The sequence below is a fragment of the Acetobacter sp. UBA5411 genome (assembly GCF_002409645.1).
Lineage (GTDB): Bacteria > Pseudomonadota > Alphaproteobacteria > Acetobacterales > Acetobacteraceae > Acetobacter.
Window position 1 is genome coordinate 1 of the sequence record NZ_DHNR01000019.1, and the last position, 57671, is coordinate 57671.

The window sequence follows — 57671 nt, forward strand, 5'->3', positions numbered from 1 at the left end:
CACCGCGCATTGCAGCCCGGTCATGAGGCGCCGATCGCCCCGTCCGCCGTGGCTGCAACAGGTGTCAACGTGTTCATCCCCACAGGGCCGGGCACGGGAAAGCTGGTGCCACCCGACATGCCGCGCGCACTGTCTATTCCTGAAATCCATGAACTAGTGGAGATGTATGCACAGGCGGCGCGTAACGCGCTGTCCGCCGGGTTCGATGGCGTGGAGATCCACGCCGCCAATGGCTACCTGATCAACCAGTTCATCTCCGAACGCGCCAATTTCCGCACCGATGCCTATGGCGGCAGCCTGTCTAATCGTTTGCGCTTCCTGCGCGAGGTGGTCGAGGCCGTCTCCGCCGTGGTTACGCCCGACAGGATAGGCGTGCGGTTTTCCCCGCTGTTCGGCACGACCACGGAAGAGCGTGTCTATCTTGGCCTGCTGGAAGACAATCCGGCGGAGACCTACACGCAGGCCGTGCGCGTGCTGGCGGATGCGGACATCGCCTATGTCTCGCTCGCCGAAGCCGACTGGGACAATGCGCCCGAAATGCCGGACACCTTCCGCGCCAGCGTGCGCGACATCTTTGGCGGCCGCATCCTGTGCGCGGGCCGTTACGACCTGCACAAAGCCCAGCATGTGCTGGCGCATGGATGGGCGGACATGATCGGCTTTGGTCGGAAGTTCATCGCCAATCCGGATCTGCCCGCGCGGCTGGAACAGGGCTGGCCGCTCAACCCGCTGGACCCGGTGACGATGTATGGCGGCGGCGCGCATGGCTACACCGACTATCCTTTCCACAATCAATAAACTGGGAAACAGACCAATGAGTTTTTACCAGACCCTCAACCCGACCACGGAAACCGTGGAACGCACGTTTGAACTCCATACCGCCGCGCAGATGAAGGCGATTGTCGATCGCGCGGACCATGTGTGGAAGACCGACTGGAAAAAGCGCGGCATCGCCGAGCGTAAAGACATCATGTCAAAGGCCGCCGATCTGCTGCGCCGCGACCGTGTGGCCCATGCGCACCTGATCGCGACCGAAATGGGCAAGGCGCTGCTGGACGCGCTGGAAGAAATCGACATCACCGCCGATATCCTGTCCTTCTACGCCGATGGCGCGGAGAAATTCCTCGCTCCCACGCATCTGAAGGTCAAGGAAGGCCACGCAAAGATCATTAACCAGCCGCTTGGCGTGATCTACTGCATCGAGCCATGGAACTTCCCCTATTACCAGCTTGCCCGCGTGGCGGGGCCGAACCTGATGGCGGGCAACATGGTCATCGCGAAACACGCGCCCAACGTGCCGCAATGTGCGCTGGCCTTTGAAAAGCTGTTCCATGACGCAGGTGCACCTGCTGGCGTCTATACCAACATCTTCCTCGATAACGACCAGTCTGCTGAACTCATCAGGGATTTCCGTATCCGTGGCGTCGCCCTGACCGGCAGCGAACGCGCGGGTCAGACGGTCGCGGCCGAAGCGGGGGCAGCGCTGAAGAAGGACACGATGGAACTAGGCGGCAGCGATGCCTTCATCGTGCTGGATGACGCGGATCTTAATCTGGCGGTCAAATGGGCGACATGGGGTCGCTTCGCCAATAACGGACAGGTCTGCACGGCCGCCAAGCGGATGATCGTGCATGAGAAAGTTTATGACGCCTTCCTCGCCGGTCTGAAAAAGGCGATCACACAATTCCGCATCGGCGATCCGCTGGCCGATGGCATCACCCATGGTCCGATGAGCAGCAAAAAGGCGCTGGACACCGCGCTGACACAGACTGACGAAGCCGTTAAGGCAGGGGCAACTCTGGTGGCCGGAGGCAAGCGGATGGACCGTAAGGGTTTCTTCATGGAGCCGACGATCCTGACCAACGTGTCAAAGGACAATCCGGTCTTCTACCAGGAGATTTTCGGCCCCGTTGCCGTCGTGCACAAGGTCGCATCAGAACAGGAAGCTATCGAACTGGCCAATGACTCACCCTACGGCCTCGGTGGGTCCGTGTTCTCGAGTGATCTTGCGCGTGCCGAAAAAGTGGCGGAACAGGTCGAAACCGGCATGATGTTCATCAACACCGCGACGGCCGCAGCCCCCGAACTGCCCTTTGGCGGGATCAAGAATTCGGGTTTCGGTCGTGAACTGTCCTTCCTCGGCATTGAGGAATTTATCAACCGCAAGCTGATCCGCGTCGCCTGAGCGGGAAAACCCTGTTTTCTGTCCCGGATAAACTTCTGTCCGGGACAAAACTGCCCTGCTTACAAAGACAAATCCAGACGTAAGGGCGAATGCGGTTCGGCTGTTCGCTATTGCTTTGCGATTTAATGCTTCGGTGGAACAATCGCCAGCTGTTCCCGGACACTCGGACGCTCCTGCATCCTCGCGAACCAGGCTAAAAGTGCTGTGCACTCCTGTGGGATCGGCAATTTTACGGCGTCTGCAAATATAAAGCCGCCGATGACTGCAATATCCGCCATCGAGAAAGCCTCACCGGCTATGAAAGGCTGCTTTCTCAGCACCCCATCGAAGTAATGCATCCCGCGCAGAGCCTTATCACGCTGGCGGAGGCCCCACTCCCGGTTCTGATAGTGTTCCACATCAGGACCAAGACCGCGTGTGGCATGATGAAAATAGACGCTGATAGCGTCCAGCATCTCGATCTCGGCACGTTTTGTCATCATCTGGATCACGCCCTTCTCAAGCGGCGTCCGACCGGTCAGCGTGGGTTCTCCGACGAGCGCATCAAGATAGACCGTGATCGCCGTACATTCAGCGAGGCAAATTCCATTATCCAGTTCAAGAACAGGCAATGTTCCGGAATAATTTTTGGCGAGAAAAGCAGGCGTCTTGTGTTCGCCCTTCCACAAGTTGATCGGCACGAATTCGACTTCGGACTGGAGATTCTTTTCTGCCAGCGCAATCCGAACACGGGCTGGATAAGGTCCTGTGGGCCAGTCGTAAATTTTCATTGGAGCAGCCTCGTTCAAATTGAAGACGAAAATGTCAGGCGTTGTCCGGCAGTACTTCCCTACGGCGCTGACTGAAATGCCTTCCGTCCTTCTGCATCCAATGCAGCAAAGTCCTCATCGGACAGTGTGATGCTGGCAGCAGCGACATTCTGCTCCAGATGCGCGACCTTCGAGGTTCCGGGAATTGGCAGCATCACCGGACTACGTTTCAGAACCCATGCTAGCGCAATCTGGCTGGGATGAGCGCCATATTTTCCAGCCATAGCATCCAGGATTGAGCCCGGCTTCGCGAGGTCGCCGGAAGCGAGTGGGAACCAGGGGATGAACCCGATGTTGTGCGCCGTGCAGTAATCGAGCACGTCCTCGCTGGTGCGGTCGACGAGATTGTAGCGATTCTGGACAGTCGCAACGTCAAAGAACTTCGAGGCTGCCTTGATGTTTTCGATGGAGACTTCGCTCAGTCCCGCATGCCGGATCAGTTTCTGATCGATAAAAGACCTGACTGCATCGAACTGCTCGTCCGCCGGAACCCTCGGATCGATCCGGTGCAACTGCCACAGATCGAGTTGTTCAACACCGAGATTGCGCAGGCTCTTATGCACCTGCTGGAGCAGATATTCCGGCCGTCCGACGGGCTTCCAGATATCCGGTCCCGAACGGGTCAGACCAGCCTTCGTGGCGATCATGAGGCCCTTGGGATAGGGATGCAGCGCCTCTTTAATCAGCCATTCCGAGACATCCGGCCCGTAGGCGTCCGCCGTGTCAATGAAGTTGACGCCGAGGTCGGGAAGGCGTCTCAGCGTACGGATGACTTCGTCATGATCGACAGGCGGTCCCCATATCCCTTTGCCCGTGATGCGCATCGCTCCAAAACCGAGCCGATGAATGGTGAGATCACCGCCAATCGTGAAAGTGCCGGATTTTGTGGTGTTTCCGGATGAATGGATCATGGCCCTCGTTCCTTTTTTCCAGCGGGTGGTTTGGAGTGAATCACTTTGTCATACTGAGAAGCCGCCATCGATAGTGTATGCAGCGCCGGTGATGATGCCAGCCTCTGGTCCGGCAAGATACGCCACCAGCCCCGCGATTTCCGCGCCCGTGGCATGGCGTTTGATCGCCATGAAGTCATGCATGACGTCCTTTAACGGACCATCGGCAGGGTTCATGTCGGTATCGGTGGGACCGGGCTGGACGACATTCACGGTGATGCTGCGTGCACCGAAATCACGAGCCAGTCCCTTGGCCATACCTTTCAGTGCCGATTTGCTGGCGCTATAGGCGGCAAGTCCGGTCATCGGCATACGGTCGGCATTGGCTGAGCCGATGAAGATGATACGGCCCCCGTCGGGCATGCTCCGCGCGGCGGCTACCGCCGCGTGATAGGGCGCGTGGATATTGATGCGGAAAAGCCGATCAATGTCGTCCGGTGGCATGTGCAGCGGATCACCCGCACCAAGAATTCCGGAATTGACGACCAGCACGTCGAGTGGGCCGAGTGAACCAATCAGTGCGATGAGAGCGTCCCGGTCGCCACTGTCGGCGTGCATGGCCTTGCTGCCGGTCTCGGCGGCCAAAGCTTGGGCGTCGTCAGGTGAGGACAGATATGTGAAAATGACTTTCGCGCCATCTGCTGCGAAACGACGCACAATGGCGGCCCCAATCCCGCGACTGCCGCCAAGCACGAGAACGGATTTGCTATCCAAGCTACTCATGATGGTGTGCTCTCCGATGCCAATATTTCAGCCAATCTGTCGAAGGCGGGTTGATAGATCTGTGTCGGCATTCGAGCCTCCATACTGGCGGCATGATTGGCAGACGCCTCGAATTGTCCGCGCCATTGAATAAACGTGCCGTTGCTCGCGGTGATGGGAAGAAGACTGATCGTGGAACGATAGTTCCGGATCGGCAGAGCTGATTCAATGATCGAGAACGTCACCGCATGGTCCACGTCGGACAGCGCCAGAAGCTGTTCACGGATGACACCGACATCGCCCATTTCAACACGACGGATCGCGCCGACACGATCACCGGAATCATCGCCTTCAATCACGCAGCTTTTCACGCCCGGCAACCAGCGACCAAGAGCGCCGAAATCACGGATCAGCTTCCAGACGGAAGAAATGGGGGCATTGATGACGCTGCTGGCCATAACGTGGATCATGGAAGCTCTCCCGGTTGTGACTGTCTGGCTGTCATAGCGATTGACCGCCCGTGACTTCGATGCGCTGGCCGTTCACCCAGTGCATGTCATCAGACAGAAGGCCACGGACTGCCGCCCCGATGTCGTCGGGTTGTCCGACCCGCCCCAACGGCGTGATTTCTGCGAGGCTCCTGTTGATCGTGGCATCGTCACGGACCAGACCGCCGCCAAAATCAGAGGCGACTGCGCCGGGAGCGACAGCATTGACCGTAATGCCCCGCTCGCCCAGTTCCTTAGCCATATAGAGCGAGATGACCTCGGTCGCCGCTTTCATGGCCGCGTAGGGACCGTGATCCGGCAGATAAAAACGTGTTGCGGCAGAAGTGATGTTGAGAATACGGCCGCCATCGCAGATCAGCGGAAGGAGCGCCACCGTCAGCAGATAGGGGCCCTTGAAGTGGATATTGTACTGATTGTCGAGCTGTTCGGACGTCGCGGCATCAAAGCGCGTGTGAATGATATTGCCGGCGTTCTGGACAACGTAATTCAAGCCCTTCTGGCCGAACTCGTTTGCGAGAAGTGCGTTGATCTGTTCTGCAAAATTCGTGAATGACGCATGATCCGCAATGTCCAGTTGCAGCATGCGTAGCTTCGCGTTCTCGTTGCTGAGAGCGATTTCGGCGGCTTTCGCTTCGCCTTCATTGGCGTGATAGGTGCCGATCACGCTTATGCCGGAGGCCGTCAGATGTTTCGCGATGCTGTAGCCAATGCCGCGATTGGCGCCCGTGACGAGGGCGATTTTTGATGTGCTCATGATCGGATTCCTTCCGGCCTGATGGCGTTGTTTTCCGAAAATATAATTCCATATCGATCAATCCATAATAAGGACATGGGGCGAGATCAATAATTTATAGATCAATCAATACGGAATTATCGTAATGAGGTGGCCTAGCCTTGCTTCCGTCAGCCTGTCAGCGTTTTGGGGACCGCTTTTCTTTTCTCGGCTTCACCGCGTTGATATCCCACAATGTCAGGAGAGACGTGATGGCTGCATCCAGATTTTTTGCCTTTATCCCGTCTCTAGCCTCACATGTCATGCCGTGGAAAAAAGTCGTGAGAATATCAGGCAGAACATCGGTCGCCGGAGATGCTTTTAATTCACCTTTGGCGATGGCGCGCTCCACGCAGGCTCTGATGCCTGCCCGCGTGCGCTGTCGTTCCGCCGCAAGGAGAGCCTGTATGGGTTCGTTGTCGGGTGAGCAGTTGCTGGCGCCGGACACGACCAGACATCCGGCCGGGTGCGTGCGGGCAGACTGCATGCGCGCCGAGGCGCGCAACGTTTTTTCGATAGCTTCGCGCGGTGACAGGCTCTCGTCCCATAAGGGGGCCATGACCTGTCCATAGGTCGCCAGATAATGCTGCACGACTTCGCGGAACAGGGCTTCCTTCGAACCGAATGCGGCATAGAAACTCGCAGGCGAGATGTCACCCATGCTGGCCTTGAGCTGGGTCAGGGAGGTCGGTTCATAACCCTGCGCCCAGAAGAGCGCCGTGGCGGCGTCAATCGCCTTGTCGCGGTCAAACTCACGGGGACGCCCGGTTCGCGCCATGACCTCGTTCCTTCTGAAAGACTTCCATATTAAGTGATCCAGAAGTGATTGCCAAGGCTGCTGCTCCCTTATATGTGTATCGATCGATCCATATATGAGCAAGCTATGCCCTCGACCATCACAGTGTCCAAGAACAAAAACGATGAGCGTCTCCCGGTCGCCGGCCTGCTTGCGTTGGCCATGACCGGTTTCATCTGCATTATGACTGAAACCCTGCCTGCTGGTCTGTTGCCTGAGATCGGTGCGGGTCTGCATATTTCTCCGGCTCTCGCCGGTCAGATGGTGACGGCCTATGCCATAGGGTCACTGAGTGCTGCGATCCCGCTGACGCTCGCCACGCAGCGATGGCGACGCAGAAAGGTGCTGCTGCTGGCGATCGTCGGTTTTGCAGTGTTCAATTCCATCACCGCGTTTTCCACGCATTACGGCGTGACCCTCGTGGCCCGGTATGGAGCGGGTGCGGCGGCGGGTCTCGCCTGGGCGTTGCTGGCCGGCTACGCGCGCCGGATGGTGACGCGTGCTCAGCAAGGGCGTGCACTGGCGATTGCCATGGTCGGCACGCCGATCGCGCTCTCGCTGGGGGTTCCCGCCGGGACATGGCTGGGTGCCGCTGTCGGCTGGAGACTGGCTTTCTGGATCATGTCGGGTCTGACCGTGCTGCTGATCGCGTGGGTTCTGGCGAAGGTTCCTGATTTTCCGGGTGCCGCGCATCACGAGCGTCTGCCGTTCCGGCACGTTCTGTACATGCCGGGCGTGCGGTCTGTTATGGGCGTCGTGATGGCGTGGATGCTCGCGCACAATGTTCTCTACACCTACATCGTGCCGTTCGTGACGCCAGCCGGGCTGGCGAGACAGGCGGATCGCATTCTGCTGCTCTTCGGGGTTGCCGCGCTTGCCGGTATCTGGCTGACCAGCCGCACGGTCGATCACGCCCTGCGCCTGTCCGTCCTGCTCAGTCTGGCCACATTTGCAGTCGTAGCTGCGGCTTTTGCCATTGGATCAACTTCACCTGCGGTGATCATAATCGGTGTCGCGATATGGGGGCTGACATTCGGAGGCGCTGCGACGTTGCTCCAGACGGCCCTCGCCGATGCGGCTGGCGATGGTGTGGACGTTGCGTTGTCGATGAATGTCGTCGCATGGAATAGCGCTATTGCTGGTGGGGGACTTTTGGGCGGCGCGCTGCTCGACACATTGGGCGTGGTGTCGTTTCCTTGGGCTGTTATGGGGCTTGCTGCTACTGGCTTCCTGATCGCATGGCGAGCCCGGTCTCACGGATTTCGACCGGGTCACCGGCTCGGGCACGAGAGTTAAGAGTTCTATCAGGCACTGCATATCCGGCATGAGGCGGAGGATGACAAACAGAACTATGCTGGATTTCATGTGTAGAATTCGAAATCCCAAAAACGCCATCGTAAGAAATTGAAAGTCGAAATTTTGTCGCAGGAGCTGATGGCTGTTACGGTGATATCCGGAAACGGAGCGTGCTCAGGGCGCAGATAGATACGGTGTTTTCGACGGTGTTTTCGACGGTGTTTTCGGTTGTAGCTGGTGAAAGCAGGAGGGGCTGGTGCTTGTTCGTGAAGGGACGGAGCGCAACGCCGTCATCGACAGGCATCTGGGCTGCTCGCTAGCCGCTATTGCTGGTGCTGTGAATGCCGCCGGATTTCTCGCCGTCGGCTATTATTCAGCCAACATGACTGGAAATATCTCAGCACTGGCGAGCGGTCTGCATGAAGATCGCATGGGGACGGTTCTGTCCTGTTGTGGTTTGATTCTGTCCTTCGTCACGGGGGCCGTGCTTTCGACCTTGCTTGTCAATGCCGGGAGACGGCGTTGCCTGCCGTCGATCTATGCCCGCAGTATTCTTCTGGAAGCCTGTCTGCTTGGACTTCTGGGAACTGTCGATCTGCTGGTCTCGGACCCGGTGCGTGGCCCAATGCTTGCCTATGGGCTGAGCTTTCTTATGGGACTTCAGAACGCTACCGTCACACGTATTTCCGGAGCACGCGTCCGCACGACCCATATGACAGGGATGCTCACGGATGTCGGGCTGGAACTGGCGGACTGGCTGGATGCATTCTTTCATCCGGTCGATCCGGTTCAGCGAGCTGCTACACGTGAACGGCTGGGTCTCCACGCTGCGATCGTTCTTTCTTTCACGCTGGGCGGAATTGCCGGAGCCTTCCTGTATGGCTGGTGGTCCGGCTTGTTTCTGCTTCTACTGGCTGGACTTCTGACCTGTCTGGCTCTGCCGGGGGCCCTGTCCCGTGAACAGGTCGTAGATCCTGCAACGGCACCAATGCCGCTTGCGTCCGGTACTGAGGCGCAGTCTCCGTTCCATAATCGTAGATCCGAACATGCTTCGGAAGATTGCAATTGAACGGAGACTCAAGAGCGCGTTCAGAAGGTGGCTGCGCTCCAACAGCAAGACAGGAAAACAGTCAATCCTCGGATGAGCGATCGTTTTCCTGCGCCGCTGCCGAGCGAATGGCCCGCGCCATCGCTTCCACGCCATTTCCCCGGTTGGTGGAAAGAGCCTGCACCAGCCCCAGATCACTCAGGAAGGACGGCTCTGTTTCCAGAATTTCCTCAGGCGTCCGACCGGAATAGACACGCAGCAGCAGGGCTACGAGCCCCATCACGATGGCGGCGTCCGATGCGCCGGCAAAATACATCGTCCCGTCATCCATCTGGGCTTCAAGCCAGACCTGACTCTGACAGCCGGGAACCCGATGCGCGTCATCTGTCCATTCCTTGGGGAAGGGAGGCAGCTTGCGCCCAAGCTCAATGATGTACTGGTAGCGATCCATCCAGTCATCAAAGAGCGCCAGTTCATCGCCAATCGCTTCGATGGCGTCCGCTGCGGTATCGTCCTCCGGACGGACAAAAGCCTCGCCCAGCATCAGAGGATGAACCGGCTGAGGTCGCCCTGCTGGGCAAGGGGAGCCACACGCTCACGAACGAGGTCCGCATCAATCGTGATGGTTTCGCCCTGATGTTCGGAGGCCGTGAAGGACACATCCTCCAGCAGTTTCTCCATGACCGTAGCAAGACGACGGGCACCGATATTCTCGACACGCTCATTCACGTCTGCGGCCAGTTCGGCCAGAGCATCGACCGCGCCATCTGTGAAGGTGAGGGTCACGCCTTCCGTGCCGATCAGGGAAACATACTGCTTGCACAGCGAGTGTTCCGGTTCGGTCAGGATACGACGGAGGTCGTCACGGTTCAGCGGCTGGAGCTCCACACGAATGGGGAGACGCCCCTGAAGTTCCGGCAGCAGGTCGGACGGCTTGGCCAGATGGAACGCGCCGGACGCAATGAAGAGAATATGGTCCGTTTTCACAAAGCCATATTTTGTCGAGACGGTCGTGCCTTCGATCAGTGGCAGCAGATCGCGCTGCACGCCTTCACGCGACACATCCGCACCCCGGAAGCCTTCGGAAGAGCGTGCGCAGACCTTGTCGATCTCGTCGAGGAAGACGATGCCGTTATCCTGCACATGCTGCACCGCGTCGCGGTTGAGCGCGTCATTATCCAGCAGCTTGTCGGCTTCCTCACGCACGATCTGTTCGCGGGCAGCGGCGACGGTGAGGCGACGGGTTTGTGGCGCACGACCCATGATGTTCTTCATCATGTCGCCGAAATTCATCGGACCGCCGGGCATCATGCCGGGGACATCGCCGCCGCTCTGGGTTGTCGGATCGGGGGTGATGGCGATCTCGATTTCCTTGTCGTCCAGCGTGCCGCTGCGCAGGAGTTTGCGGAAATGCGAGCGTGTGTCTGCAGAGGAGGCTTCGCCAGCAAGAATGGTGACCAGACGCTCTTCAGCGGCTTCCTCGGCGCGCGGGCGTACATCCTTGCGGCGCTGTTCACGCAGCATGACGATGGCGTTTTCCACGAGGTCGCGGATGATGCTTTCCACGTCGCGGCCGACATAGCCGACCTCTGTGAACTTGGTCGCCTCGATCTTGATAAACGGAGCCTGCGCCAGCTTGGCCAGACGACGGGCGATCTCGGTCTTGCCGCAGCCGGTCGGGCCGATCATCAGAATGTTCTTGGGGACAACTTCCTCGCGCAGCCCTTCGGGAAGCTGCGCCCGACGCCAGCGGTTCCGCAGGGCGATGGCGACAGCACGCTTCGCATCATTCTGGCCGATGATGTAGCGGTCGAGTTCAGTGACGGTCTCGGCGGGGGAGAAATGATTGATGGTCATGGTTACGCCGCCTTCTCATCATCTGAGTGCAGGGTTTCAATCGTAACGGAATGATTGGTGTAGACGCAGATGTCACCGGCAATCTTCATGGCCCGTTGCGCGACCTCGCTGGCCGTCAGTCCTTCTATCGGCAGCAGCGCACGCGCCGCGGACAGGGCGTAATTGCCGCCTGATCCGATGGCGATGATGCCGTCTTCGGGCGAAAGCACGTCACCATTGCCAGTCACCGTATAAGAACCCTGCCGGTCCGCAACAATCAGCATGGCTTCCAGACGACGTAGATAGCGGTCTGTCCGCCAGTCTTTCGCCAGTTCCACACAGGCTCGCTCAAGCTGGTTGGGGAAACGGTCCAGTTTGGCTTCCAGTCGCTCCAGAAGCGTGAACGCATCGGCGGTCGCTCCGGCGAAACCGGCGAGCACCTGCTGGTTAGAGCCGATGCGTCGAACCTTGCGGGCATTGCCCTTGACCACCGTGGAGCCGAGGGAAACCTGACCGTCTCCGGCCATGGCGACCTCTCCATCCCGGCGTACGCAGATGATGGTGGTGCCATGCCAGCCGACAGGATCGTGGGGAGAAGACTGATGTGTGTTCATGGCTCACAGAGATAGTCCTTCCGGAAGCAATCTCAAGAGGGAAAGGGCGCGGAAGGAGGAGGAGAGTGGTGAGTGGCAGGGGATAGAATGGCGTGTCCAGTTGGAAACCGGAGCGTTTGTGAAGGCGTCTGTATGGTTTGAATGGTGTAAGATTGCGCCATTGGGGACAGGTTTTTAGGTAGGGTTTCCATCGACTGTCATGTGGGGAAGGTGAGCTGATGGCATCCCAGCAGTGCCCTGTGTGCAGGGGCCTGTCATGATCCACTCACATTTAGACGGTAAGCACCGAACAAAGCTCTATCAAACGATTGAGGATACTGATGGAAAAGCAGTTCACTTCACTCTGGACGCAGATCAACAACTTGATGCCGGTCATACTGGGCTATGTCGGGCAGTTTGTTCTTGCTCTTGTCGTGCTTCTGGCCGGCTGGGCCGTCATCAACATGGTGACTCGCGCCATGGGACGGATGATGGCCGCCAGTCATGTCGAGCCGACGCTCCGGGGCTTTCTTCTCAGTGTGGTCGGGCTTCTGCTGAAAGCGCTTCTGCTCATCAGCGTGGCGTCGATGGTCGGTATTGCCACGACCTCGTTTGTCGCCGTGCTCGGTGCGGCTGGACTGGCTGTCGGCATGGCGCTTCAGGGCAGTCTCGCCAATTTCGCAGGTGGCGTTCTGATCCTGCTGTTCCGTCCCTTTGAGGTCGGAGATTCCATCACGGCTGGTGGCAGCTCGGGCACTGTGGTTTCGATCGAAATGTTCCGCACCGTCATGCGGGATGCGAACAACGAATTCATCTACGTGCCTAACGGCGCGCTTTCGAACAATGTTGTGATCAACAGTTCGCAGGCCGAGAGTGTCGTGGCGACGGTTGGTCTGCTGATCGATTACCGCGATGACCTCGACAAGGCGCGTGCTCTTCTGCTCAGCCTGTTGCAGGGTGACGAGCAGGTTCTGGCCACACCGGCGCCCTCCGTGTCTTTCCTGCCGCAATCGGCGAATATCGCCGTTTCCCTGAGTTTCCACTGCACTCCCGGCAACGCATCGGCTCTGACGGCGAAATATGCTGAGGCAGCGATCAAGATACTCAACAAGGAAGGGTATCATCTGGGGATCAGCGCACGCGCCAGTGCGTGAGATCCTGATCAGTTTTCAGTAAAAAACAGGCCGTCCGAAACTCTTCGGGCGGCCTGTTTGTTTGGTAGGGAAGTCGTCGTTACGCGATACGCCAGACAGAAAATTCAGAGACTGTCCTGTATCATTTGCAAGGCGTGCAGAACGGCCTGAGCCCGGACTTCCGTTCTGTTTCCACCAAAGACCTGCTTCTGCGTAAGCGGCGGCTGGCCCGTGCGTTGCAGGCCGAACCAGACAAGTCCGACCGGTTTCGCCTCACTGCCGCCATCCGGCCCGGCGACGCCTGTCAGAGAGACGGCAATGTCTGCTCCCGGTGCGTGGGCAAGAGCACCTTCCGCCATTGACTGCGCTACCTGCTCACTGACAGCGCCCCACTGAGCGAGCATGTTTTCCGGCACGCCGAGCGCCGCCTGCTTCATCGCATTCGAGTAAGTTACAAACCCACCGGCTACCGCCGCGGATGAACCAGCGTGAGCCGTAAGCGCTCCCGCCACCAGACCGCCCGTACAGCTTTCGGCCGTGACGACCATCAACCCTGCCGCTTTCAGTTGCTCAAGAACCGTGGCGGATTTTTCAAGCACTTCAGCAGGCAGGATGGCTGTCATGGCTGTTGCTCCGGATGTTATTTCAGCAGACCGACAATCCGCTCCACCTCATCCACAATCGGATTGGCGATGGCCGCAGCCCGTGCCGCTCCGGTGCGCAGCACATGATCGAGATGGTCGGTATCTTCGAGCAGACGGGTGGTTTCTTTTGCAATCGGTTCAATGCGGGCGATCATGACATCGGCCAGCGCTTTCTTGAAAGGACCGAAGCCCTCACCGCCATGCTGGGAAAGCACCTGCTCCGGCGTCAGATTGCTCAAGGCTGCATACAGACCGACAAGGTTACGTGCCTCTGGGCGATCAGCCAGTCCTTCCAGAGAGGAAGGCAGAGGCTCCGGATCGGTTTTGGCACGGCGGATCTTGAGGGCGATCGTATCCGCGTCGTCTGTCAGATCGATACGACTCTGCGCCGATGGATCTGACTTGGACATCTTTTTGGAGCCATCCCGCAGGCTCATCACGCGTGCGGCCTGCGGCGGAATGAGAGCTTCGATCTCCTGAAAGAAATCGATTTCGTAGTCGTGATTGAACTTCTTGACGATGTCGTTGGCCAGTTCGAGGTGCTGGCGCTGGTCATCGCCCACGGGAACCTTCACAGCCTTGTAGGCCAGAATGTCGGCGGCCATCAGGTTTGGATAGACATACAGACCAGCAGAATGGTTTTCCCGGTCCTTGCCTGCCTTGTCCTTAAACTGGGTCATCCGGTTGAGCCAGCCGAGACGAGCCACACAGTTGAAGATCCACCCCAGCCGCGTATGGGCGCTGACAGCGGACTGGTTGAACAGGATGTGTTTTTCGGCGTCGATCCCGGAGGCGAGCAGCACTGCGGTCTGCTGACGGGTCTGCACGATCAGGTCAGCAGGGTTTTGCCAGACTGTCAGCGCATGGAGATCAACCAGACAGAAGATGCATTCATGGTCTGCCTGCAACGCAACCCAGTTCTGGATCGCGCCGAGATAGTTGCCGAGGTGAGGAATACCGGTCGGCTGGATGCCGGAAAATACACGTGTCATTCTTGCTGCTCAGATCCCTAGGTCGCGACAGTCTGCCCCTGTCTTACGGCAGAGGATGTTTCAGGTCGAGTTTCGCCCGCATATCTGCAACGTCTCCTGCCGAAATGCGATGGGCCCGGGCTACGGCAATCTCTTCCGGCCGGATTTCCGGAGCCGGTTTTGTCTCACCTTGTTGTGATAGCCACGAAAGAATAGTGGCGGCTTCCTCATCCGAAAGATACCGGAAAAGCGGCATTTCTGCCCTGTAGGGCATCCCTGCGGCCTTGATAGGACCACTGACTCCGTTCATGAGGACGGAAGCTAGATAGACGCGTCCTTCAGGGGTCGCTGCGATGCGGTCAATCCTTCCGCTCAATGGCGGTACAGAGCCAGCCATGCCCTCTCCACCGTGGTGGCAGATGCCGCAGTTGGAGCCGTAAAGATAACGTGGGGTTTTGTGTCGGGAGCATCCTGCGGGAAGAAGAAGGACAGCCAGAAGGAAAACCAACTTTTTTCGTGCAGAGATGTTATGGAAGAACAAACGCATGAAACCTGCTTGAATATCCGGAGGTTCTGGTCGCAGGGGACATGCTGCGCCACTCTGGAGCATGAAAGGAATTCTAAGTGAAACCTATTACATTCTATAGGCACCTTTTTTTCGCGGCGGCTTGCGGACTTCTGGTGTCAGCGGTCTCACCGACCACAGTATTCGCTGCAACACGGGAAGAGCAGACCGAGGCCTGCAAAGGGGACGCCCTGAAGTTCTGCGCGCTCTCGATCCCGAACGAAAAGAAGATTGCATCCTGTCTGCAGGCAAAGCGGGACAAGCTTAGTCCAGCCTGCAAGGCGATGTTCCCTGAGAAGAAATCCGGAAAGAAGTCCGCTGGTAAAAAGAACTGAGTGCCAGAACGAGAAAGGCCGGGTCAGAGACCCGGCCTTTCTGTTTACTGCTGTCCGCCGTGTTCGACGCCAAGCAACTGGATCTTGAAGATCAGCGGGCTGTTTGACGGGATGATACCCATCTCACGCTTGCCGTAGCCCAGCTTGGCCGGGACATAGAGCATCCAGGTATCACCCACATGCATCATGGGCAGCGCTTCCATCCAGCCCTCAACCAGACCGTCCAGAGGCATGCGCATGTAAGCACCCTGACCGTGCTGGTCGGAGCTGTCGAAGATCGATCCGTCTGGCAGGCGACCTTCATAGATCAGCATCATGCTGTCGCCCTTGACGGGTGAAGGACCATCTTTCGGTCCGGAAGCCAGAACCTTGTAAGCCAGTCCGTCCGGAAGAACCTTTACGCCCGGCTGGGAAACTTCCTTCTGCATGATCTGCTCAGGCGTCAGTTCCGGATCCTCGTGACTGCATCCTACGATTGGCAGGCAGAGCAGTCCGCCCAGAAGCAGGGTACGGAGACGGATTGAAGTCAGTGAAGAACGCACAGCTATTCCCTCGAAACTAGTGTCAGGATTGTCATTCAGATCGGAGAGGCGCGCCTTAGAGCGCGCCGCCACGTCGACCGATCTGACCACCCAGACGCAGGCGCAGGGCATTGAGCTTGATGAAGCCCTGAGCATCCTGCTGGTTGTAAGCGCCCTCATCATCCTCAAAGGTGACGACGCGGGTGTCATACAGGCTGTTCGGGCTTTCACGGCCCACGCAGATCACGTTGCCCTTGTAGAGTTTCAGACGCACGCGACCCGTTACGGAATGCTGGGACGTGTCGATCAGAGCCTGCAACATGCGGCGCTCCGGCGAGAACCAGAAGCCGTTGTAGATGATCTCGGCATATTTCGGCATCAGGCTGTCCTTGAGGTGCATGGCCTCGCGGTCAAGCGTGATGGATTCGATGCTGCGGTGAGCCGTCAGCAGGATTGTGCCGCCCGGCGTCTCGTAGATGCCGCGCGACTTCATGCCGACAAAGCGGTTCTCGACCAGATCGAGACGACCGATGCCGTTGGCTTTGCCGAGTTCGTTCAGTTTAGTCAGCAGGGTGGCCGGAGACATGGCGACACCGTTGATCGCCACCGGGTCGCCCGAGACGAAATCGATGGTGATTTCCGTTGCGACATCCGGAGCGGCTTCCGGCGAGATGGTGCGCTGGAAGACAATCTCTTCCGGTCCGACGGCGGGATCTTCGAGGATCTTGCCTTCGGAGGAGGAGTGCAGAAGGTTCGCATCGACCGAGAACGGCGCTTCGCCACGCTTGTCGCGGGTCACGGGAATCTGATGCTCTTCCGCGAACGCCAGCAGACGGGTACGGGATGTCAGATCCCATTCACGCCAAGGGGCAATCACGGTGATGTCGGGCTTCAGCGCATAGTAGGCCAGCTCGAAGCGGACCTGATCGTTGCCCTTGCCGGTTGCGCCATGCGCCACAGCGTCAGCACCGACCTGCTCGGCAATTTCGATCTGACGCTGGGCGATCAGCGGACGGGCGATGGAAGTGCCGAGAAGATACTGGCCTTCATACAGCGCGTTCGCCCGGAACATCGGGAACACGAAGTCCTTTACGAAGGTCTCGCGCAGATCCTCGACGAAGATTTCCTTCACGCCGAACATTTCGGCTTTCTTGCGGGCCGGTTCCAGTTCTTCACCCTGACCGAGGTCGGCCGTGAAGGTTACGACTTCGCAGCCGTAAGTGGTCTGTAGCCACCGCAGGATGACTGAAGTATCGAGGCCGCCTGAATAGGCCAGAACGACCTTCTTGATCTGTCGGGTGCCTTCGGCCGGGGCCATGCGCATTCTCTCCGGGTTTCTGCGGTGGTCGGAATGGAAAAGCGGCAAACCCTTGTTCACCGCTCTCTTTGGGGCGTCAGTAGCACCCGCGCCGACGTTGCACTAGTCCCAAGGCGAGGAGAGCTACCTTAATTCGGGGCGAATGTTTTCACTCGCCGACTGCAGCACCTCCCGGATGACGATGGTCCGCACCCCCGGAGAGAAGCGTCTGCTCGTTGCGGTTGGCAGCGAGAGCACCCGTGACAATGCCTTCCGGCATGCCCCATGCCGCATGATCGCGGAACACATACCCCTGTTCGTTCAGAGCCTTCGCGACAGCGGTATCGACCGCGCCTTTTTCGACTTCAATGGTTGAAGGTTCCCACTGTTCATGAAAGCGCGGCAGATCAATGGCCTGCTGGATGTTCAGGTGATAGTCGATCACGCCGGTAATGACGGACAGCACGATGGTGGGGATGCGTGATCCGCCGGGACTGCCGATGACCATGACCGTCTTTCCGTCTTTGGAAACGATGGTTGGCGTCATGGACGAAAGAGGTGTCTTGCCGGGCTGGATGGCGTTCGCCTGACTGCCGACGATGCCGAACATGTTGGGCGCACCGGGTTTGGCGGAGAAATCATCCATCTCGTCGTTCAGGAAAAAACCCGTTCCCGGCGCGATGACCCGTGCGCCAAACCATCCGTTGAGTGTGTAGGTGGTGGAAACGGCTAGTCCGGAAGAATCCATGACCGAAAATTGCGTGGTTTCGTGTTTTTCCCTGTTGACAGAAGGCGAGGAGGGCGCTGTGGACGTGGCGGGAACAGGAGAACCTGCTGTCAGGGTCTCTGAGTTTACAGCGCCGGACTGTGGTAAGGCCCTACGGATCTGCACGGCATAGACCGGGTCAAGCAGATGATCGACGGGATTGGCGACAAAAGCCGGATCACCCAGATCGCGCCGATCTGAATAGGCGTGACGCATGGCTTCGATCTGCTGACGGAGCGCTGGGGTGCTGTGTAGTCCTTCTGCGCCAAGATCATAGCCGGACAGGATCGTCAGCATTTCACACAGAGCAATGCCGCCGCCGCTCGGTGGGGGTGCCGTGTCGATGTGATAGCCGCGATAGGAGCAGGCCAGCGGCGGCATGACGCGAGGTTTGTAACGACCGAAATCTGCCATTTCCAGAATGCCGCCATTACGTTTGCTGGCGTCGACTACCCGACGGGCTATGCTGCCTTTGTAAAAGACATCCTCACCGTGACGAGAGATTTCTGAAAGGGAGTTGGCGAGATCGGTCTGCACAAGACGATCGCCGGGACGGAAGGACTGACCGTCCGGTCGCAGAAAGATCCTGCTGACAACAGGATCAGCGTGGAATTCCTTTTCAAAGGGACGAAGCAGGGCGACGTCGCCTTCCTCCAGAACAAAGCCTTCTCGTGCCAGACGAATGGCGGGTTCCATGAGTTTGGCGCGGGAGAGATGCCCCCAGCGTTGCCTTACATATTCAAGGCCAGCCACGGTTCCTGGAACGGCCACAGCTTTCCACCCAGCCGTCGAGAGGCCGGGGATGACCTGTCCATTAGCGTCCTGAAACATGTTCGGCGTAGAAGCGAGTGGCGCTTTTTCACGGAAATCGATGAAAACTGCCTGTCCCTGACGTGGCTTCAGAACCATGAAGCCGCCACCACCAATATTGCCTGCCGCCGGGTAAACCACGGCGAGCGCATAACCTACGGCCACGGCGGCATCGGCGGCGTTGCCGCCCTGCGCCAGTATTTTCGCACCAACTTCGGACGCGAGATGCTGCGCGGAGACCACCATTCCGTGGCGGCCCAGCACGGGCTTGTCGGACGCAGGTGATTGCACGGATGCTGTATAGGCCAGTGGATCAGGCACACCAGCGGGGAGGGTAGAGGTCTGCGCCCAGCCATTGGTGGAGAAACTGAGGCAGGCGATGAGACCTGTCGTGAAGACGAAAGGCTGCGCGTATTTCTTCCGTGAGAGGATACGGACTACGACGGAAGGCAACACGGCACGATCCTGCTTCAATGAAAAATGATGAGAGGTCAGAAGACTTTCAAAAGTCGTCTGAGGCACGCTCTTTTAAATCATGAAAGGTTTCTGGTGAAGCGTTTTCAGGAAGACTTTGGGAGCTGCTTTTTGAAAAACAGTGGCTGCATCTGTTTTATTGACCGATCGCTATGCGCAAAGGTTTCTGGCGGTTGTTTTTGCTTCCAACAAAAACAACCGCCAGAAATTCTTTGTATCAGCTAAAAGTTTCAGCTTCTGAAAAGCCGATCACGCGCCGTAGGGAGGCCGCTTATAACCTTTGGGAGAGAGTGTAAAAATCTCATACCCGTTTTCCGTGACACCCAGCATATGCTCGAACTGCGCTGTCAGGGAGCGGTCACGGGTGACGGCTGTCCAGCCATCTTCAAGGATTTTCACTTCCGGTTTGCCGATATTGATCATCGGCTCGATGGTGAAAACCATGCCCGCTTTCAGTTCCAGACCAGTTCCCGGCTCACCATAGTGGAGAACATTCGGGGCACTGTGGAACGTGCGGCCAATACCGTGACCACAGAAATCTTCAACAACCGAATAGCGATTCTTTTCAGCGAGAACCTGAATGGCATGGCCGATGTCACCCAGCGTTGCGCCCGGTCGCACCTGTTCGATGCCGGCCATCATGCAGTCATAGGTCACATCGATAAGCTTTTCGGCCTTTTTGGGGGCTTTTCCTGCGATATACATGCGGCTGGTGTCGCCGTACCATCCATCAAGTATGCAGGTAACGTCGATGTTCAGGATGTCCCCGTCCAGCAGCTTACGATCACCCGGGATGCCGTGACATACGACATGGTTGATCGAGATGCAGGAGGATTTTGGATAGCCGCGATAGCCGAGTGTCGCCGGTGTCGCGTTATTCTTGAGTGTGAATTCGTGGATGATAGTGTCGAGTTCACCTGTCGTCACACCCGGACGCACATGCTCGGTGATCATATCCAGCGTTTCGGCAGCCAGTTTTCCTGCGGCGCGCAGACCCTGAAAGTCTGCCTCAGTGTGCAGGACAATACCGTTGCGTGCTGATTTACCCTCCATCCTCTCCCTCGTTCTTAGCCTGTTGTGGGCGGACAATGCCGCTTATGACACATCGGTGCAAGGGAAGGTGGTCCTGCTCTTGAGAACAGGACCACTCTTGTATTCAGGATGAGAGGCCGTTCGTATCCTGCTTTTCCTCGCCTTCTTCCGGAGCCTCGGCAGCCGGGGAAGACGTGGAGTTCTCGAGATATTCGAACGAAAGCTCACCATCCTTGACGGAGATCTTGACCGCTCCGCCTTTTGTCAGGCGACCGAAAAGAAGCTCTTCGGACAGAGGTTTCTTGATCGAGTCCTGAATGACCCGGCCCAAAGGACGCGCGCCATACAGGCGATCGTAGCCGCGTTCCGCCAGCCACTCCTTGGCGGCGGACGACATCTCGATCGTGACGTTCCGATCCGCAAGCTGCGCTTCGAGCTGAAGCACGAACTTTTCGACCACACGACCGACCGTTTCCGGCTGGAGATTGCCGAACGGGATGATCGCATCAAGACGGTTACGGAATTCCGGCGTGAACAGCCGCTTGATCGCTTCCTGATCTTCGCCTTCACGGGTGTCACGCCCGAAACCGATGGCCTCCTTGCTCAGATCAGCCGCACCCGCATTGGTCGTCATGATGAGAATGACGTTGCGGAAATCGACAGTCTTGCCGTTGTGGTCCGTCAGCTGTCCGTGATCCATAACCTGCAGAAGCACGTTATAGAGGTCCGGATGCGCCTTCTCGATTTCATCGAGGAGCAGGACAGCGTGCGGATGCTGATCCACAGCGTCCGTCAGCAGACCACCCTGATCGAAACCGACATAGCCTGGAGGTGCGCCAAGCAGTCGGGAAACGGAATGGCGCTCCATGTATTCGGACATGTCGAACCGGATCAGCTCGATACCGAGAGTGGTAGCCAACTGGCGGGCCACTTCGGTCTTGCCGACGCCGGTCGGACCGGAGAACAGATAGTTGCCGATCGGCTTCTCGGGTTCACGCAGGCCAGCACGAGCCAGCTTGATGGCGTCCGACAGTGTCTGGATGGCCTTGTCCTGACCGAACACCATGTTCTTCAGGTCACGCTCCAGAGCCCGCAGCACTTCCTTGTCGTCAGCGGAGACGGTCTTGGCGGGGATACGGGCGATCTTGGCGATCGTGTCTTCCACGTCCTTGAGCGTGATGGTCTTCCGACGCTTGCTTTCAGGCAGAAGCATCCGGGACGCACCGGCCTCGTCAATGATGTCGATGGCTTTGTCCGGCAGCTTCCGGTCATGGATATATTTGACCGATAGCTCTACGGCCGCACGGATGGCGTCGTCCGTATAGCGGACCTTGTGATGCTTCTCGTAGTTTGTCTTCAGGCCACGAAGGATCTTCACGGCGTCATCGAGGTTCGGCTCTTCGACGTCGATCTTCTGGAAGCGACGGACGAGGGCGCGGTCTTTCTCGAAGTGCTGACGGAATTCCTTGTAGGTCGTCGAGCCGATGCAGCGCAGCGTTCCGGCAGCCAGCGCAGGCTTCAGCAGGTTGGACGCATCCATCGCACCGCCGGATGTGGCACCCGCGCCGATGACAGTGTGAATTTCATCAATGAACAGGATACCGCCGGGATTCTGCTCAAGGTCGTGCACGACTGCCTTGAGACGCTCCTCAAAATCGCCACGATAGCGCGTGCCTGCAAGCAGGGTGCCCATGTCGAGCGAGTAGATGGTGGCGTTCAGCAGAACTTCCGGAACGTCGCCTTCCACGATTCGTTTGGCCAGACCTTCGGCGATGGCCGTCTTGCCCACGCCGGGATCACCCACATAGAGCGGGTTGTTCTTTGTGCGGCGGCAGAGAATCTGAATGGTGCGTTCGACTTCCGACTCACGGCCGATCAGGGAATCGATCTTGCCCTCGGCTGCCTTCTTGTTGAGATCGACGCAGTATGTTGCCAGAGCTTCGCCCGTCTTGGACGCGGAACCCCGGCCTTTTTCTTCGCCGCCGGTCTCGTCTTTTTCGGCCGAGCCGGTCGGCGCTCCGTTCGAGCTCCGTCGTACGGAGCGATCCGGTGCCTTGGCGATTCCGTGCGAAATGAAGTTGACCGCGTCGAGGCGCGTCATGTCCTGCAATTGCAGGAAGTAGACAGCATGGCTCTCGCGCTCGGCGAAGAGGGCAACCAGTACATTGGCTCCCGTGACTTCGTCGCGACCGGTAGACTGCACATGAATGGCGGCACGCTGAATGACACGCTGAAATGCTGCGGTCGGCTTCGGCTCCGTCGTGCGTTCGGCAGTCAGACCTGCCAGATCCTTGTCGAGAAACTCGGTTAGATCCCCCCGGAGTTTATCCAGATCAACGCCGCAGGCCCGGAAAACGGTTACCGCATCCGGGTCATCAATCAGAGCAATCAGAAGATGCTCAAGCGTTGCGTATTCATGATGCCGCTCACCCGCCAGCGTCAGTGCCCGGTGCAACGTCTGTTCGAGATTGCGTGACAGCATGATCAAGACACTCCTTTCGCCGTCTGGCGTATAAGGCCACGCTGCCTGAACGTGACCCTGTCACCATATTTGGGCTGTTCCGAAAGAAATGCCAGCCATAAGACGGGCCGCTGCGGAAAAAATTTCATGACCCGGTCACTTGCTCGAGAGAAATCCGAGGAAAACGCTTATCTCCTGATCCTGAAACAATGAGGTTTATAAGCTGTTAGGAAGAGGAAAGCGCAGAGAGGTGTGAATGGATGCAATAAAATTTGTGTCTGAATGGCTTTGCGTGGGGCAGGGGCGTGTGTTATTCAATTTGACGGGAGATCTGTGACGGACGGGCGCCTTGCCAACCCGGTCAGATCCGGAAGGAAGCAGCCGCAGTAAGTTTTGCTCGGGTTGTTGCAGGTCTCTCACCTTCCTTTGAACAGGAAATCAGATCCGCTACAGAGGCTGTTTAAGCCCGGCTGCAAGCCTGCGCGGGCTGAAAGCGGATTGGCTGGAACTATGCCTGACAGTGATAGAGAGGCAGACGACGATCTGCCATTGCCACCAAGTGAGGGCATGGGACTCTTTTTCGGCGAAGCGCCGGAAGCGTCAGACCCGACCAGCGTCTCATCTCAAGACGTTGTGGCTGATCGGCCAGCAGTATTGCCTGCAAAACTTTCTCCAGAAGAATCTGCAAAGCCCGCTGCGGCCTATCGCGTTCTCGCACGTAAATATCGACCCGCGACCCTCGACCAGCTGATCGGGCAGGACGCGCTTGTCCGCACGCTTAGAAACGCCTTTGCAGTGGGCCGCGTCGCACACGCCTTCATGCTCACCGGTGTTCGCGGAGTGGGCAAGACCACCACCGCCCGAATCATTGCCCGTGGCCTCAACTGCGTCGGTGTTGACGGTAAAGGTGGTCCGACAGCGGATCCTTGCGGTGTCTGTCCGAACTGCGTCGCCATTCTGGCTGACCGACACCCCGATGTGCTGGAAATGGACGCCGCGTCCCGCACCGGTGTTGATGATGTCCGCGAGATTATCGAGGCCTGTCATTTCCGCCCGATTCAGGGACGCATGAAAGTCTTCATCGTCGATGAAGTGCACATGCTGTCCCGCAATGCTTTCAATGCGCTGCTGAAAACGCTGGAAGAACCGCCGCCGCAGGTCACATTCATCTTTGCCACGACCGAACTGCGGAAAGTGCCGATCACGGTGCTGTCCCGTTGCCAGCGATTCGATCTTCGTCGTGTCTCCCAGTCTGAGCTGCTCTCTTTTTTTACGGGCATTGTCGAAAAGGAGTGTGTCTCTGCTGAGCAGGAGGCTCTGAAACTCATTGCTCGCGCGGCTGATGGTTCGGTGCGTGATGGTCTGTCCTTGCTGGATCAGGCGATCGCGCAGGGTGCCGGCACGCAAGGAGCGAGCGACGGCAGTGTTACGGAAGTTGGCGTCGCGGCGATGCTGGGTCTGTCCGATCGCGCGGCGATCTTTGATCTGTTCGACTGTCTGATGCGCGGCAATGTGACGGAAGCGATCCGGCTTTCCGACAATATGTATGACCGGGGTAATGATCCTGGGCTGATGCTGCGTGATCTGGCCGAACTGACGCACACGGTCACGCGTCTGAAAACCGTTCGCGGACTGGAAGACACGCTTGAACTGCCGGAAATGGAGCGGACAAGAGGCGCTGCCTTCGCGAGTTCCCTGTCGCTCTCTACATTGTCTCGTCTCTGGCAGATGCTTCTGAAGGGAATTTCGGAAGTCGACGACGCGCCGTTGCGTCGTGAGGCGGCGGAGATGGTGCTGATCCGTCTCTGTCATGCCGCGACCATGCCGCCTCCGGAAGAGTTGCTGAAAAAACTGCGCTCTAGCGAAGTCGCACCGGTTGCCGCTCCCGTAAATCGGGCGGCGGATGACGGACGGGATGCTCCCCGCGCCATGATGTCATCGCCCGATGACGGCGGAAGCAGGCGTCAGAGAGTCGCCAATGAGCGATGGGGTGACGTTGGAGAAGGGAGCTCCGAGCCGATCCCGTTGGCGAGGGCCTCTGCTCCGTCAGGCCCGCAACCACCACGCAGCTGGCGTGAGCTGGTGGCCTTTGTGAAGGATAACCGCGAGGCGACCCTGCACGGCCACCTGTGTCACTCCACGCATCTGGTGACATTTTCTCCGCCGCTGGTTGAGGTGCGTATCGACAGCCCGGCTCCCCCGGACCTTGTAAAACGGTTGCAGGAAATGCTCCGTGCAAGCTTTGGGAGCGAGTGGGTGGTGCGAACCGCCGAGGCGCAGGGCGAGCCGACACTGGCTGAGCAGAGCGCCGAGATCATTCAGCTTCATAACCGCCGCTCGTCAAACCACCCGCTGGTGCAAGCGATTCTTGGTGTGTTTCCGGATGCCGAACTGGGCGATGTGCGGGACCACACGCTCGACGACCATTACGGGTTGCCTCCCGAAGATTTCGGATCGCTGGATGCTGGGCCGCTGGCAATAGGGCTTGACCCGGAACTGGACGCCCCCGAAGAACAGGACTGACAGTTTGATGCTGGTCGGGTCACGCTCGTGGCCGCCAGTCATCGTGTATGCAGGGATGATTGAACATGAAAAATCTTGCCGGACTGATGAAGCAGGCTTCGCAGATGCAGTCGAAGATGGAAGAAATGCAGGCCAGTCTTGAGAAAATCGAGATTCAGGGCAATGCCGGTGCGGGCATGGTAACCGTGACGCTGAGCGGAAAGGGTGACCTGAAAGCGATCACGATCGATCCGAAGCTGGCAGACCCGACTGAGATGGAAATGTTGCAGGATCTGATCGTCGCTGCCTGTGCGGATGCGAAGGCGCGTCTCGACAAGACGGCTTCTGAAGAAATGCAGAAGGTCACGGGTGGCCTGAACCTGCCGCCAGGGCTGAAGCTGCCGTTCTGAGCCACGGTAGTCCGGTCTTAACGGATGGCTGTTGCCGATATTGATCACCTCATTGGTCTGATTGCCCGCCTGCCGGGGCTTGGTCCCCGGTCGGCGCGACGAGTGGCGCTGGCGTTGTTGCGTGATCCGCAGCGCCGGATGCTTCCGTTGGCGCGTGCAATGGAAAGCGCCGCAATGTCGGTGAAGACCTGCTCCGTCTGCGGGAATCTCGACGTGACCGATCCTTGTCGGATCTGTGCCGATCCCGACCGTCCGCATGATATTGTGTGCGTTGTTGAAACCGTCAGCGACCTGTGGGCGTTGGAGAGAGCCGGTGCTCATCGTGGAGTCTATCAGGTGCTCGGCGGTGTGTTGTCAGCGCTCAAGGGTATTGGTCCGGAAGATCTGAACGTCGGCTCCCTGTTCGAACGGTTGAGGGATGGCTCCGTAAAGGAAGTCATTCTGGCTCTTGGTTCCACCGTGGAGGGAGCAACGACCATGTACTGGTTGCAGGAAAAGATTGCGCCTTACGACGTGGTGGTCAGCCGGGTGGCGCAAGGTGTGCCGATGGGGGGTGCGCTCGATGTGCTGGATGACGGCACACTGGCGGCGGCGGTGAGCGCCAGACGACTGATATAAAACGCCTGACAGAGTGATGAGAGACGGTATGACCGCTGAAGCCTCCCTCGCTGGAACATTGATTGCCCCTGACATTCCCCGCATTGCATTCATTACCGGTGGTGCTCAGCGGCTTGGACGCGCGATGGCGCTGGCATTGGCGGGAGCGGGTTTTTCTGTGGCTGTGCATTATCGTTCCGGGGAGGATGACGCTCATTCCCTGAAACGGGAAATCGAAGCGATGGGACGGCAATGTTGCCTGCTGCGTGCCGATCTTGCTGAAGAAAAAGAAGTCACGGGTCTTATCGCGAAAGCTGCTGCCGAACTGGGTGGGCCTGTCGGGGTTCTTGTGAACAATGCGTCCACTTTCGACAGGGATGAGTGGAACACGGTTACCCGCGAAAGCTGGGACGCACATATGGAGCCCAATCTGCGCGCGCCTTATGTGTTGACGCAGGAGTTTGCGAAGCAGCTTCCTGCTGATCGGGAAGGGATGGTGCTGAATATGCTCGACGAGCGTGTTTGGTCCCTGACTCCTCATTTTGTCAGCTACACTGTTTCTAAATCGGCGCTTTGGACGCTGACGCAGACCATGGCTCTGGCGCTGGCTCCAAAGAAAATCCGGGTCAACGCCATCGGTCCGGGGCCTGCGCTGCCGAGCACACGCCAGACACAGGAGCAGTTTCAGGCGCAATGTCAGTCTGTGCCGCTGGGACGAGGGACATCGCCGGAAGAAGTGTCGCGCGCCCTTCTGGCGTTTTTGATGCTGCCGTCAGTGACAGGACAGATGCTGGCGCTTGATGGGGCGCAACATCTCCAGTGGTATTATTCTCCTTCGGTCTCCACTCATGTGATGGAAGAGTAGCGCAATGACAATTCTGGCGCCCTGGCCTGCTGATCTGGCTGTAAGACGGCTCTTTCTCAAGGATATGATTGTTGACGCCTATATCGGCGTTTTTCCGCATGAACAGGGTGTGACACAGCGTGTTCGCATCAATGTCTCGTTTGGTGTGGATGACAGCCGTGATCTGACGGAAGGTGTGGACGACCTCAGCCGGACGGTTTCCTACGAGACGGCTGTACTGACGATCCGTCGTCTGGCGACGGAGACCCACACGCAGCTTGTGGAGACGCTGGCTGAGCGTATCGCCATTGAGGTGATGAAGGATCGCCGAGTGAGGGTGGTTCGTATCAGCGTTGAAAAACTCGATATCTTTTCAGATCTTGATTCAGTTGGGGTTGAGATCGAGCGCTGGGCGACGGAGTAGGACCCTGCCTGAAATTATCGCCATTACTGTTCCTCACAACATCAAGTCACGCCGAGTCATGGAAAAGGTGGATATGCAGCGTGATGGGGGTGGTGCTTTTGATTATCCTCTCGTCAAGGAAGGACATCCTCTGAGTCGCCATGTTCTTTATCGGTTGCGGCGGAATGAATGGATCGGGGAAACTTGTAATCAACATCCGAAATTGTAGGTGATAGTTTCAGTCATTGATGGGAGGGCAGTAACGCGGCAAGCATTGCTTGTGTAGGTTGATATTACGCTCCTCTTCCCGTTGACGCCGTACCTCATCCCCCGTAAAAGCCCGCTTTCTGACCTAGCGAAGCCCGATTAGGCGCAACCTTACTGAGCGCCGGAGGCGCCGCTTGCATGTCCATCACTTTTGAAGATCTCGCCCTCTCACCAGCCCTGCTGCGCGCTCTGGGTGAAGAAGGCTATGTCAAGCCGACCCCTATTCAGGCTCAGTCCATCCCTCTGCTGCTTGAAGGCCGCGATCTGCTAGGCATGGCACAGACCGGAACCGGCAAGACGGCGTCCTTCGTGCTGCCGCTACTGCATCGGCTTGCCGAGACACCTCGTCCGGCTCCCAAGGGTGGCGCTCGCGTTCTGGTTCTCGCGCCGACACGTGAACTGGTCTCCCAGATTGCTGACGGCTTCGAGAGCTTTGGCCGTCATCTGGATTTTCGGGTCACAACAATCTTCGGTGGCGTCAGTCAGTTCCATCAGGTCAATGCGCTCAAGGAAGGTGTGGATGTCATTGTCGCTGCACCGGGGCGACTGCTGGATTTGATCGAGCAGGGGCTTTGCGATCTGTCAGAGCTTGAGGCGATTGTGCTGGATGAGGCCGATCAGATGCTGGATATGGGGTTCGCCAAGCCGATCGAGCGTATTGTCGCAACATTGCCGAAGGATCGGCATACGGTGCTGCTCTCGGCTACAATGCCGAAGTCCATTGCCGCTCTGGTGGACAGTCTCCTGAGTGACCCGGCGAAGGTGGAAATCGCGCCGCCTTCAACGACGGTCGACCGGATAGAGCAGTCGGTCATGTTCATGGATGCCGCGCACAAGAAGACAGCTTTGTTGGCGCAATTACAGCAGACGCCTGATATGGGGCAGGCGGTTGTTTTTACCCTACAGAAAAACATCGCAAACGAAGTCTGCGCCTTCCTTACAGAAGCGGGTATTACTGCTGAGGCGCTTCACGGCAACAAATCGCAGGGGCAGCGCGAGCGGGCATTGGAGGCTTTTCGTGCCGGTGATGTTCAGGTTCTCGTCGCAACGGATATTGCAGCACGCGGTATTGATGTTGATACAGTCACGCATGTTTTCAACCATGATCTCCCGAGCCTGCCGGAAAGCTATGTGCATCGCATAGGCCGGACTGGTCGTGCTGGACGCAGTGGTTACGCCATTACTCTCTGCGATGCCGAGCAGCGGGCCTGGTTGCATAATGTGGAGCGGGAAATCGGTCGTGCTCTGACAGTGCATGCTGACCACGAATGGCACTCGGACGAGGCGCAGAACTCAACCATGCGTCCTCCCGTGCTTGGCGGTGGACCAGTCAAGCAGGTCAAGCCGCAGAAAGTGCGTGAGCGCAAGATCTGGACCGAGGAAGAAAAGCAGGCTGCTCGGGAAGCGGCCAGAGCGAGCAAGGAAACAGTCTGATTCAACAGGGCAGGGCTGCGGATAGTCACTTTCCTGATCAGAGATGTTCCAAAATAGAAATGGGATGGAAAAATACCCATGCGACGGGAAGTTCTCCCGCCGCATGGGTGTAAGATCAGTAGCGACCGTCAACCAGCGTTACGTCCTGACCGACAAAGACTGTACCGCCTGCGGCAGTGCGTCCAATGGCGGCTCCATCCTGCCAGGTCTGTGTGCGATCCAGCAGAAGAGTGACTTCGGGGACAGGAAGCAGGATGGAAGCGTTCTTGCCCGTGTTGTCCCAGTGGGAAAATTCCCAATAAACAATCGGTCCATCATTACCGCTGTCTGATGTAAACAGTCCGATCCCGGCGCAGACAGGATAGGTCGCCTGAGGGGCTGGAAAAACAAGATCGACTTCCGGGCGTGTTTCACTGCCGCCCCCGAGCGCCATAAAATTCACAGGAACCCGGTCGTAACCGGCCAAAGTCAGTTCGGTCCATCCGGGAAGCATAAGACCTGCCCAGCCTTCGAAAAAATAATTCATATATAATGCCTTATCCATATTGTGTGACGGTCAGCCAGGAAGGGCCGCCATCACCGCCGTTTTTGTAAGTGCCACTGGGGGCTACACAGGACCCGGAGCCCCCGCCGCCGGGGTCGCCGGGTTTACCGGTCTCGCCCGAACCTGATTCCCACCCGCCTGCGTAATAGGGCGCACGGGCCCCGCCCGCGCCGCCGTATCCGAAGAAGTAATTTTCCGAGACTCCGGAGACGTGTCCCGAAAATCCGCTCTGACCTGTTGCGCTGTTCAGAACCGTGATGCCGGTAGCCGTCGTGACCTGCACAGAACCACCGGCACCTGCGCCACCGATGATGGCGACACCGCCGCCCTGTGCGACAAGGCCGCCGAACCCACCGGTCACGACCACCATGCTACCGAACGCCGCCGAGCCGCCAGCATTGCCAGTCATGGCGGTTGAGGAAGACTGTCCTCCGCGGCCACCGGCTCCCAGTGTTGCAGTAACAGGCCACTGGATTTTCGAGACATCCACCAGAAAGCGGCAATATCCCCCAGCACCGCCGCCGCCGCCGGTTCCTCCCTGAGTGGAGGAGCATGTCGGGGCTCCGCCGCCACCGCCACCGCCTCCGCTCAGTTCGACAATCAGAAACTTTGTGCGGGATTCGATAGAAATCTGCAGGACATTATAGCCGCCAGCACTGGCTGTCGGTCCGAAATAGATATTGCTCTGAAGAAGGTTTCCAGCTGACCAGTTTGTGATGAATGCTGTTGTTGCAAGAAGATTTGAGGAATCTCCAGAGGCGGGAGTGGGTGCTGTCGGCGTGCCGGTAAAAGTCGGTGAATCTTTTGGGGCAAGCGCTGGGATCTTGGGATAAAAAAGACTGTCATTATCAAGAGAAATCATCGACTGCGTAACGCTTGTTGCATTCGCAGGGAGATCAATCCGCCAGAGTGCAATGGTGTTCGCCGGTGGTGTCGTGGTTGAGATGGCCACTGTCGCCACGGCTGTCCGCTGGGTCGGTTGCGAGGTTCCCGTGTCGTCCTCACCCGAGAGCGTTTTGGTGTTGTCAGTTGCGTCCAGATAACGCAGCATTGTCGAGCCGGTATCGCTCAGCCCGACCGTTGCATAAATATAGTAGGTCTGAGCCGTAGTGCCTGTCGTCAGGGTGAAACTTGTCGCTGCCGCCGTATATTGACGCATGATGATGGTGCTGTCGGCTGCAAGCGTGCCGTAAGCGGATGAATCCGCTGTTGCGCCCTCATTGATCTGGCCGCTACCAACATTAACCACCATGTCTGACCCGGAGCACGTGGCGGCGAGGCCACTTGCAAATGGGCCCGGTCCGCCCATGGTCATCGCAACGGCCTGACCAATGGCGCGTTCAGTGTTGCGCTGTGCAATCAGAGTGTCAGTGTCGGCGATAACCTGAGCAGGATAAACTATCACACGATCCATGTGTGTATCCTCCTCAGACGGATGCCTGTGATTTATAATCTGGCAGTTTGCTAAAATAATTATTGGCAGAATCAGTGGATACTAAAGTTCTTCCGCCCAGTTTCTTGGCTTTGATATGACCTTCGGCGAGAAGTTTGTAGCAATATGTGCGGCCAATTCCATAAATTTTACAGGTATTGCTAATGTTCATAAACTTTAATTCGTTTGGTTTGTCTTTATTCACTTATGAAATCCTTTTTGAACGCAAACATATGCCAGCGGACCCAGAAGGAATATGCTGTGTCCCAAGCTGTTCACGCCATCAAAAAGAAATGTTCGTATGAGGTTTGATGAAATGGGAGTGATATTGAAAATATGGAGGTTTTACAGGCTTGTTGCCTGATCGGGACAAAACGAAAAAGACTTCGTCCCGATATAATGAGTGAAGAAAACGTCTTTTACAAAATCAATATTCTCTCTGTGAAAGCTATTTATCCTTAGCGAGAGTGACGAACCGGGCAGCATCCGTCACATCAGCGCTCATTGTCGCAATACGGTCCAGATGCGCGACATCTTCGCCCCAACGCTCCATCTGTGCACGTTCGTCCAGTGTGGCGATATTGACGGCGCGCTCGGCATCCAGACGCCCATCAATCACGGCAAGTCCCAGTGTCAGACTGCCAAGTGCCGGCACACAGACACCAAGCGCGGCCAGAATGGCATCGCTGCGTTCTGATAGGACCTGCTTCAGTTTTTTCAGAGAGGCTGATGGTTGCGGAACGGGCATCAGGCCATGCGTCACGGTCAGTGTGACGTCATAGGTCTTGTGTAGCCAGTCCAGCCACGGCTGCCACAATTCTTGCTGTCTGGCACTCAGAGGATCGGAAGCCTCAGAGCGATAGCAGAGCAGATCATGCTCACCGTAACCGGCCAGCGTATCGACCGAATGCTGGCGGTCAGGTGTGACGCGTTCGATCATGGTGCCCGCAATACGGGTCAGTGGAAGATCTTCTGCTGCAAAGCGCTTTTGCGGATCATCCATGCCCGCAGCCTGCCATTCAGCGGCCAGAGCTTCGGCCAGTGCGCGAGACTGCACTTGTAGGACCTCCCGTCCCGGAAGTCGCACCGGTTTACCATCCAGCAGGACAGCAAAGCCATTATCCGATGGCTCTACGCTTGCTTGCGTCCAGAAGCGTTTACGTGGGGCAGGACCGTCCGCCGAGAACTTCTTCTTCTCGCTCATCGCAGGAGGCCTTTCAGCATGTTCATGATCCCACCAGCCTTGTTGGCCGGTGGCGGCGCAGCAGCCGGACCGGGAGCGCCCTCCCGCGCCGTAGCCAGCAGATCTGGACATTGATCGCCGGGGTCATTGGCACCACCAATCGAGATCGCGAAACGACCATCTGCTCCGGGTTCAAGGCGTGGCTGAGGTGTATCCACCGTGCCGGTCACGGCAACGGGGGAGGAAGCGGCAGCCCCCCCTACGCCGATCCGTGGCGAAAGATGGAGATCAAGCGCCCCATTGGTGAGTTTGACCGTGCCATGCCCCGTCAGAGACAGCAGATCAGACTCCAGTCCCAATCTTCCGATCGTGGCCAGCCCATCGGTGAGCTGCATGTGAGCACCGAAGCACCGAAGGGCGAGCGTGCCCCGCATGGGGATATTGCGGCCCAGAATGGCTTCCAGAGCCTTGCCGTCCACACGTCCTCCGACCATCGACAGGCCGACATGCCCTGTTGCTGTCTGTTCCCACTCGTCAAGCATGGAACCATCGGCTGTGACGGTGCCCACAACCTGCATGGAGCCATTCACAAGGGGAGGCATGCCGGTCGAGCTCTGCATCATCTGGGTCGGCAGAACAAAGGGCGCGGCGGTAATGGTCAGATGCGGCACTGCGCCGGAGGCGTCGTAAACAATCTGCCCGGACTGGGCGATTCCCTTGGTGTTGCCCGTGCCATTGCCATGCAGCGGATCGACAGTCAGTTTTTCGCCGCTGACCACCACATGCGCGGTGAGGGCTTCCCACGCGACGGATTGCCAGCTCATTCTCTGCGCTCCGACATCCAGCGTTGCCTCGGAGGTTTTGAGCAGAGACGCCGGATCAGCCTTCTCCAGCACACTCAGGGGAGCGGAGCTGGTCATGTGGCCATCGACCTTGAGGCCCTGAAAGCTCGGTTTGCCCGGACCAAAGGTCATAGTGGGGAGGGCACCATGAACGTCGAGCGATGTCTTGCCACCACCCGCCACGCCATCAAGGGTGATGGACGAACCTCCTTCCCCGAGTGACAGCGTCACGGGCATGGGCGCAGTGTCAGGAGCACGCAGCGCCTGCGTGGTCTGGGTCAGTGTGCCAAGGGTTCCATGCACCGTGACCGGCTGCGTATCCAGCTGGCCATTCATGGAGATGGCGACGCGTTGGTCGTTATCGTCAGCATCAAGAGTAATGGCGCTGGCTTTGAGACCGGTCATCAGACGATCAAGGCTGGCTGGTCCTGTGCGCAGATGCAGCATCCGCAAGGAGGGCGTGCGCCCGCTGCCGGTCACGCCAGCCTGCAGGGAAACCGATGTTGCGTCCGGAAGGCCTGCATTGGGGAAAATCGTTTCCAGATCACGCAATTGATCGATCGTGCCGTTGATCTGGATATCGTAACCCGCATCATGCAAAGGGTCAGCGACCACGCCGCCGACCTGAATCTGTCCGGCTTTCCGTTTGTCCGCCGTCAGGGTGGCGGTCAGGGTGGCGGTCAGGTTGAGCGGCCAGGGCTGTCCGTCGATTGGGGGCAGGGGACCGGTTGTTCCGCTGACAGTGAAACTACCCTTATCGTGATGGCCACGCACGTCGATCTTGGCCATTGTGCCGTCAAGACCGGTCAGGTCGGCACGATCAAGATCGGCTGTGCCGGTGACATGGTTCCGCTCATCGTTCCACGAGGCCGCTCCATCCCGCAGATGGAGCGCTGCGACAGCGAGATTCCAGTGCTGATGTCCGCCTGAAGCGGTGCCATCGCCAGCGTCGCCGGAAGAGACGGGTGGCGTCAGAATCCAGTTGGCCGTTCCGTCTGGCGTCCGTTCAAGCGTCAGATGCGGATCGGACAGGCTGACATCATCCAGCACGACCCGGTGATGGAAAAGGGGAGAGATCGCCAGCCGCGCCCGCACTTCGTTGGCTGTGAACATCTCCCTGTTCGCGCTGCCGGGCGTGTTGGACAGTCCGATGCCCTGCGCGCTGATCCACGGATACGGCAGAAGCCAGACATGCAGCGAATCAATACGGAGCGTCCGGCCTGTCTGGTGTTCGACGGCCTCGACAAGGCGTGTCCGCATCCAGTTGGCGTCCATGAACGCGGAGGCCAGAACCGTGCCGCCCAGCAGCACGGCGAGACCACCGACACCAAGGCCAAGCTTCGTCTTGAATTTCATGCTCATCTCCTGCGGGGAGCCGGGGTTGAGCCGGCTGTAAAGCCGAGCGTTCTGAAGGTTTCTTTCATGTGCGGCGGCAGCTCGGCGCTGACTTCCAGCCATCCTCCCGCCGGATGCGGCAGCACAAGACTGCGGGCATGCAGATGCAGACGGTCGGCAAAACCATCGACATGCGCCTTGTCGCCACCATATTTTGGGTCACCGAGAATAGGCGTGCCAAGCGATTCACAATGAACGCGCAACTGATGCGTGCGTCCGGTCAGTGGTGAAAGCCCCAGCCATGAGAACTTGCGCGCAGCAGAGTCCAGCACCTCGTAATCGGTGCGGGCGGACTGCGCATCCTCGTCATTACGGTCGGCGGCGATGGTGATCGACCCCGGTCCTGCGCCCAGACGAGCCAGCGGCTGGTCGATTTCGCCGGACATCGGGTCAGGGCGTCCCACAACAACCGCCCAGTAGGTCTTTTTCACGTCGCGTCCCCGGAACGCCGTCGCCAGCTTGGCCGCTACACCCGGCGTGCGAGCGAGCAGCAGCAGGCCGGAGGTGTCGCGGTCGATGCGGTGAACGAGGCGGGGACGTGGATCATCACCCTCGCGCAGCCCGTCCAGCATCATGTCCACATGCTGTGTGATGCCGGGGCCGCCTTGCGTCGCCAGACCGGACGGCTTGTTCAGCACGATGATCTGCGGGTCCGAATAGATGACCATCTTCCGGATTTCGCTGGCCAGCTTGGGGTTCAGCGCTTTCGGAACATCGCGGGACGGCTTGGCGGCCATGGGGATGGGCGGCACGCGCACGGATTGCCCCGGCACCAGTCGCGTGTTGGCTTCAACACGCTTGCCATCCACGCGGATCTGCCCGGTGCGGCAGAGCTTCTGCAACGCACCCTGCGTCAGATGGGGGTAATGGCGACGGAAATATCGGTCGAGGCGAATGTCCGCTTCATCCTCACTGACCGTCAGTTGGGTCACACTCATACTCTTCCGCGCCTCACGATTGCTTGCCCTGTTTTGCGCGGCTTGCCCTTATTCCGGCCCATGTGTCCAGCCTGCGACGCACTTCCCGTTCAAAGCCGAGCCCTTTCGGGTTGTAGAAATTCTGCCGTTTCATGTCGTCCGGGAAGTAGTTCTGGCCGGAGAAACTTTCTTCCGTGTCATGGTCGTACTGATAGCCATCTCCGTAGCCGATCTCTTTCATGAGCTTGGTCGGCGCATTGAGAATATGGGCCGGAGGCATCAGACTGCCGGTCGCTTTCGCCGCCCGCCGCGCCGCGCCATAGGCCTTGTAGACGGCGTTCGATTTCGGCGCCGTGCCCAGATGGACGACCAGTTGCGCCAAGGCCAACTCTCCTTCCGGCGAGCCCAGTCGCTCGTACGTCTCCCATGCCGCAATGGCAAGGGGCAGGGCGGAGGGATCGGCCATGCCGACATCCTCTGCTGCGAAACGCGTCAGGCGACGGGCGATATAGCGGGGGTCTTCGCCGCCCTCCAGCATCCGGGCGAACCAGTAAAGCGCCGCGTCCGGATCGGACCCGCGCAGGGACTTATGTAGCGCGGAGATGAGGTTGTAGTGCTCTTCCCGATCCTTGTCGTACAGCACGGCGCGTTTGGCCAGAATGCGCGCCAGTTCCTGTGAGTCGAGCGGCTTTTCCGTCTTCAGGCTGAGGATCTGCTCGACCATGTTCAGCAGGTAACGACCATCGCCATCCGCCATGGCGCGCAGGGTGGCGCGGGCGGATTCGGTGAGCGGTAGGGTGCGTTTGGTCTCTTCCTCAGCCCGGACCAGCAGGGCCTCCAGTGCGGGATCATCCAGACGACGCAGCACCATAACCTGACAGCGTGACAGAAGCGCCGAGTTCAGGGCAAAGGAGGGATTTTCCGTGGTGGCACCTACCAGCACGACAGTGCCGTTCTCCACTACGGGCAGGAAACCGTCCTGCTGGGCGCGGTTGAAGCGGTGGATTTCGTCCACGAACAGCAGCGTGCCCCGTCCGGCTTCGGCAAAACGTCGGGCTTCGTCAAAGGCTTTCTTCAGGTCGGCGACACCGGAAAAGACGGCGGAGAGCTGAACGAAACGCAGATTGGCGGCTTTGGCGAGCAGACGGGCGATCGTGGTCTTGCCGACACCGGGGCCACCCCAGAGAATGAGGCTGGCGAGCGTGCCGCGTTCCAGCATCAGCGTGAGCGCACCGGTCGGGCCGAGCAACTGCTGCTGCCCGACAACATCGTCCAGCGTGGTCGGGCGCAACCTGTCGGCAAGGGGCTGCGTTGGGGTATGTCCGCGACCTGAATGGGTGCTTTCCGATCCGGTGGGCTCCGTGACGCTGCCGCCGAACAGATCACCGCCCGATGCGGGTGGGGTCTCACGCCGCGCTGTCATGACTGGTCTCCCTGTCGTTCATCCTTCGTTCATAGCGCGGCTGGCGTTCTGATGCGACCTCGGTTTGCTGTTGGGCCGGGCAGGGCTGGCCGAGTGTCTCCCCAGCAGGCATGATCGTTACAGAGCCAAATCATAGAACAGGATGGTCCATGCCATATTTTCAGCTGGTCATTGCGATCTGCGCCGAAGTGCTCGCCACCTCCTGTTTGAAGGCGGCTGAAGGATTTACTCGGCCTATACCCTCTCTGGTGACGCTGATCGGATATGGCGTGGCTTTCTATTTTCTGTCGCTCGCTCTTCAGACGATCCCCACTGGGACGACCTATGCCATCTGGTCCGGTGTGGGCGTGGTGCTGGTCACGCTCATTGCCTGGCTTGTGCAGGGTCAGAAGCTGGACGCGGCAGGCCTGATTGGAATGGGACTGATTCTTGCAGGCGTTCTGGTGATCAACCTGTTTTCAAAAAACTCTGCTCATTGAACGTTTCTTCGATCATCAACAGGAAAGTCTGAATAGCGCTTTTTCAGACGGCTGTTTTTAGACAAAGACCTTGGTCAGCCTTCCCGACACTCACGTGACCCGGTCACTCAATTGTCGGAAAAGTGGATCAGGTTTTTTCTTGCAAAACTTTGACTGACGATTGTCCCGCATCACGCAGGCGAACGCCCGAGTTGATGCGGTCTTCAATATCTTCCAGCGAACAGCCCTTGGTTTCAGGCACAAACATCAGCCCTACGACAAAGAACAGGGCATTGAAGCCGGCGAGGCACCAGAAGACGCCATAGTCACCAATCACGCTCATGCTGGAGAGGAAGATATTGCTGATCAGCCAGTTGGCGATCCAGCTTGCCAGTGTGGAACACGATACGGCGAATGTGCGTCCACGCAGAGGCTGAACCTCCGAGCCGATGATCCACGGCAGCGGCCCCTGACCGACAGCAAAGGCTGCGATGAACAGAAACAGAAAGCCCATTGCAATCATGCTGGCGGTCATGGAGGTCGCGCCGGTCCAGAGCAGCGTGCCGAACCCGAGCATGGCGATGGCTGCGAAGAACGTGCTGATGCTCAGGAGAAGTCGCCGTCCCCATCGGTCCATAAGAGCAACCGCGGCCAGTGTCGCGAGTGTGTTCACCACGCCAATGGCTGTCGTGCACCATACGGAACTCGACGCATTGAAGCCCATGTGATTCAGCACGGTGGGAGCATAATACATCAGCACGTTGATTCCGGAGAACTGCTGCAACATCTGCAGCGCAATACCCAGCACGAAGGTGCGCCGGAAATTGGGGTTTGAAATCAGCAGGGCGGCACCTGCGGATTCTTCACGTCCAAGCTGTCGATCGATGCGTGATAGTTCCGCATCAGCTTCTTCCGCCGACTCTCTCACGCGCAGCAGAACGTCGCGCGCCTCCTGACGACGTCCCTTCGTCAGAAGCCAGCGCGGGGAGTAGGGCAGGAGCAGGGTGGTGAGAAGGAACAGCACAGTCGGCACACTGAGCACAGCGAACATGATGCGCCAGTGTCCGCCCGGTGTGAGCAGGCTGTCAGAGGTGAAGGCCAACAGAATCCCGATGGTGATCATCAGCTGATAGGAGGAGATCATCGCGCCGCGCCGGTCTTGAGACGCGATTTCGGCGATGTAGAGAGGGGCGGCAAAAGCGGCCAGTCCCACGCCCAGCCCCAGACAGGCGCGTCCCGCGATCATCATGCTGACACTGTTCGCTAACGCACAGAGGGCTGTTCCACTCAGAAACAGCCCTCCCGCTACCAGTAATGTTCCCTTGCGTCCCCATTTGTCAGCGACAAAGACCGCAAGCACTGACCCGAACGCCGCAGCCAGCATGAGGGAGGAGACAATCCACTCCGTGGTGCGGTCGTTGGTCTGGAATTCATCGCGGATAAATCCCAGCGCTCCTGCGATGACCCCGGTGTCCAGTCCGAACATGAGGCCTGCAAGACCGGCAGCCAGAGCCAGAAAGAAGGTGGTGCGGCGCACCCGCGCTGAAGCATCCCGCTGGGCGGATGTCGAAGGGGAAGAAGGCATCGGGGTGTTCTGACCTCTTGTGACGCAGCAGACTTATTAAGTGTCTGTGGATAACCTTTCGTGCCACCACCCCGACAAGTCAATACACTCTTAATGTTTCAGCTTTTTCTTCCAGGCCGCCTTTACTTCCGCCGGGCTCATTTTTTTACCGCTGGCCTTGGGATTGACCTGGGTATTGCCCTTGGGAGCGGCATTTTCTTCGACCCCGCCCGGCGCCTTGCCCGAGGATGGGTTGCTGTTCACTTCCTGCAGGGCCCTCTCGCAGAGCGATCCCTTGCCCACGCCAAACTGGATTGTCGGCAGCAGCGCCAGAGGCGGGAACACAAAGCCAAGCCCGGTCGCTGCGGCGGCCCGACCCAGAATTTCCGCACCCGGCAGCACGGTCGGTGACTTCAGTGGTCCTGTGATGTTGAACGCACCCGGGAAGGACAGAATGGTGAAGCCGGTCGAGCGGGTCGTCAGGGAGTAGTCGATTTTATTGGTGCGGAAGTTGATGTCGCCCCGCCCAAGTGTGCGCGTGTCGTTGGTGCGCAGCAGCATGGAACGGGTGCTGGCCACGCCGTTGTTCAGCGGCATGTCAGTCACGAAGCATTCCACCTGAGAGTGGGACGGCAGCCCGAGCGCCGACAGCACGGCGTCACCAAGCTCCAGCCCGAGTGCTGCCGGAATGAGCGCCGAGATCTCGCCGCCTTTCACAAGAACGAGGGTAAGACCGCCATTGCCGTTCGCCATGAGAGATGCGATCGAATTGCCGGTGGAATTCAGGCTGAAGCGACCGCCGATGACACCACCCTGAGCGTTGGTCCCTGTCGCGGTGCGCATGATGTGCGCCAGATCAATGCGGGAGAAGTCTACCTTGGCGTTGACGGCAAAGTTCTTGTCATTCACCGGCTTCAATGTCGCGCTGCTGGCCAGTGTGCCTGTGCCAACGCCGAAGTTCAGCTTCTTCACGTCAATAGCGCCGTCCTGAACCGTGAATTCGGCGTCGATATCATCTAGAGGAAGCTGCTTGTTCTGGATGTGCTCACCTTTATAGGTGACATGGGCATTGATGGCGCGGAGCTTGGGCACGTTGATCGGCGTATCCGGCAGGACATTCGGGTCCTTGGCGTCCACCTTTTTCTCGGAAGCGGTCTTCTCGCCCGGCTTTGCGCCGATAAAGCCACCAAGATCCTGAATATCCACCCGCCGCGAGCGGAGCGACGCCTCGACAAACGGCACAGTCTGGTGCGGATCGACCGTGATGGTGCCGCTCAGGTCGCTGGACCCCATGTGGCCGGTAAAGCTTTTGAAAGCGATATGCTGCTGATCGTAATCCAGCTTGCCGCGAATATCATAGGATGGCGTCTGCGGAATGGGGACGCCCGTCAGCGGATAAAGCAGGGACATGTCTGGTCCGGATAGATGCAGGACGAGCTGCGTTCCCTCAAAGGCAAGTGGATTGTTGACAGTGCCCTTAAGCGTCACACGGGTGCCGCCGTTTTTCACCATCAGATTGACAGGGTAGGGCGTCTTGACGTTCTGCAGGGACAGGAGCGCTCCACCGACGAAATGACTGATGATCGGCTGGCCAGCATAGCGCCCGGTCGTATCCATGACGATCGTACCGCGATCCGTGGCGGAGGTCGGCGGCGTCGTATGCAGTTGTGAGGTCATGTCCGCCCGCAGCTTCTGGTCTCTCAGACGCAGATGGCCGTCAGTGATGTCAAATTCTTCGATGTCGGGAAGAGTGACTGAACCGTTTTTCTTGTCGTTTTCGGTCTTCTTGCTGTCAGAAGCGAACGTGTAGTTGTTGCTACCGTCCTGACGCCGTTGAATGTCTGCGCGGGGGGTGTCGACCGCAATGCGGGGCAGTTCTGTTCTGCCATGCAGAAACGCCAGCAGACGGATTCTGACAAGCAGATGATCCGCCGTGAAAAACGGCGTGGTGTCGGATTTGAAAGTGTCAGGCTGCTCGATCCTGACGCCATCAACCCGCACTTTCGGCACGAAACCGACGCTGACATGCAGATGTTCAATCGTTGTCTTGCGTCCAAGAAGCGCCGTCGCCTCCCGATTGACCAGAGGCACAAACCAGTCCCACGACCAGAATGCGATGAGTAGAAGAATCAGCACGACCGGGGTGCCGAGGCCGATGAACAGTTTTCTGTGACGGCTGAACAGGGAATGACCGGTCATGGGAGTCCATCAAAGGTTGTGAAATGGGTTGCGGACAAAACAAAACACAATGTTTGTGTCAGCTTAACGCGCATTCTGTGTTCCGGTTCGCCCTGAAAGGTATGGAGCCTTCCAGAGTGCTGTTCATGTGCGGATCAAAGTCAGAAAACCAAAGATCTTTCCGGGGTGTTCAAACGGATAAGGAAACAGTCACGCAGGCACTGTCTGAGGCCGGATGCGGCTCTGCTTCCGATTGTCCAGCAACCATAGTCCCGCACAGCCTGCGGCAGCGGCAATGGTGACGTAAATCGCTGGAGCCAGCGGCGTGTAGGGCGTGAGCGAGGAAATGATGGCTGGGGTCAGTCCACCGAAAATCGCGTAAGCAATGTTGTAGGCAAGGGAAACGCCGGAAAACCGTACCATTGGAGGAAAGGCTCGCAGCATCCCGACGGGTACCAGCCCGACAAAACCGCAGCACAGCCCGGCCAACCCGGCCCAGACAGGCAGAAGATGCGGAAGCTGGGCGGGTAAGCTGTATAGTGCAAAAGCACCGGCAACGAGCAGCGGTCCGCAGACGAGACTCATCACGCTCAACGAAATTCTGTCGGTCAGGGCGCTAACCGATACGACCGAGACCGTGAGGCAGAGGGTGGCAACCAAACTCGCCAGCATGGTCTCGGACGGCGGTATGTGGTGCAGGGACTGCATCAGGGGCGGCATCATCAGGATCAGCACGACAATCGCCGCCGTCAGGGTCCATGTCGTCAGAACCGAGCACAGGATGGAAAAGCGGTGATTCCGCAGCAGAATGGCGGCGGGCAGGGAGGAGGCGGTTTCGGCGCGCTGGTGCATCTCACGAAACACAGGCGTCTCGTCCAGCCAGCGCCGCAGGATCATCGCGCCAATTCCGAAAATCCCTCCTATAATGAAGGGAAGACGCCAGCCCCAATCGCTGACGACATTCGGAGCCAGCGCCGCGTTCAGCGCCAGAATCACAAGTGAGCCAAGCAGAATGCCGCCCGTCAATCCGCCGGTGAGCAGGCCAGTCGCCAGTCCCACCCGACCCGGCGGAGCATGTTCGGCAACGAACACCCAGCCGCCGGGAGCCTCGCCACCGATGGCCGCACCCTGCGCCATGCGCAGAAGCAGCAGGATCAGTGGCGCGCCCGGTCCAAGCGTTTCATAACCGGGCAGAAGACCCATCATCAGCGTGGGCAGCGCCATCAACAGCACACTGAAGGTGAAGACTTTCTTCCGCCCGGCGATGTCGCCGAAATGCGCCATGATGATTCCGCCGAGAGGGCGCGCCAGATACCCCGCACCGAACAGCCCGAACGCCTCTGTCTGCCTGAGCCATGCCGCCTGACTGGCCGGGAAGAAGTGGAGTGCGATGAGCTTGGCCAGAAAGGCGAAAATCACGAAGTCATAAAACTCCAGCGCACCGCCCAGCGACGCCAGCACCAGAATACGAATCTGGGAAAAAGACAGAACGCCAGATGGCGCGGAGGCTGCCGAAGAGGCGGGTGAAGACGTGGGCATGAACCGAAATCCGTGTATGGCCAGACGGCAGGAAAGGGGGCGCTGAGCGGCGCGAGCGGGCGCTTATACGGGAAAGTTCCGGCAAATCCCACAGCCGAGGTTTTTTCAACTTCCCGTTGACAACCCGGGGCCGTCTCATCTGTTTGTGCATGGATGCAATGTGTGATGGACGTCGAAAAGGCCCTGAATTTATGACAACGCGTGCTGACAGGCCCGGAGGGATACTCGTCGTCACTGTGCTCGTGACCGCCCTGCTGGGGCTGGTTCTTGCCGGTGGCGGACTGTGGCTGGCCACTCTGGGTGGGTCTCTGTTTTATGCGCCGTGTGGTGTGGCGGTTCTTCTTACCGCCTATCTTTTATGGAAGCGCAACGCTGCGGCGTTGTGGCTCTACACGCTTATCGTTTTCGCCACGCTCATCTGGGCCGTGATCGAAGCCGGTTTTGATTTCTGGACGCTCGCACCACGCGGCGACCTGATCCTTCCTCTGGGTGTCTGGCTGCTGCTGCCGTTCGTTACCCGTCAACTGGGACGGAACGCGCAGGCAGCGCGTGCGCCTCTGGCCGCCGGTATTGTCACCGGTGTTGTGATCTTCGGCTACGCCCTGACGCAAGACCCGCAGGATATCGCAGGCAGTCTGCCCCAGACTGCGGCAACGGATGTTGTGCCCGGTGATGCAGGACAGGTCGCTGACTCTGACTGGGAAGCATACGGACGCACCCAGTTTGGTGACCGTTACTCGCCGCTCAAGCAGGTGAACGCACAGAACGTCAAAAATCTGAAGGTGGCGTGGACCTTCCGCACGCATGATCTGAAAGGGCCGAACGATCCGGGAGAAATCACGGATGAGGTCACACCGATCAAGATCAAAGACACAGTGTATCTCTGCTCTCCGCACCAGAAGCTGTTCGCGCTGGATGCCGCGACCGGAAAGCAGCGCTGGATGTTCGATCCACAGATCAAATATGATCCCACTTTCCAGCATATGACCTGCCGTGGTGTGTCTTACGCTGAAACCGCAGACGCTACGGATGACTGCGCCAGCCGCATCTTCCTGCCGACCAATGATGGCCGTCTGTTTGCCATCAACGCAAAGACTGGCGCGCGCTGCGCTGCGTTCGGCAAGAACGGTGAGATCAATCTGACCGATGGCATGCCGATGAAGCAACTGGGCTTCTATGAGCCTACATCGCCGCCGGTTGTGACCAGCAAGGTCGTGATTATCTCAGGCGCCGTGACGGATAACTACTCGACACATGAACCGTCTGGTGTGACGCGCGGGTTCGACCTGCGTACCGGCCAGCTTGTCTGGGCATTCGATGCAGGTAATCCCAATCCGAACGAACTGCCGTCTGATACGCACACTTATGTGGCGAATTCGCCCAACTCGTGGATCACGTCTTCTTATGACGCCAAGCTGAACCTGATCTATATCCCCACGGGCGTTGCGACACCGGATATCTGGGGCGGTCACCGTTCAGCTGATCAGGAGCGTTATGCTTCGGGTTTGCTGGCCCTGAATGCTGATACCGGCGAAAAAGCCTGGTTCTATCAGACCGTGCATCACGATCTGTGGGACATGGACATTCCGGCCCAGCCGAGCCTTGTCGATATTCATCAGGCTGACGGTACGGTTGTCCCGGCGATCTATGCGCCGGCCAAGACCGGCAACATCTTTGTTCTGGACCGTCGCACGGGTGTGCCTGTGGTGCCGGCTCCGGAGAAGAAGGTTCCGCAGGGCGCCGCGCCGGGCGATCATCTCTCTCCCACGCAGCCTTACTCCGAGCTGACATTCCGTCCGAAGAGCAATCTGACGGATGCGGATATGTGGGGCGCGACCATGGTGGATCAGCTTGTCTGTCGCATCATGTTCAAGTCGCTGCGGTATGACGGCCCCTTCACGCCGCCTTCCACGCAGGGAACGCTCGTGTTTCCAGGTAATCTGGGCATGTTCGAGTGGGGCGGTCTTGCGGTCGATCCTGTCCGGCAGATCGCTTTCGCCAACCCGATCGCCATTCCGTTCGTTTCCCGCCTGATCCCTCGCGGTCCCAACAATCCGGCAAAGCCCGCTGAAAGCGGTGCCGCATCTGGTTCCGAGCTGGGCGTTCAGCCGCAGTATGGAACGCCGTTTGGTGTTGAGCTGAACCCGTTCCTGTCGCCGTTTGGCGTGCCCTGCAAACAGCCGGGCTGGGGTTATGTTGCCGGTATCGATCTCAAGACGAACAAGATTGTCTGGATGCACCGCAACGGCACCACGCGTGACAGTTCGCCTCTGCCATTCGGCTTCAAGGTCGGTATCCCGTCGCTCGGTGGTCCGATCGCGACTGGAGGGGGCGTGGCGTTCCTGACGTCAACCGCGGATTATTATATCCGCGCCTACGACATGACGACGGGTCAGCAGCTGTGGGAAGATCGTCTGCCAGCTGGTGGCCAGTCAACGCCGATGACCTATGAGCAGAACGGTCGTCAGTTCATTGTGACGGCTGCAGGCGGACATGGCTCGTTCGGCACGAAACTTGGCGATTATGTCATCGCTTATGCTCTGACGGATGAAGGCAAGGAGTCTGACGCGAAATAAAAAAGGTCGTCTTTCCGATTGAGAAAGACGACCAGTTCTGAAGAAGCGTCATGCCTTGCGGCATGACGTTTTTTTCAATTCAGGCAGGTGAAAGATGAGGGCGAGGAGTAATCCTCGCCCTTTTTCTGTCAACTAGCAGGAATGGGTGAATACGCCAGTCCATTGCGTCTGCTGAGTGCAGTCCGATGTGTGAGCTGCTGCAGCACAGCTACCGGCATTCCAGTGCTCGATCTGGCTTGCACAACCACCCTTGGAGGAAGTGTTGTCAGCCCAGTTGCTCCAGTCTGTTTTGCAGCCGCTGTAGTGATCCTTGGCGACACAGTTCCAGAAGTTGTTGTCTGTGTGCGTATCGCAGGAAGAGGAGGTATTGCCGGAGCAGTCGCCATTACCATTCCAGGGAAGTGTTGATGGCTTGGAGCAGGAGCCGTGATCCCACCATGTCGGTATCGTGCACCCGTCATGGTGATGATGCGTGGTGCCACCGTTGTTGCAGTTGCTACCGCCACCGTTATCGCTACCACCACCGTTATCGTTGCCGCCACCGCCGGTGTTGTTATCACAGGAGCTGCTATGGTCGTGGCCCGGCGGCCAGCCGCTGACAGTAGAGGAAGACAGGTTGCTGTCGGCGATCACATAATCACCAGCTTTGTCTTCCGTGACCGTCAGGGAACCGGGCGTGTAGCCGCTTTCTACGTTGATATTGCCAAGCGTGATGGTCTGGTTGTTGCTTGTGTCAATTGTCAGCGTATAGCTGCCATTGCTGTTTTCCGAATAGCTGGCGGAAACAGGAACAACACCGCTGGAACCATTGATTGCGAATTCAGAATTCTCGGAAACATTGTTGAAAACAGTGTTTACGGTTGAATAGTTCTGATCGAGAACAATCATGTTCTGCGTTGATGGGTCGAAATTGATAACGCCGCCGGTGCCATTCCCCTGCGTATAGATCGTGCTGCCGCCCGTCAGGTTGACGGTCATCTGGCTGTCCAGAACAATGCCTGCACTTTCTGCGCCCAGCGTGGAGTGGTTCAGGTTGATTGTGCCGTTACCGGAAAGACTCTGGGTTGTGATTGTAACATTCGAGCTGTCATCAATCGTCAGTGTGCCGGAAATCTCATTGATCCCCAGTTCAACTGGTGAAGCTGTGTCAACAATAAGGCTGCCTGTATCGAAAATCTGAAGAGCCGTTGCTGTAAAGACCGGAGAAGCCGTAGCATCGGAGCCATCGCAGGCAGTAATCTTAAGTGTTCCGTAATCACCAATAGTCAGGCTGGGAACTGTAGTGGTGTAAGCGCTTCCAATGACCGCTGTAACAGGAGCTGATTCTGTCCCGGTTATGTTGACTTCATGATAATCCGTCGGCAGTTCGCCTGATTCCCAGTTTGTCGGGTCCAGAAAATCAGTTGATGTCTGTCCCGTGAAGTAGTCAGTGGCATTTTGCACCATGATAACTCTCAGCCTTTTGCTTGTTTTGTTACCCTTGGATTAGCTGAAGAGGTTTCCCTTCAGTAATCTGGTAGAAACAATACAGCAATTGCTTCACTAATGAGATATTACAGATTTGTAATTTTTGAAATGAGCGTGAATATATAAATTTCATTTTCGGACATAAATTGAAATTTTATAGTAAAAATAAGGGTTAATAAGATTAACCAATCTGATGCAGAAAAAATTCGTATCAATTTAAATACAAAATTCCAAATTTTGTTCGTATCAATTTTGGATATAAAAATACGATTCAGTCTAAAAAGGTGATTTTATAGACTGAATCGGAATTTTCTTAATTTTGAGATGGCTTTGGGGGAGGCAAAGTCTTTCAGGCCCCCGCTAATCCCTTGCCGACCATCTTCTTCGGATCGACGTATTTGTTGAAGGTCTCTTCATCAACGCCGGAGGCAAGTGCTGCCTCACGTAAGGTCTCACCTTTTTCCATGGCGCGATGAGCGATGGCGGCGGCCTTGTCGTAACCGACAGCAGGACTGAGGGCCGTCACCAGCATGACTGAGTCTTCGATGTATTTCTGGAGATTCTTCTTGTCGAGCGTGGTGCCTTCAACGGAAAAGACACGGAAATTGTGGCATCCATCCGCCAGAATGCGGATGGCATGGAGCACGTTCGCAACAATGACCGGTCTCATGACATTGAGTTCGAGATTACCCTGTGCTCCAGCGAAAGCCACGGCGGTATCGTTGCCCATGACCTGCGTGGCGATCATCACCATCGCTTCGCATTGGGTCGGATTGACCTTGCCGGGCATGATGGACGAGCCGGGCTCGTTTTCCGGAAGGTGGAGTTCTCCCAAACCACAGCGCGGACCTGACCCCAGCCAGCGCATGTCATTGGCGATCTTCATCAACGCTACGGCAAGGCCGCGAAGACCGGCGGATGCTCTCACCATGGCGTCCAAGCCACCCAGCGCCGCGAATTTATTGGGAGCGGTGATAAAGGGTTTGCCGGTCAGTTCGGCAATTTTCACGGCAATCGCCTTGCTGAATCCCGGAGGCGCATTCAGACCCGTGCCGACGGCAGTCCCTCCGGCCGCAAGCTGGGCCAGTCCCGGAATGGAAGCTTTCAGGGCGTCGAGAGCGTCTTCAAGCTGCTGTGCCCAGCCGGACCATTCCTGTCCAACGGTGAGAGGTACGGCATCCTGAAGGTGGGTGCGCCCAATCTTGACGATATCCATCCACTGATCGGATTTGCTGCGGATGGCCGCAATGAGCGCTTCAATCTGGGGAACAAGGGTGTTCTCGATTTCCAGCAGCGTCACGACATGCATGGTTGTGGGGAAGGAGTCATTGCTCGACTGCCCCATGTTTACATCGTCATTCGGATGTACCGGTTTCTTCGAACCGATCTCTCCGCCGAGTAGCTGGATCGCCCGGTTTGCGATGACTTCATTGGCGTTCATATTGGTCTGGGTGCCGGAGCCGGTCTGCCAGACGAAAAGCGGGAACTCGCTATCGAGCTTGCCTTCAGTGACTTCGTCAGACGCACGAATGATCGCATCCGCTTTCCACTGGGGCAGTCTGCCGTCAGCAAGATTGACGAGCGCCGCTGCTTTTTTGACGATTCCATAAGCCCGACAAAGTTCGATCGGCATGACATCCCTGCCGATTGAGAAATGTACGAGGCTACGTTGTGTTTGCGCGCCCCAGTAATGCTGGGCGGGCACCTCTATCTTGCCCATTGAATCAGTTTCGATGCGCGTCCCCGTGGCGTTAATGCCTATGGGCGTGTCGTGCATCGTGAATGTGTCGCTCATATCTGACTCCGATAACGGTTTTGGTCAGACTAACGATGTAGGAACCTTTTTGGGGAGGGTCTCGCGCAACCGTGACTTTTGTATAATTTTTTCAATGTATTGAGTGGTGGTTTGCGATTTTTTCTATGTCTTTATTTTGAAAGCCCATATCGAGAGAAATCCATAGAGAAATTAAAGATTTCTCCACGAATTTCGGTTCAATCCTGTTGCTTGTTCCTCAGAGCGACTGAGGGCATTTCGCCGATTATGCAACCGAAAGAACAGGCTACATGACCAGCGATCATACAGTCCTTGATATTGACCGCAGACTTCAATTTCTTGGACTTGGCAAAGCTGAACTTGACCAGATGGAAGGGCTAGTAGGGGCTATTTCCCGAGCGCTTCCGCAGGCCCTGAATGACTTTTACCTCAAGATCAGCGAAACGCCCGAAGTCGCCCACTTTTTCACAAGTGATGAGCAGAAGGCTGACGCAAGTTCAAAACAGTATGAACACTGGAAGAAGATCGTCAGCGGACGGTTCGGTGCCGATTATTTTCGTGATGTAGAGCGGATTGGTGTCACGCACGCCCGTATCGGACTTGAACCCAGATGGTATATTGCGGGTAATTCCCTGCTTATTGAGCATATCGTTGAAGCAGTAGTCCGTGAGAACTGGCCTACTGTGGTGAAGGGCGGATTTGGGCGAAAGCCAAAGATCACTGGAAATGAAGAGAAACTTGCCAAGGATCTCGGTCTGCTGATCAAGGCGACGATGCTGGACATGGAACTGGCAGTGACGTCGGCTCTCAATGAGCTTGAAAAGCAGCGCAAAATGGCGAAGCAGGAGCAGGAAGAGGCTCTTGAAATGCTGGCGATGGCGCTTGAAAGGGTCGCCGAGGGAAACCTTGTGCAGTCAGTGGACGACAAACTGAAGGAGAAATCTCCGCGACTGGGAAGCGCTTTCGAGAAGCTGCTCAATGGTCTTGGCGGGTTGATTTCTTCGGTGCGGGAAACGGCCGAGAAAGTAGAGGCTGACGGACGGGCCGTGGGCGAAGCCAGTCGCAATGTTGCGCAACAGATGAATGTGCAGGTCAGTGGTCTTGATACCATTGTGCACACCATCGAAGAAGTGACTGTCTCGGTAAAGGCGGTGGCGGGTCAGACTGTCCATGCGGATACGGCGGTCAAGGATTGCTGCAAGGAGGCTGAAAGAGGGCAGGAGATTGTCTCTGATGCTTCCGCCGCCATTACAAAGATTTCTGATTCATCCGGACAGATCAGCCAGATTATCGGTATGATTGATGAGCTTGCCCTACAGACCAATCTTCTGGCCCTGAATGCCGGAGTGGAAGCAGCCCGTGCGGGTGATGCCGGGAAAGGGTTCGGGGTTGTCGCACAGGAGGTGCGTGCCCTTGCCGGACGGTCTGCTGATGCCGCCAAGCAGATCAAGGCTCTTGTCTCCATGAGCGTCAGGGATGTCGAAGAGGGCGTGAAGCTGGCAGGCTCAGCGGGAAGCGCCATAGGCAACACAAGAAGCTCGGTTGAAAGTGTTGGTGGGCTGATTGGCCAGATCGCGGAAGCGTCAGCTACACAGGCAACGCGTGTTGATGCAATCAATCGGGACACGGTGCGGCTTGCCCAGGATACAAAAAGAAGCGCTTCTGTTTTGCATAACACGATCAAGATTGGTCAGCAGCTTGAAGTGAGTTCGTCCCAGTTGTTGCAGCTGGTCACAAACTTCAAGGTGCGTAAATCGGGCCACGAACGGATGTCAGCTCTTTCCGCAGCAGAATGGGGCTAATCTGTATTTTTCTGCTGCATGGCCATAAGCTCGAGCGCACGGGCGTAAACAGTCTTTTTGGGCAGACCATTTGCCTTTGCAACAAGAGCGGCGGCATCCTTGACTGACTGGCTGGCCAAGGCAGTCTCCAGCTGCTTGTCGAGCGTATCGGCATCTTGTCCTGTCTGCTCGAACGGTCCGACCAGAACGGTGATTTCGCCTCTGGCCGCCGTTTCAGCGTAGAAAGAGGCCAGCGTGCCCAGCGTGCCGCGCTTTGCTTCTTCAAAACGCTTTGTGAGCTCCCGGGCAACGACAGCAGGGCGGTCCTCGCCAAAAATTTCGCCCAGATCGTTCAGCATTTCTGCCAGACGATGAGGCGCTTCATGCCATATTAGTGTGGCTTTCAGACCGGCTCGTTCGGCTGCGTGCAGGGTGGCGAAGCTTTCCTTTCGGGCCGCACTCCGAGGGGGCGCAAAACCAACAAACAGGAATGGGTGAGGGGGCAGACCTGAGAGAACAAGGCCCGTCAGGGCTGCATTCGGCCCCGGCACAGCAGTAATGGCGATATCCGCATCTATCGCCGCACGAACCAGACGATATCCGGGATCGGACAGGAGCGGCATCCCTGCATCGGAAACAAGAGCGATCTGCTGCCCCGCCAGAAGGCGGTCGATCAGTCCCGGCACTCTCTGGCGTTCGTTGTGTTCATGGAGTGGTTCAGCATGCGTGCTGATATTGTGCTCTATGAACAGACGCGCCGTCACCCGGGTGTCCTCGCAGAGCACCAGATCGGCTGATCGCATGGCCTGAACGGCGCGAGGAGAAAGATCGCCGAGATTGCCGATAGGCGTGGCCACCAGCGTCAGAATGCCAGCTTTGCGAGGGGACAAAGACTCTCCAGCACCAGCTTCTTCATCAGACCGGGCATGACGTGGCGGCATTCCTTCGCTATGGGAGGGAGCATCATCAGGGTAACCCTCCGCCTGTGGCCCGACAGGCAACCGTTCAGATGAAGAGGCGGACGATGAATCGGACATGCAGGTTCCTGTCGCGAGAGGCGGCTGACACTAAAACAAACGACGGTGCTACGGCGCGTCTGGTTGGCAGGAACGACACAACGCGCAGCATTCTGCGGCATACCAGCCGAACCCTTGCGCGTCACCTTTCCGGGGTCGCGCTTCTGGCGCTTGCTGCCTGTAGTTCCGGCGGCACCAGCGGGCCGGGCGGCCTTGGCGGAAGCGATGCAACGGCTTCAGCGCCGAACGTCGGGGTGTTGTTGCCTCTGACCGGCGCGAACGGGGTTCTCGGCAATGAAATGCTGACTGCCGCAAAACTGGCACTATCAAAACAGACCGGAACTCTGGCGCCACCCAAAGTCGATGTGCATGACACGGCGGCTGCGGGCGGCGCGACAGAGGCCATGCAGGCAGCCATTGCAGCCGGAGACGGTATCGTTCTGGGGCCTCTGACCAGTGTCGATACGGCGTCTATCGGTCCGATGGCTGTGCGCGCGGGCATTCCGGTGATCGCTTTCACCAGCGATCTGGCGCAGGCCCGCCCCGGTGTCTGGGTGTTTGGTATTACGCCGCAACAACAGGTCTCGCGTCTCGTAGACGCTGCAAAGCTGGAAGGTCGCCATCATTTTGCGGCTTTCCTGCCCGATACCCCCCTGGGTCACGCTATGGGCGACGCCTTGGTGCGCGCCTGCCGCGAGGGAAGCCTTGCTGATCCGCAGGTGGTCTATCACGCAGGTACGCCTGAGGCGATCCGAAGCGGCTTGGCTACTCTGAGCGCCTATGACACCCGTGTCGCAACAGCATCCGGTCAGTCGACCGGGCCGGCGCAGGATCTCCCGGATGATCTGGCGGCGGCATTGTCGTCGGCTTCGAAAGCGAGCGGAAAGGCGGATGCCCAGTCGCCGGGAGACCCCAAGGCTTCTCCTCCGGCTCAGGCGACAGCCGCAACATCTTCAGATGCTTCCTCCCCGACCTTGTCCGCTCCTCCGTTCGATGCCCTGCTTCTGGCCGACACCGGACTGGCGCTGAAGAATGTGCTTGATGCGCTCAAGGCCAATCAGGTTCGTACCAGTGATGTCCGCCTTATGGGACCAGGTCTGTGGGGTGCTTTTGCAGGAAAGCTGGGATCTGTCGCAGGAGCCTGGTATGCAGCGCCTGACCCAGCGGCCCGCACGCTTTTCGTGCAGCAGTTTTCTATCCAGAACCACCGCGTCCCCAAGCCGCTGGCAGATCTGCCATATGATGCAGGTAGTCTGGCGAATTCGGTTTATTCGGCAACGGGTGGGAAAGGATATCCGGTCGATATGCTGACGCAGCCTCAGGGTTTTTCCGGGGTCGATGGCGCTTTCACGCTGACTGGAAACGGCCAGACCTTGCGCAAGCTGGGTATCTTTGAAATCCAGTCGGGTGGTGGTTCCCGTATTCTTCCTGCTCCCAAATCTGCTGCACCGGTTCCTGGAGCATCCTGACACAGTTTTCTTTGGATATTTTGCAAGTCCTTCAAACCGCCTCGCTATCTTTTTGCGAGGCGGTTTTTTTATGTCGATATTAGAAAGAGTAGTCTTATTTTTTTATTTCTTTCCAAACGATTAGATCAATATCTCCCAAAACCTGCCCTTAGTGTTTGAACCGTTGAAATGGCTTTTGGTCATCATCAGACACACCAATATTATGTCTATGATATTGCGAGTAAGTCTCATTTACGGCATAGCTGTGCCAGCTTATGCCACGAGATGTAGAAATCATGACGAATCGTTTCATCCGCCATACATTACGACCGACACCGCTGACTGCCGGACTGACTCTGGCTTGTTCTGCTCTTCATCCGCAGACTGCTGATGCCGGAACAGTGAAAGCGCGTCATGCTCATGCCCGGACGGCGGTTCACAAGCCCGTTTCAAAACCGGGTGTGGTGGTTCCAAGGACCTCTGTCTCGCCTGTCGCTGGAGCATCAATCCCATCAAACACAAATGCTCATGCAGTGAATACGGGCGCGAAAACCCTGGAAACAGGGCCGAACTCTGAAAGTATTGTGGTACATGGTCACAGCATGAATGTGCTGACCCAGGATATGGGTTTTGGTCGCATGCCGCAGGATGTTCTGCACACACCGCAGACGGTCAATGTTGTGCCAAAAGTTCTGATGGAACAGCAGAACGTCAAATCTCTGGAAGAAGCGCTTCGGAACGTTCCCGGCATCACGGCATCGGTTGGCGAAGGTGAGGGCGGCATGAGCGGGGATCAGTTTCTGATCCGCGGATTTCAGGCCCAGAACGACATTTACCAGAATGGTCTGCGCGACTTTGGCGTCTACAGCCGTGACAGCTTCGATTATGACCATGTGACGGTCATCAAGGGACCATCCTCTGAAGTCTTTGGTAACGGAACGACAGGCGGCGCCATCAACGTCACCACCAAGGTTGCCCATCTGGGAAACAATTACGGCGGCAGCTTTTCTGGCGGTTCAGGCTCCTATTATCGTGGCACTCTCGATCTGAACCAGCAGATCGGTGAGCATACGGCCATCCGTATTACCGGCATGGGCAATGAAAACGATGCTGTCGGCCGGGACAATGTGTATTCGCATCGCTGGGGGCTTGCGCCGTCCATTGGGTTTGGTCTTGGCACCAAAACAACCTTTACGCTCGAATACTTCCACCAGAGCGATAACCGGATGCCTGATTACGGTGTTCCGGTGGTCACGCGTCCGGGTGCTACAGTCGGAAAACCCGCTACTGAATATGGTCTGAATCGCAAAAGCTGGTATGGCACAACATACGATCAGGACGATTCATCGACTGATATGCTGACGGCGCGTCTCAAGCATCAGTTTAATGACCACATCACAGTCTTCAATGATCTGAAAGGCGGCCTGTACAGTCGTTACTATTCAGCTTCGCAGCCCGGATGCGATACGACCTGTGCGAAGAATTTCTTTACCGATCCATCGGCTGCGATGATCAACAGGCGTGGTCATCTCGGCGGTCCTGAGCCTTATCAGCAGGATGACTGGTCTGTGCAGAACGTTCTGTCCACTCTGGCCAAATTCAATACAGGCTCTGTCAGACATCAGATTATCGCCGGTGTCGATGTGATGCATGTTTATGACCGCCGCAAGAATTACGCCTACAATTTCAATGGGGTGAATGGTACGCGTGCGGATACGACCAGTATGCTGCATCCTTCGGCCTACCAGCCGGGACTACTTCTTGGTGGGCTTGGACAATATCCAGGCAATCTTGTGACCATTCCTAATGGTGTGGGTCAGAAGATGTACAAAACCGGCGATGCAACGGACGTTGGTGCATTCTTCTCCGATCAGGTCTGGCTTGTGCCGTGGTTTTCAATCAAGGCTGGTTTCCGCTGGGATCACTGGAACAGTCACTATGCCGCAACGGATGGGGCCACGTTAGCTGATACACGGCTGCATCAGTCACAGGATACGTTCAATCCCAACGTCAGCCTGATGTATACGCCGAATGATAATGCCATGGTGTATTTCAACTGGTCGGAGTCAACGACGCCTCTGGGGCTGTATGTGACGAACAGCAGTGAGCCGATGACCGCCAATGGGTCTAAAATGCATCCCGAGCGCAGCCGTCTTTACGAAGTTGGCGCTAAATATAATGCATTTCACGGACGTGTAGGCTTCACCGTATCGGCTTTCCGGCTTGAAAAGTCGAACGCGATCCTTGGAAGTGACAGCAACAGTTCTGTCATCGCCTCCAGTGATCGTCAGCGCAACCAGGGCGTGGAACTCGGCGCTTCTGGTGAAATCATGAAAAACTGGCAGCTTATCGCGACCTATGCCTATTATGACGCGACGACCACATGGTCCACGACAGCGTCCAATGTCGGCAAACACGTCCTTTATGTTCCGAAAAATTCGGCGACGCTGTGGACAACTTACACAGTTGCGCCCGGAAAGCCCTGGAACCTGATGTTTGGCGGAGGACCGACCTGGCGTGAAGGCGTCTGGCTGAACGCAGCGAATACAGCTCGCGTGCCTGCTAATCTTGACTGGAGTGCAGTGATCTCTCACTCGTTCCTGAATAATCACTGGCGTGTCGCCATGAACGGCTACAACCTCGCCAATCGCCTGAACTATGCCAATCTGTTCAGCGATCGTGCGGTGCCTGCGGTCGGTCGGACTTTTCTGTTCTCTGTTTCCGCCAATTACTGATCGGTGGAATATCTAACCGCGCCGGATCATCGCTCTTTGCGTGGTGGTCCGGCCAATACAGTAGGAATGGCGTCTCCCGAAGCCAATATGGCTCTCTATTATGTTTTATGAAAAAAGTGGGCTGTCAGCTTGTCGCAGCCCTTTGATTTCCGAGGATTGATCAGTGACGGCCCTTTATTGTCTCGGGCCAGTCGTCATTGGAGAGCCTCAGTTACAGGCTGCAGCAGTCAGGCTGCTGCGACAGAGCCCTGCAGGGGAAGGGCCGGACGGACAAAGTCGAGCGCCATTTCGAAAGAGCTTTCGTGGCTGAGGACATTGCCGCGCAGAGCGTCGACGACAACCCAGTGCGTGCCTTCCGGATGCACGACATAGGCGGGACTGGCGTTTTCACGAACCCAGATCAGCGCCTGTTCTGAGTCGGCGAAGGTGGCTTCGTCATCAATGCAGATTTCTGCGTCACAGAGACCCATGCGCTTGCCAGCCTCAAGCCAGCGAGCGAGGTATTCACGATGACGCGGCAAAATGACGGCCATCCGGAATGGGATAACATTCGAAGGGAACACTGACTGTTCGGTCTGCATTGCCTGGGACATCCCTGATCTCTCCTCTACGTTCTGAACAAACGGTATGGGCTTCTCTCTCGTCTCGCCAGTGCGAAAGAAGGCGAAGCGCTTCCAGAAGAGGCAGGTTGAGAAATCTGTGATCTAAAAGATACAGAAATATAAGGTGTGACAAAAATTAAGCATAAAAAATGATCATTTTTGGATAATATATGCACATAAAATGTGCATGCTGTGCAAAAACAGATCGTTTTGTAGGCGGAAAGACATATTTTCGTCCAGAATCGTCCTGCTATTTGAACTGATTCGACATCCTGTACAGCTCTTTGGGCCAGCGCCGATGCAACCAAAGCCAGCTCTCGGGTCTGGCCCGGATCCATGCTTCCAGCCTGTCATTGATGGCCTGGGTGAGGGCGGCGACATCATTCTGTCGGTTGCCGGTGTCAGGAAAGGTCATCGGCGGTTCCACCACAATCCGCAGGCGTGCTGGTCCGAGACGCTGCACATGCCCCGGAATAACCGGACAGCGGAATTTCAGAGCCATGGCCGCCAGAGCGGGAGCGGTCATGGCGGGACGGTTGAAGAAACGTGCCTCAATACCGTCATTCATTTTCTGATCGACCAGCATGCCCAGCCTATGGCCGGTCGCCACCCATCGCAGCGCGTCTTTGGCCCCTTTCGCGCCCTTTGCAAACAGGGGAAGCGGGTCCTGCATCGCGGCGTCGCGCAGGTCACGAATCATCCGGTCCACCACAGGATTGGCCGCCGCACGATAGAAGGAGGCAAAACCGGCACCATATTTGGCGACACCGGGGGGAAGCATTTCCCAGTTGCCGATATGACCCGAGACGAACAGGACCGGGCCACCACTCTTGGCTACCGCCAGCAGATGCTCCTTGCCGGTGACTTCAAAGCCCGGTCCTGCCAAAGTGTCTTCCTTCAGGGACGCAATATGTGGAAATTCCCCGACGGTGCGACCGAGATTGTCCCAAACCCCTTTGATGATGCGCTTCCGTTCGGTCTTGTTCAGTTCAGGCATGGCGAGACGAAGGTTGGTGTCAGCCACTTTTGAGACGGGCAGAAGCGGCCCAATGCCGGAGCATAGTCTGCCTCCTATATTGGAGGCAGTCTCCGGACGGATCTGTCGCAGTAACTGCAAGGCGCCACGAGCGGCCAGAGCTTCCAGCTTCATCAGAAACGGTACGGACGGATCTTTATCTGTCGTGGGGGAAGAGGAAGCTGAAGTCATGGTCGTGGCATCCGTTCCGTCAGGCTGTCGAGAATATGATCCAGTGAGGCTATGTCCGCCCATTCCAGCTCCACATTCACCACTCTGACTTTCTGACGAAAAGATGCGGGAAATCGTACGGCGTCTTTGGGTGTGGTGACCAGAAGAGCGGAATGCTGTGCGGCGAGGCGGGACAGATGGGCGAGATCGGCGGCTGTGAAGGCGTGGTGATCGGGGAAAGAAATGCACTTTATTGGGATGACGTCATTTTCCCTGAGGCAGGCAAAGAACTTGTCAGGACGGGCAAGCCCTGCGAAGGCGATGACCTTCTGCTGACGGAGAGAGCCGATGGAGCGTTCCATCCGCAATGCCGCTTTCAGGATCGGATAATGGACTTTGGTTGCAAGGCTTTTCTGAACACCACAAGTGTCCTGCCCCGTAATGACAACAGCGTCTGCAGCGGCCAATCCTGTCATGAGAGGCTCGCGTAGGGGGCCAGCGGGCAATACGCACTGATTGCCAAAACCAACAGCGCCATCCACCAGAATAAGGGAAAAGTCCTTGTGCAGACCGGGATTCTGGAAACCGTCATCCATGATCAGAAAGGTCGCACCGGCCGCAATGGCGGCGCGGGCTGACGCGGCACGAT

The 57671-nt window shown here is 57.5% G+C and carries 50 protein-coding genes and 1 other RNA gene (1 of these 51 running past the window's edge); 18 read left to right on the top strand and 33 right to left on the bottom strand.

What is annotated here, in order from left to right:
• Positions 1–798: alkene reductase (locus B3759_RS05180; protein WP_349679290.1), on the top strand; the 798-nt coding region annotated here is incomplete at its 5' end.
• 16 nt (positions 799–814) lie between these two features.
• A complete protein-coding gene (locus B3759_RS05185; protein WP_291364307.1) occupies positions 815–2185 on the top strand; it encodes an NAD-dependent succinate-semialdehyde dehydrogenase in 1371 nt (456 codons plus the stop codon).
• A 122-nt stretch (positions 2186–2307) separates the two neighbouring features.
• Here B3759_RS05185 and B3759_RS05190 read toward each other — a convergent pair whose 3' ends face one another.
• The 6 genes from B3759_RS05190 to B3759_RS05215 all read right to left on the bottom strand — a co-directional run bounded on the left by B3759_RS05190 (position 2308) and on the right by B3759_RS05215 (position 6705).
• Complete coding sequence (locus tag B3759_RS05190) at positions 2308–2955, bottom strand: glutathione S-transferase (RefSeq protein ID WP_291364309.1); 648 nt, start codon at positions 2953–2955, stop codon at positions 2308–2310.
• Between the two features lie 59 nt (positions 2956–3014).
• Positions 3015–3905, bottom strand: a complete 891-nt coding sequence (locus B3759_RS05195; RefSeq protein WP_291364311.1) for an aldo/keto reductase — start codon at positions 3903–3905, stop codon at positions 3015–3017.
• A 48-nt stretch (positions 3906–3953) separates the two neighbouring features.
• Entirely contained in the window at positions 3954–4667 is a 714-nt protein-coding gene (gene bdcA / locus B3759_RS05200) for an SDR family oxidoreductase (protein WP_291364313.1), read from the bottom strand.
• Positions 4664–5116, bottom strand: a complete 453-nt coding sequence (locus B3759_RS05205) for an SRPBCC family protein (protein ID WP_291364315.1) — start codon at positions 5114–5116, stop codon at positions 4664–4666. Before B3759_RS05205 ends, bdcA begins: the two co-directional genes overlap by 4 nt.
• Positions 5117–5147: 31 nt before the next feature.
• Positions 5148–5909, bottom strand: a complete 762-nt coding sequence (locus B3759_RS05210; RefSeq protein ID WP_291364317.1) for an SDR family NAD(P)-dependent oxidoreductase — start codon at positions 5907–5909, stop codon at positions 5148–5150.
• Between the two features lie 157 nt (positions 5910–6066).
• Entirely contained in the window at positions 6067–6705 is a 639-nt protein-coding gene (locus B3759_RS05215; protein ID WP_291364319.1) for a TetR/AcrR family transcriptional regulator, read from the bottom strand.
• Between the two features lie 105 nt (positions 6706–6810).
• Between B3759_RS05215 and B3759_RS05220 the strand changes: the two genes are divergently transcribed.
• Both B3759_RS05220 and B3759_RS05225 read left to right on the top strand, forming a co-directional pair.
• A complete protein-coding gene (locus B3759_RS05220) occupies positions 6811–8019 on the top strand; it encodes an MFS transporter (RefSeq protein WP_291364321.1) in 1209 nt (402 codons plus the stop codon).
• 256 nt (positions 8020–8275) lie between these two features.
• Positions 8276–9088 (top strand): YoaK family protein, encoded by an 813-nt coding sequence (locus B3759_RS05225; RefSeq protein WP_291364323.1) that lies wholly within the window; start codon positions 8276–8278, stop codon positions 9086–9088.
• Positions 9089–9149: 61 nt separating this feature from the next.
• On the opposite strand, the gene B3759_RS05230 is transcribed toward B3759_RS05225, so the two are convergent.
• Genes B3759_RS05230 through hslV form a run of 3 tightly spaced genes read right to left on the bottom strand, consistent with a single transcriptional unit; the run spans position 9150 to position 11517 of the window.
• Positions 9150–9611, bottom strand: a complete 462-nt coding sequence (locus B3759_RS05230; protein WP_408736448.1) for a SufE family protein — start codon at positions 9609–9611, stop codon at positions 9150–9152.
• Entirely contained in the window at positions 9611–10924 is a 1314-nt protein-coding gene (gene hslU, locus B3759_RS05235) for an ATP-dependent protease ATPase subunit HslU (RefSeq protein ID WP_010667100.1), read from the bottom strand. The genes B3759_RS05230 and hslU overlap by 1 nt, the downstream gene beginning before the upstream one ends.
• Positions 10925–10926: 2 nt before the next feature.
• Positions 10927–11517 (bottom strand): ATP-dependent protease subunit HslV, encoded by a 591-nt coding sequence (gene hslV, locus B3759_RS05240; RefSeq protein WP_099347752.1) that lies wholly within the window; start codon positions 11515–11517, stop codon positions 10927–10929.
• Positions 11518–11831: 314 nt separating this feature from the next.
• On the opposite strand from hslV, the gene B3759_RS05245 reads away from it, so the two are divergent.
• Positions 11832–12650: a mechanosensitive ion channel family protein gene (locus B3759_RS05245; protein ID WP_349679291.1), complete on the top strand. Its 819-nt coding sequence runs from the start codon at positions 11832–11834 to the stop codon at positions 12648–12650.
• 104 nt (positions 12651–12754) lie between these two features.
• Here B3759_RS05245 and B3759_RS05250 read toward each other — a convergent pair whose 3' ends face one another.
• From B3759_RS05250 to B3759_RS05260, 3 genes are read right to left on the bottom strand one after another with little or no spacing between them, the layout of a single operon-like run.
• Positions 12755–13252, bottom strand: a complete 498-nt coding sequence (locus tag B3759_RS05250; protein ID WP_291364330.1) for a CinA family protein — start codon at positions 13250–13252, stop codon at positions 12755–12757.
• A 17-nt stretch (positions 13253–13269) separates the two neighbouring features.
• Positions 13270–14265 carry a tryptophan--tRNA ligase gene (gene trpS / locus B3759_RS05255; RefSeq protein ID WP_291364332.1) on the bottom strand — a complete coding sequence of 332 codons (996 nt, stop codon included), beginning with the start codon at positions 14263–14265 and terminating at the stop codon, positions 13270–13272.
• A 43-nt stretch (positions 14266–14308) separates the two neighbouring features.
• Entirely contained in the window at positions 14309–14791 is a 483-nt protein-coding gene (locus B3759_RS05260; protein WP_291364335.1) for a c-type cytochrome, read from the bottom strand.
• A gap of 131 nt (positions 14792–14922) precedes the next feature.
• Between B3759_RS05260 and B3759_RS05265 the strand changes: the two genes are divergently transcribed.
• On the top strand, positions 14923–15144 hold the full coding sequence (locus B3759_RS05265; protein WP_408736455.1) for a hypothetical protein: 222 nt from the start codon (positions 14923–14925) through the stop codon (positions 15142–15144).
• A gap of 44 nt (positions 15145–15188) precedes the next feature.
• Here B3759_RS05265 and B3759_RS05270 read toward each other — a convergent pair whose 3' ends face one another.
• From B3759_RS05270 to clpA, 5 genes are all read right to left on the bottom strand, one after another.
• On the bottom strand, positions 15189–15650 hold the full coding sequence (locus B3759_RS05270) for an FKBP-type peptidyl-prolyl cis-trans isomerase (RefSeq protein WP_408736456.1): 462 nt from the start codon (positions 15648–15650) through the stop codon (positions 15189–15191).
• Between the two features lie 91 nt (positions 15651–15741).
• Entirely contained in the window at positions 15742–16983 is a 1242-nt protein-coding gene (locus B3759_RS05275) for an argininosuccinate synthase (RefSeq protein ID WP_026200219.1), read from the bottom strand.
• 148 nt (positions 16984–17131) lie between these two features.
• Positions 17132–18919, bottom strand: coding sequence for a gamma-glutamyltransferase (gene ggt / locus B3759_RS05280; RefSeq protein ID WP_408736457.1), 1788 nt, complete (start codon positions 18917–18919; stop codon positions 17132–17134).
• A 342-nt stretch (positions 18920–19261) separates the two neighbouring features.
• Complete coding sequence (map, locus tag B3759_RS05285) at positions 19262–20065, bottom strand: type I methionyl aminopeptidase (RefSeq protein ID WP_291364341.1); 804 nt, start codon at positions 20063–20065, stop codon at positions 19262–19264.
• A gap of 103 nt (positions 20066–20168) precedes the next feature.
• Positions 20169–22526, bottom strand: a complete 2358-nt coding sequence (gene clpA / locus B3759_RS05290) for an ATP-dependent Clp protease ATP-binding subunit ClpA (RefSeq protein ID WP_291364343.1) — start codon at positions 22524–22526, stop codon at positions 20169–20171.
• Positions 22527–22830: 304 nt separating this feature from the next.
• Here clpA and ffs point away from each other — a divergent pair.
• The 7 genes from ffs (at position 22831) to B3759_RS05325 (ending at position 28962) form a co-directional block, all read left to right on the top strand.
• Positions 22831–22925, top strand: an RNA gene (gene ffs, locus B3759_RS05295) — signal recognition particle sRNA small type.
• A 90-nt stretch (positions 22926–23015) separates the two neighbouring features.
• On the top strand, positions 23016–25028 hold the full coding sequence (locus B3759_RS05300) for a DNA polymerase III subunit gamma/tau (RefSeq protein WP_291364345.1): 2013 nt from the start codon (positions 23016–23018) through the stop codon (positions 25026–25028).
• A 65-nt stretch (positions 25029–25093) separates the two neighbouring features.
• Positions 25094–25417, top strand: a complete 324-nt coding sequence (locus tag B3759_RS05305; protein WP_291364347.1) for a YbaB/EbfC family nucleoid-associated protein — start codon at positions 25094–25096, stop codon at positions 25415–25417.
• Positions 25418–25441: 24 nt separating this feature from the next.
• Positions 25442–26035, top strand: coding sequence for a recombination mediator RecR (gene recR, locus B3759_RS05310; protein ID WP_291364349.1), 594 nt, complete (start codon positions 25442–25444; stop codon positions 26033–26035).
• 28 nt (positions 26036–26063) lie between these two features.
• A complete protein-coding gene (locus B3759_RS05315) occupies positions 26064–26879 on the top strand; it encodes an SDR family oxidoreductase (protein WP_291364351.1) in 816 nt (271 codons plus the stop codon).
• Between the two features lie 4 nt (positions 26880–26883).
• Positions 26884–27282, top strand: coding sequence for a dihydroneopterin aldolase (folB, locus tag B3759_RS05320; protein WP_010666240.1), 399 nt, complete (start codon positions 26884–26886; stop codon positions 27280–27282).
• A gap of 384 nt (positions 27283–27666) precedes the next feature.
• Positions 27667–28962 (top strand): DEAD/DEAH box helicase, encoded by a 1296-nt coding sequence (locus B3759_RS05325; protein WP_291364354.1) that lies wholly within the window; start codon positions 27667–27669, stop codon positions 28960–28962.
• A 115-nt stretch (positions 28963–29077) separates the two neighbouring features.
• Here B3759_RS05325 and B3759_RS05330 read toward each other — a convergent pair whose 3' ends face one another.
• From B3759_RS05330 to B3759_RS05360, 7 genes are all read right to left on the bottom strand, one after another.
• Positions 29078–29488 carry a hypothetical protein gene (locus tag B3759_RS05330; protein ID WP_010665997.1) on the bottom strand — a complete coding sequence of 137 codons (411 nt, stop codon included), beginning with the start codon at positions 29486–29488 and terminating at the stop codon, positions 29078–29080.
• A 10-nt stretch (positions 29489–29498) separates the two neighbouring features.
• On the bottom strand, positions 29499–30920 hold the full coding sequence (locus B3759_RS05335; RefSeq protein ID WP_291364357.1) for a hypothetical protein: 1422 nt from the start codon (positions 30918–30920) through the stop codon (positions 29499–29501).
• Positions 30921–30933: 13 nt separating this feature from the next.
• Entirely contained in the window at positions 30934–31143 is a 210-nt protein-coding gene (locus B3759_RS05340; protein WP_291364359.1) for a hypothetical protein, read from the bottom strand.
• A 243-nt stretch (positions 31144–31386) separates the two neighbouring features.
• Complete coding sequence (locus B3759_RS05345) at positions 31387–32142, bottom strand: ATP12 family chaperone protein (RefSeq protein WP_291364361.1); 756 nt, start codon at positions 32140–32142, stop codon at positions 31387–31389.
• Positions 32139–34319 (bottom strand): AsmA family protein, encoded by a 2181-nt coding sequence (locus B3759_RS05350; RefSeq protein ID WP_291364363.1) that lies wholly within the window; start codon positions 34317–34319, stop codon positions 32139–32141. Before B3759_RS05350 ends, B3759_RS05345 begins: the two co-directional genes overlap by 4 nt.
• A 2-nt stretch (positions 34320–34321) precedes the next feature.
• On the bottom strand, positions 34322–35296 hold the full coding sequence (locus B3759_RS05355) for an RluA family pseudouridine synthase (protein ID WP_291364365.1): 975 nt from the start codon (positions 35294–35296) through the stop codon (positions 34322–34324).
• Between the two features lie 13 nt (positions 35297–35309).
• Positions 35310–36698, bottom strand: a complete 1389-nt coding sequence (locus B3759_RS05360; RefSeq protein ID WP_291364367.1) for a replication-associated recombination protein A — start codon at positions 36696–36698, stop codon at positions 35310–35312.
• A gap of 149 nt (positions 36699–36847) precedes the next feature.
• On the opposite strand from B3759_RS05360, the gene B3759_RS05365 reads away from it, so the two are divergent.
• Positions 36848–37177, top strand: a complete 330-nt coding sequence (locus tag B3759_RS05365; protein WP_291364369.1) for a DMT family transporter — start codon at positions 36848–36850, stop codon at positions 37175–37177.
• Positions 37178–37304: 127 nt separating this feature from the next.
• On the opposite strand, the gene B3759_RS05370 is transcribed toward B3759_RS05365, so the two are convergent.
• The 3 genes from B3759_RS05370 to B3759_RS05380 all read right to left on the bottom strand — a co-directional run bounded on the left by B3759_RS05370 (position 37305) and on the right by B3759_RS05380 (position 42437).
• Positions 37305–38741, bottom strand: coding sequence for a sugar porter family MFS transporter (locus B3759_RS05370; protein WP_291364371.1), 1437 nt, complete (start codon positions 38739–38741; stop codon positions 37305–37307).
• Between the two features lie 90 nt (positions 38742–38831).
• The gene (locus tag B3759_RS05375; RefSeq protein ID WP_291364373.1) at positions 38832–40919 is read right to left on the bottom strand and encodes an AsmA family protein; all 2088 of its coding nucleotides are present in this window, start codon (positions 40917–40919) and stop codon (positions 38832–38834) included.
• 189 nt (positions 40920–41108) lie between these two features.
• On the bottom strand, positions 41109–42437 hold the full coding sequence (locus B3759_RS05380) for an MFS transporter (RefSeq protein WP_291364375.1): 1329 nt from the start codon (positions 42435–42437) through the stop codon (positions 41109–41111).
• Positions 42438–42628: 191 nt separating this feature from the next.
• Between B3759_RS05380 and B3759_RS05385 the strand changes: the two genes are divergently transcribed.
• Entirely contained in the window at positions 42629–45013 is a 2385-nt protein-coding gene (locus B3759_RS05385) for a glucose/quinate/shikimate family membrane-bound PQQ-dependent dehydrogenase (RefSeq protein ID WP_291364377.1), read from the top strand.
• Positions 45014–45145: 132 nt separating this feature from the next.
• Here the strand turns inward: B3759_RS05385 and B3759_RS05390 are convergent, their stop codons facing one another.
• Positions 45146–46459, bottom strand: a complete 1314-nt coding sequence (locus tag B3759_RS05390; protein ID WP_291364379.1) for a hypothetical protein — start codon at positions 46457–46459, stop codon at positions 45146–45148.
• A 370-nt stretch (positions 46460–46829) separates the two neighbouring features.
• Positions 46830–48275: a class II fumarate hydratase gene (fumC, locus tag B3759_RS05395; RefSeq protein WP_291364380.1), complete on the bottom strand. Its 1446-nt coding sequence runs from the start codon at positions 48273–48275 to the stop codon at positions 46830–46832.
• Between the two features lie 269 nt (positions 48276–48544).
• Here fumC and B3759_RS05400 point away from each other — a divergent pair, with 269 nt between their 5' ends.
• A complete protein-coding gene (locus B3759_RS05400) occupies positions 48545–50056 on the top strand; it encodes a methyl-accepting chemotaxis protein (RefSeq protein WP_291364382.1) in 1512 nt (503 codons plus the stop codon).
• Here the strand turns inward: B3759_RS05400 and rsmI are convergent.
• On the bottom strand, positions 50053–51072 hold the full coding sequence (gene rsmI / locus B3759_RS05405) for a 16S rRNA (cytidine(1402)-2'-O)-methyltransferase (protein ID WP_291364384.1): 1020 nt from the start codon (positions 51070–51072) through the stop codon (positions 50053–50055). The two genes, B3759_RS05400 and rsmI, sit on opposite strands and share 4 nt — an antisense overlap.
• On the opposite strand from rsmI, the gene B3759_RS05410 reads away from it, so the two are divergent.
• Both B3759_RS05410 and B3759_RS05415 read left to right on the top strand, forming a co-directional pair.
• The gene (locus B3759_RS05410) at positions 51060–52520 is read left to right on the top strand and encodes a penicillin-binding protein activator (RefSeq protein ID WP_291364386.1); all 1461 of its coding nucleotides are present in this window, start codon (positions 51060–51062) and stop codon (positions 52518–52520) included. The two genes, rsmI and B3759_RS05410, sit on opposite strands and share 13 nt — an antisense overlap.
• A gap of 275 nt (positions 52521–52795) precedes the next feature.
• A complete protein-coding gene (locus B3759_RS05415; protein WP_291364388.1) occupies positions 52796–55234 on the top strand; it encodes a TonB-dependent receptor in 2439 nt (812 codons plus the stop codon).
• Positions 55235–55461: 227 nt separating this feature from the next.
• Here B3759_RS05415 and B3759_RS05420 read toward each other — a convergent pair whose 3' ends face one another.
• The 3 genes from B3759_RS05420 to lpxK all read right to left on the bottom strand — a co-directional run.
• The gene (locus tag B3759_RS05420; protein ID WP_232878420.1) at positions 55462–55827 is read right to left on the bottom strand and encodes a hypothetical protein; all 366 of its coding nucleotides are present in this window, start codon (positions 55825–55827) and stop codon (positions 55462–55464) included.
• A gap of 259 nt (positions 55828–56086) precedes the next feature.
• Positions 56087–57043: a lysophospholipid acyltransferase family protein gene (locus B3759_RS05425; protein WP_291364392.1), complete on the bottom strand. Its 957-nt coding sequence runs from the start codon at positions 57041–57043 to the stop codon at positions 56087–56089.
• Positions 57040–57671, bottom strand: partial view of a tetraacyldisaccharide 4'-kinase gene (gene lpxK, locus B3759_RS05430; RefSeq protein ID WP_408736458.1) — the 3' portion only. It continues 367 nt past the right edge of the window; only the last 632 of its 999 coding nucleotides appear in the window; the start codon falls outside the window, past its right edge — the gene reads right to left on this strand; the stop codon is at positions 57040–57042. The genes B3759_RS05425 and lpxK overlap by 4 nt, the downstream gene beginning before the upstream one ends.

Bases quoted from the DNA above. Each gene is read 5' to 3' on its own strand.
- B3759_RS05230 (WP_408736448.1), bottom strand. From the start codon at position 9,611: ATGCTGGGCGAGGCTTTTGTCCGTCCGGAGGACGATACCGCAGCGGAC.
- B3759_RS05370 (WP_291364371.1), bottom strand. From the start codon at position 38,741: ATGCCTTCTTCCCCTTCGACATCCGCCCAGCGGGATGCTTCAGCGCGG.
- recR (WP_291364349.1), top strand. From the start codon at position 25,442: ATGGCTGTTGCCGATATTGATCACCTCATTGGTCTGATTGCCCGCCTG.
- B3759_RS05315 (WP_291364351.1), top strand. From the start codon at position 26,064: ATGACCGCTGAAGCCTCCCTCGCTGGAACATTGATTGCCCCTGACATT.
- B3759_RS05425 (WP_291364392.1), bottom strand. From the start codon at position 57,043: ATGACTTCAGCTTCCTCTTCCCCCACGACAGATAAAGATCCGTCCGTA.
- folB (WP_010666240.1), top strand. From the start codon at position 26,884: ATGACAATTCTGGCGCCCTGGCCTGCTGATCTGGCTGTAAGACGGCTC.
- B3759_RS05185 (WP_291364307.1), top strand. From the start codon at position 815: ATGAGTTTTTACCAGACCCTCAACCCGACCACGGAAACCGTGGAACGC.
- B3759_RS05385 (WP_291364377.1), top strand. From the start codon at position 42,629: ATGACAACGCGTGCTGACAGGCCCGGAGGGATACTCGTCGTCACTGTG.
- rsmI (WP_291364384.1), bottom strand. From the start codon at position 51,072: ATGTCCGATTCATCGTCCGCCTCTTCATCTGAACGGTTGCCTGTCGGG.
- B3759_RS05360 (WP_291364367.1), bottom strand. From the start codon at position 36,698: ATGACAGCGCGGCGTGAGACCCCACCCGCATCGGGCGGTGATCTGTTC.
- B3759_RS05390 (WP_291364379.1), bottom strand. From the start codon at position 46,459: ATGGTGCAAAATGCCACTGACTACTTCACGGGACAGACATCAACTGAT.
- B3759_RS05415 (WP_291364388.1), top strand. From the start codon at position 52,796: ATGACGAATCGTTTCATCCGCCATACATTACGACCGACACCGCTGACT.
- B3759_RS05275 (WP_026200219.1), bottom strand. From the start codon at position 16,983: ATGGCCCCGGCCGAAGGCACCCGACAGATCAAGAAGGTCGTTCTGGCC.
- B3759_RS05260 (WP_291364335.1), bottom strand. From the start codon at position 14,791: ATGCGTTTGTTCTTCCATAACATCTCTGCACGAAAAAAGTTGGTTTTC.
- B3759_RS05210 (WP_291364317.1), bottom strand. From the start codon at position 5,909: ATGAGCACATCAAAAATCGCCCTCGTCACGGGCGCCAATCGCGGCATT.
- B3759_RS05305 (WP_291364347.1), top strand. From the start codon at position 25,094: ATGAAAAATCTTGCCGGACTGATGAAGCAGGCTTCGCAGATGCAGTCG.
- B3759_RS05375 (WP_291364373.1), bottom strand. From the start codon at position 40,919: ATGACCGGTCATTCCCTGTTCAGCCGTCACAGAAAACTGTTCATCGGC.
- hslV (WP_099347752.1), bottom strand. From the start codon at position 11,517: ATGAACACACATCAGTCTTCTCCCCACGATCCTGTCGGCTGGCATGGC.
- B3759_RS05355 (WP_291364365.1), bottom strand. From the start codon at position 35,296: ATGAGTGTGACCCAACTGACGGTCAGTGAGGATGAAGCGGACATTCGC.
- B3759_RS05410 (WP_291364386.1), top strand. From the start codon at position 51,060: ATGAATCGGACATGCAGGTTCCTGTCGCGAGAGGCGGCTGACACTAAA.
- bdcA (WP_291364313.1), bottom strand. From the start codon at position 4,667: ATGAGTAGCTTGGATAGCAAATCCGTTCTCGTGCTTGGCGGCAGTCGC.
- B3759_RS05420 (WP_232878420.1), bottom strand. From the start codon at position 55,827: ATGTCCCAGGCAATGCAGACCGAACAGTCAGTGTTCCCTTCGAATGTT.
- fumC (WP_291364380.1), bottom strand. From the start codon at position 48,275: ATGAGCGACACATTCACGATGCACGACACGCCCATAGGCATTAACGCC.
- B3759_RS05190 (WP_291364309.1), bottom strand. From the start codon at position 2,955: ATGAAAATTTACGACTGGCCCACAGGACCTTATCCAGCCCGTGTTCGG.
- clpA (WP_291364343.1), bottom strand. From the start codon at position 22,526: ATGCTGTCACGCAATCTCGAACAGACGTTGCACCGGGCACTGACGCTG.
- B3759_RS05325 (WP_291364354.1), top strand. From the start codon at position 27,667: ATGTCCATCACTTTTGAAGATCTCGCCCTCTCACCAGCCCTGCTGCGC.
- map (WP_291364341.1), bottom strand. From the start codon at position 20,065: ATGGAGGGTAAATCAGCACGCAACGGTATTGTCCTGCACACTGAGGCA.
- B3759_RS05205 (WP_291364315.1), bottom strand. From the start codon at position 5,116: ATGATCCACGTTATGGCCAGCAGCGTCATCAATGCCCCCATTTCTTCC.
- B3759_RS05330 (WP_010665997.1), bottom strand. From the start codon at position 29,488: ATGAATTATTTTTTCGAAGGCTGGGCAGGTCTTATGCTTCCCGGATGG.
- B3759_RS05345 (WP_291364361.1), bottom strand. From the start codon at position 32,142: ATGAGCGAGAAGAAGAAGTTCTCGGCGGACGGTCCTGCCCCACGTAAA.
- B3759_RS05335 (WP_291364357.1), bottom strand. From the start codon at position 30,920: ATGGATCGTGTGATAGTTTATCCTGCTCAGGTTATCGCCGACACTGAC.
- B3759_RS05220 (WP_291364321.1), top strand. From the start codon at position 6,811: ATGCCCTCGACCATCACAGTGTCCAAGAACAAAAACGATGAGCGTCTC.
- B3759_RS05215 (WP_291364319.1), bottom strand. From the start codon at position 6,705: ATGGCGCGAACCGGGCGTCCCCGTGAGTTTGACCGCGACAAGGCGATT.
- trpS (WP_291364332.1), bottom strand. From the start codon at position 14,265: ATGACACGTGTATTTTCCGGCATCCAGCCGACCGGTATTCCTCACCTC.
- B3759_RS05365 (WP_291364369.1), top strand. From the start codon at position 36,848: ATGCCATATTTTCAGCTGGTCATTGCGATCTGCGCCGAAGTGCTCGCC.
- B3759_RS05350 (WP_291364363.1), bottom strand. From the start codon at position 34,319: ATGAAATTCAAGACGAAGCTTGGCCTTGGTGTCGGTGGTCTCGCCGTG.
- B3759_RS05380 (WP_291364375.1), bottom strand. From the start codon at position 42,437: ATGCCCACGTCTTCACCCGCCTCTTCGGCAGCCTCCGCGCCATCTGGC.
- hslU (WP_010667100.1), bottom strand. From the start codon at position 10,924: ATGACCATCAATCATTTCTCCCCCGCCGAGACCGTCACTGAACTCGAC.
- B3759_RS05250 (WP_291364330.1), bottom strand. From the start codon at position 13,252: ATGACAGCCATCCTGCCTGCTGAAGTGCTTGAAAAATCCGCCACGGTT.
- B3759_RS05195 (WP_291364311.1), bottom strand. From the start codon at position 3,905: ATGATCCATTCATCCGGAAACACCACAAAATCCGGCACTTTCACGATT.
- B3759_RS05400 (WP_291364382.1), top strand. From the start codon at position 48,545: ATGACCAGCGATCATACAGTCCTTGATATTGACCGCAGACTTCAATTT.
- B3759_RS05300 (WP_291364345.1), top strand. From the start codon at position 23,016: ATGCCTGACAGTGATAGAGAGGCAGACGACGATCTGCCATTGCCACCA.